This window comes from Burkholderia sp. 572 (genome assembly GCF_040545135.1).
GTDB lineage: Bacteria > Pseudomonadota > Gammaproteobacteria > Burkholderiales > Burkholderiaceae > Burkholderia > Burkholderia cepacia.
This window is the reverse complement of sequence record NZ_JBEPLH010000001.1, coordinates 732,007-778,522: the sequence shown is the minus strand read 5'-3', so window position 1 is coordinate 778,522 and position 46,516 is coordinate 732,007. Positions and strand designations below refer to the sequence as shown.

The 46,516-nt window shown below is 67.8% G+C and carries 44 protein-coding genes (1 of these 44 cut by a window edge); 11 read left to right on the top strand and 33 right to left on the bottom strand.

The window, feature by feature from the left end:
• Positions 1-183: 183 nt before the first annotated feature.
• From ABIC51_RS03575 to phnS, 7 genes are read right to left on the bottom strand one after another with little or no spacing between them, the layout of a single operon-like run.
• Positions 184-735: a phosphonate degradation HD-domain oxygenase gene (locus tag ABIC51_RS03575; RefSeq protein WP_175898320.1), complete on the bottom strand. Its 552-nt coding sequence runs from the start codon at positions 733-735 to the stop codon at positions 184-186.
• A gap of 4 nt (positions 736-739) precedes the next feature.
• Positions 740-2,194, bottom strand: coding sequence for a phosphonoacetaldehyde dehydrogenase (gene phnY / locus ABIC51_RS03570; protein WP_175898322.1), 1,455 nt, complete (start codon positions 2,192-2,194; stop codon positions 740-742).
• Positions 2,191-3,498, bottom strand: a complete 1,308-nt coding sequence (phnA, locus tag ABIC51_RS03565; RefSeq protein WP_146255078.1) for a phosphonoacetate hydrolase — start codon at positions 3,496-3,498, stop codon at positions 2,191-2,193. The genes phnY and phnA overlap by 4 nt, the downstream gene beginning before the upstream one ends.
• Positions 3,495-4,355 carry a 2-aminoethylphosphonate ABC transport system, membrane component PhnV gene (gene phnV, locus ABIC51_RS03560; protein ID WP_059695334.1) on the bottom strand — a complete coding sequence of 287 codons (861 nt, stop codon included), beginning with the start codon at positions 4,353-4,355 and terminating at the stop codon, positions 3,495-3,497. Before phnV ends, phnA begins: the two co-directional genes overlap by 4 nt.
• Entirely contained in the window at positions 4,345-5,265 is a 921-nt protein-coding gene (phnU, locus tag ABIC51_RS03555; RefSeq protein WP_175898324.1) for a 2-aminoethylphosphonate ABC transporter permease subunit, read from the bottom strand. Before phnU ends, phnV begins: the two co-directional genes overlap by 11 nt.
• Positions 5,243-6,346 carry a 2-aminoethylphosphonate ABC transport system ATP-binding subunit PhnT gene (gene phnT / locus ABIC51_RS03550; protein ID WP_175898327.1) on the bottom strand — a complete coding sequence of 368 codons (1,104 nt, stop codon included), beginning with the start codon at positions 6,344-6,346 and terminating at the stop codon, positions 5,243-5,245. The genes phnU and phnT overlap by 23 nt, the downstream gene beginning before the upstream one ends.
• Positions 6,347-6,380: 34 nt before the next feature.
• Entirely contained in the window at positions 6,381-7,469 is a 1,089-nt protein-coding gene (phnS, locus tag ABIC51_RS03545; protein WP_059695341.1) for a 2-aminoethylphosphonate ABC transporter substrate-binding protein, read from the bottom strand.
• Between the two features lie 268 nt (positions 7,470-7,737).
• Here phnS and ABIC51_RS03540 point away from each other — a divergent pair, with 268 nt between their 5' ends.
• Complete coding sequence (locus tag ABIC51_RS03540) at positions 7,738-8,847, top strand: 2-aminoethylphosphonate--pyruvate transaminase (protein ID WP_175898329.1); 1,110 nt, start codon at positions 7,738-7,740, stop codon at positions 8,845-8,847.
• Between the two features lie 88 nt (positions 8,848-8,935).
• On the opposite strand, the gene ABIC51_RS03535 is transcribed toward ABIC51_RS03540, so the two are convergent.
• From ABIC51_RS03535 to aroQ, 3 genes are read right to left on the bottom strand one after another with little or no spacing between them, the layout of a single operon-like run.
• Complete coding sequence (locus tag ABIC51_RS03535; RefSeq protein ID WP_060315421.1) at positions 8,936-10,276, bottom strand: MFS transporter; 1,341 nt, start codon at positions 10,274-10,276, stop codon at positions 8,936-8,938.
• Between the two features lie 42 nt (positions 10,277-10,318).
• Positions 10,319-11,173, bottom strand: a complete 855-nt coding sequence (locus tag ABIC51_RS03530; RefSeq protein ID WP_027790511.1) for a shikimate dehydrogenase — start codon at positions 11,171-11,173, stop codon at positions 10,319-10,321.
• Entirely contained in the window at positions 11,170-11,625 is a 456-nt protein-coding gene (gene aroQ, locus ABIC51_RS03525) for a type II 3-dehydroquinate dehydratase (RefSeq protein WP_059695347.1), read from the bottom strand. The genes ABIC51_RS03530 and aroQ overlap by 4 nt, the downstream gene beginning before the upstream one ends.
• A 257-nt stretch (positions 11,626-11,882) precedes the next feature.
• Between aroQ and ABIC51_RS03520 the strand changes: the two genes are divergently transcribed.
• A complete protein-coding gene (locus ABIC51_RS03520; RefSeq protein WP_027790509.1) occupies positions 11,883-13,775 on the top strand; it encodes a bifunctional sugar phosphate isomerase/epimerase/4-hydroxyphenylpyruvate dioxygenase family protein in 1,893 nt (630 codons plus the stop codon).
• Positions 13,776-14,063: 288 nt separating this feature from the next.
• Positions 14,064-14,327: a hypothetical protein gene (locus ABIC51_RS03515; protein WP_021159311.1), complete on the top strand. Its 264-nt coding sequence runs from the start codon at positions 14,064-14,066 to the stop codon at positions 14,325-14,327.
• 78 nt (positions 14,328-14,405) lie between these two features.
• Here ABIC51_RS03515 and ABIC51_RS03510 read toward each other — a convergent pair whose 3' ends face one another.
• A complete protein-coding gene (locus ABIC51_RS03510; RefSeq protein ID WP_354006358.1) occupies positions 14,406-15,200 on the bottom strand; it encodes an AraC family transcriptional regulator in 795 nt (264 codons plus the stop codon).
• A 636-nt stretch (positions 15,201-15,836) separates the two neighbouring features.
• Here ABIC51_RS03510 and ABIC51_RS03505 point away from each other — a divergent pair.
• Both ABIC51_RS03505 and ABIC51_RS03500 read left to right on the top strand, forming a co-directional pair.
• The gene (locus ABIC51_RS03505) at positions 15,837-16,973 is read left to right on the top strand and encodes a branched-chain amino acid ABC transporter substrate-binding protein (RefSeq protein WP_354006357.1); all 1,137 of its coding nucleotides are present in this window, start codon (positions 15,837-15,839) and stop codon (positions 16,971-16,973) included.
• A 324-nt stretch (positions 16,974-17,297) separates the two neighbouring features.
• Positions 17,298-18,617, top strand: a complete 1,320-nt coding sequence (locus tag ABIC51_RS03500; RefSeq protein ID WP_027790506.1) for an MFS transporter — start codon at positions 17,298-17,300, stop codon at positions 18,615-18,617.
• A gap of 99 nt (positions 18,618-18,716) precedes the next feature.
• Here ABIC51_RS03500 and ABIC51_RS03495 read toward each other — a convergent pair whose 3' ends face one another.
• The 5 genes from ABIC51_RS03495 to ABIC51_RS03475 all read right to left on the bottom strand — a co-directional run bounded on the left by ABIC51_RS03495 (position 18,717) and on the right by ABIC51_RS03475 (position 23,072).
• On the bottom strand, positions 18,717-19,154 hold the full coding sequence (locus ABIC51_RS03495) for a DoxX family protein (RefSeq protein WP_021159306.1): 438 nt from the start codon (positions 19,152-19,154) through the stop codon (positions 18,717-18,719).
• 192 nt (positions 19,155-19,346) lie between these two features.
• Positions 19,347-19,802 carry an RbsD/FucU family protein gene (locus ABIC51_RS03490; RefSeq protein ID WP_021159305.1) on the bottom strand — a complete coding sequence of 152 codons (456 nt, stop codon included), beginning with the start codon at positions 19,800-19,802 and terminating at the stop codon, positions 19,347-19,349.
• Between the two features lie 79 nt (positions 19,803-19,881).
• Positions 19,882-20,283, bottom strand: a complete 402-nt coding sequence (locus ABIC51_RS03485; protein ID WP_060083747.1) for a nuclear transport factor 2 family protein — start codon at positions 20,281-20,283, stop codon at positions 19,882-19,884.
• 138 nt (positions 20,284-20,421) lie between these two features.
• Positions 20,422-21,924, bottom strand: a complete 1,503-nt coding sequence (locus tag ABIC51_RS03480) for an aminotransferase class IV (protein WP_354006356.1) — start codon at positions 21,922-21,924, stop codon at positions 20,422-20,424.
• On the bottom strand, positions 21,921-23,072 hold the full coding sequence (locus tag ABIC51_RS03475; protein WP_354006355.1) for a branched-chain amino acid ABC transporter substrate-binding protein: 1,152 nt from the start codon (positions 23,070-23,072) through the stop codon (positions 21,921-21,923). Before ABIC51_RS03475 ends, ABIC51_RS03480 begins: the two co-directional genes overlap by 4 nt.
• 126 nt (positions 23,073-23,198) lie before the next feature.
• On the opposite strand from ABIC51_RS03475, the gene ABIC51_RS03470 reads away from it, so the two are divergent.
• Complete coding sequence (locus tag ABIC51_RS03470; protein WP_060173949.1) at positions 23,199-23,681, top strand: Lrp/AsnC family transcriptional regulator; 483 nt, start codon at positions 23,199-23,201, stop codon at positions 23,679-23,681.
• A 66-nt stretch (positions 23,682-23,747) separates the two neighbouring features.
• On the opposite strand, the gene garD is transcribed toward ABIC51_RS03470, so the two are convergent.
• Entirely contained in the window at positions 23,748-25,301 is a 1,554-nt protein-coding gene (garD, locus tag ABIC51_RS03465) for a galactarate dehydratase (RefSeq protein ID WP_027790501.1), read from the bottom strand.
• A gap of 228 nt (positions 25,302-25,529) precedes the next feature.
• Here garD and kdgD point away from each other — a divergent pair, with 228 nt between their 5' ends.
• The gene (gene kdgD, locus ABIC51_RS03460; RefSeq protein WP_136470209.1) at positions 25,530-26,444 is read left to right on the top strand and encodes a 5-dehydro-4-deoxyglucarate dehydratase; all 915 of its coding nucleotides are present in this window, start codon (positions 25,530-25,532) and stop codon (positions 26,442-26,444) included.
• A 181-nt stretch (positions 26,445-26,625) separates the two neighbouring features.
• On the opposite strand, the gene ABIC51_RS03455 is transcribed toward kdgD, so the two are convergent.
• Complete coding sequence (locus ABIC51_RS03455; RefSeq protein WP_021159300.1) at positions 26,626-27,177, bottom strand: hypothetical protein; 552 nt, start codon at positions 27,175-27,177, stop codon at positions 26,626-26,628.
• Between the two features lie 336 nt (positions 27,178-27,513).
• A complete protein-coding gene (locus ABIC51_RS03450) occupies positions 27,514-29,091 on the bottom strand; it encodes an aldehyde dehydrogenase (NADP(+)) (RefSeq protein ID WP_354006354.1) in 1,578 nt (525 codons plus the stop codon).
• 245 nt (positions 29,092-29,336) lie between these two features.
• On the opposite strand from ABIC51_RS03450, the gene ABIC51_RS03445 reads away from it, so the two are divergent.
• On the top strand, positions 29,337-30,716 hold the full coding sequence (locus tag ABIC51_RS03445) for an MFS transporter (protein WP_059591042.1): 1,380 nt from the start codon (positions 29,337-29,339) through the stop codon (positions 30,714-30,716).
• A gap of 61 nt (positions 30,717-30,777) precedes the next feature.
• On the opposite strand, the gene ABIC51_RS03440 is transcribed toward ABIC51_RS03445, so the two are convergent.
• The gene (locus tag ABIC51_RS03440) at positions 30,778-31,503 is read right to left on the bottom strand and encodes a site-2 protease family protein (protein ID WP_175898336.1); all 726 of its coding nucleotides are present in this window, start codon (positions 31,501-31,503) and stop codon (positions 30,778-30,780) included.
• On the bottom strand, positions 31,500-32,471 hold the full coding sequence (locus tag ABIC51_RS03435) for a DUF2167 domain-containing protein (RefSeq protein ID WP_060205795.1): 972 nt from the start codon (positions 32,469-32,471) through the stop codon (positions 31,500-31,502). The genes ABIC51_RS03440 and ABIC51_RS03435 overlap by 4 nt, the downstream gene beginning before the upstream one ends.
• 194 nt (positions 32,472-32,665) lie before the next feature.
• Here ABIC51_RS03435 and ABIC51_RS03430 point away from each other — a divergent pair, with 194 nt between their 5' ends.
• Positions 32,666-33,514 carry a helix-turn-helix domain-containing protein gene (locus tag ABIC51_RS03430; RefSeq protein WP_354006353.1) on the top strand — a complete coding sequence of 283 codons (849 nt, stop codon included), beginning with the start codon at positions 32,666-32,668 and terminating at the stop codon, positions 33,512-33,514.
• 258 nt (positions 33,515-33,772) lie between these two features.
• Here ABIC51_RS03430 and ABIC51_RS03425 read toward each other — a convergent pair whose 3' ends face one another.
• Positions 33,773-34,399: a LysE family translocator gene (locus ABIC51_RS03425; RefSeq protein WP_233344289.1), complete on the bottom strand. Its 627-nt coding sequence runs from the start codon at positions 34,397-34,399 to the stop codon at positions 33,773-33,775.
• A gap of 155 nt (positions 34,400-34,554) precedes the next feature.
• Here ABIC51_RS03425 and ABIC51_RS03420 point away from each other — a divergent pair, with 155 nt between their 5' ends.
• Complete coding sequence (locus ABIC51_RS03420; RefSeq protein WP_011353935.1) at positions 34,555-35,019, top strand: Lrp/AsnC family transcriptional regulator; 465 nt, start codon at positions 34,555-34,557, stop codon at positions 35,017-35,019.
• Here ABIC51_RS03420 and ABIC51_RS03415 read toward each other — a convergent pair.
• The 5 genes from ABIC51_RS03415 to zigA are packed head-to-tail and all read right to left on the bottom strand — an operon-like array spanning position 35,016 to position 39,715.
• Complete coding sequence (locus ABIC51_RS03415) at positions 35,016-36,392, bottom strand: dihydroorotase (protein WP_134256683.1); 1,377 nt, start codon at positions 36,390-36,392, stop codon at positions 35,016-35,018. The genes ABIC51_RS03420 and ABIC51_RS03415 overlap by 4 nt on opposite strands.
• 3 nt (positions 36,393-36,395) lie before the next feature.
• Positions 36,396-36,956 carry a gamma carbonic anhydrase family protein gene (locus ABIC51_RS03410; protein WP_146253712.1) on the bottom strand — a complete coding sequence of 187 codons (561 nt, stop codon included), beginning with the start codon at positions 36,954-36,956 and terminating at the stop codon, positions 36,396-36,398.
• A complete protein-coding gene (locus tag ABIC51_RS03405; protein WP_027790491.1) occupies positions 36,953-37,534 on the bottom strand; it encodes a 6-pyruvoyl trahydropterin synthase family protein in 582 nt (193 codons plus the stop codon). The genes ABIC51_RS03410 and ABIC51_RS03405 overlap by 4 nt, the downstream gene beginning before the upstream one ends.
• Entirely contained in the window at positions 37,528-38,448 is a 921-nt protein-coding gene (gene folE2, locus ABIC51_RS03400) for a GTP cyclohydrolase FolE2 (RefSeq protein WP_146253713.1), read from the bottom strand. Before folE2 ends, ABIC51_RS03405 begins: the two co-directional genes overlap by 7 nt.
• A 58-nt stretch (positions 38,449-38,506) precedes the next feature.
• On the bottom strand, positions 38,507-39,715 hold the full coding sequence (gene zigA, locus ABIC51_RS03395; protein WP_354006352.1) for a zinc metallochaperone GTPase ZigA: 1,209 nt from the start codon (positions 39,713-39,715) through the stop codon (positions 38,507-38,509).
• Positions 39,716-39,899: 184 nt separating this feature from the next.
• Here zigA and ABIC51_RS03390 point away from each other — a divergent pair, with 184 nt between their 5' ends.
• Positions 39,900-40,709, top strand: a complete 810-nt coding sequence (locus ABIC51_RS03390; RefSeq protein ID WP_354006351.1) for a hypothetical protein — start codon at positions 39,900-39,902, stop codon at positions 40,707-40,709.
• A gap of 16 nt (positions 40,710-40,725) precedes the next feature.
• On the opposite strand, the gene ABIC51_RS03385 is transcribed toward ABIC51_RS03390, so the two are convergent.
• The 6 genes in view from ABIC51_RS03385 to ABIC51_RS03360 are tightly spaced (at most 54 nt apart) and all read right to left on the bottom strand, a layout consistent with a single transcriptional unit that may run on beyond the window.
• A complete protein-coding gene (locus ABIC51_RS03385) occupies positions 40,726-41,937 on the bottom strand; it encodes an acyl-CoA dehydrogenase family protein (protein ID WP_060083758.1) in 1,212 nt (403 codons plus the stop codon).
• On the bottom strand, positions 41,934-42,785 hold the full coding sequence (locus tag ABIC51_RS03380) for a hypothetical protein (RefSeq protein WP_021159288.1): 852 nt from the start codon (positions 42,783-42,785) through the stop codon (positions 41,934-41,936). Before ABIC51_RS03380 ends, ABIC51_RS03385 begins: the two co-directional genes overlap by 4 nt.
• Before the next feature lie 54 nt (positions 42,786-42,839).
• Positions 42,840-43,496, bottom strand: coding sequence for a methionine ABC transporter permease (locus ABIC51_RS03375; RefSeq protein ID WP_060083759.1), 657 nt, complete (start codon positions 43,494-43,496; stop codon positions 42,840-42,842).
• Positions 43,489-44,664: a methionine ABC transporter ATP-binding protein gene (locus ABIC51_RS03370; protein WP_354006350.1), complete on the bottom strand. Its 1,176-nt coding sequence runs from the start codon at positions 44,662-44,664 to the stop codon at positions 43,489-43,491. Before ABIC51_RS03370 ends, ABIC51_RS03375 begins: the two co-directional genes overlap by 8 nt.
• Positions 44,665-44,682: 18 nt before the next feature.
• Positions 44,683-46,101 (bottom strand): LLM class flavin-dependent oxidoreductase, encoded by a 1,419-nt coding sequence (locus tag ABIC51_RS03365; RefSeq protein WP_226218747.1) that lies wholly within the window; start codon positions 46,099-46,101, stop codon positions 44,683-44,685.
• 13 nt (positions 46,102-46,114) lie between these two features.
• Positions 46,115-46,516, bottom strand: partial view of a MetQ/NlpA family ABC transporter substrate-binding protein gene (locus ABIC51_RS03360; RefSeq protein ID WP_027790482.1) — the 3' portion only. It continues 429 nt past the right edge of the window; the window shows 402 of its 831 coding nt (coding positions 430-831); its start codon lies beyond the right edge, outside the window; it ends in the stop codon at positions 46,115-46,117.

Here is a 46,516-nt window from a genome sequence, read left to right as displayed (position 1 = left end):
GCCGCGCGCCCGACACTGCAGCACACCACCAGCTTTGCTTCCCTCTCCCGCGCCGCGTTTCCGTTAGCGCGAAAGAGGCGTGATTCTAAGCACCCTCTTCCAACTGCGCAAGGGGTTTCTCAAAAAATATAAGACCCCGCACGCTGTCGCGTGCGGGGTCTTATATAGAAGCAACTCAACCGGTCAGCCTGTGCGCACCTGGCGCGCGACGATCGCCATATAGTGATCGAGATCAGGCGTCACCTTGCCCTCTTCCTTTGCCGTATCGTCCCAGCGGCGCAGACGCAGCGCATCCTCCGCGAACGGGCGCAGCAGGAACGCCGCCGTCTCCTCTTCACTGAAGATGCCGCCCTGCAGCGCGAGACTGCGCACCGAGTCCGGCGACAGGCTCTCGAAGTAGCCGGCGTCCGTGCGGCACAGGCAACGTTTTGCGTCGACGTGCAGCCGGATCGGCTCCAGCACCGCGTCGGAAAACAGCGGACGCAGGAACGGCAGCACGTAATACTGGTGCAGATCGTCGATCCCGCGCACACTCGGCGTCTCGCCCTGACGATTCAGCAAATGCCCGAGATCGTGCAGGAACGCCGCCGCGACCAGCGCCTCATCAGCCCCCGCCTCTTCCGCCAGCAATCCACTCTGCAATGCATGCTCGAGCTGCGTGACCGGTTCACCGCTATAGGCCACATGGCCATGCTCGCGATACAGCCCGTGGATATCTTCCACCGTCAATGCCATTCATTCACTCCCAAGGCAGCGAAAACGTCTTCAGGTTCGTGAAGCTCTTCATCGCCTCCTGAACGCCTTCCTTGTATCCGAGCCCAGAATCCTTGATCCCGCCGAACGGCGACAGCTCGATCCTGTATCCGGGCACTTCCCATACATTCACCGTGCCGACGTTCAGCTCGTTCACGAACCGCACGACCGCCGCCGTGCTGTCCGTACAGATACCCGACGACAGCCCGAACGCCGTCCCGTTGCTGATCCGGATCGCGTCGTCGATCGTGTCGAACGCAATCACCGGCGATACCGGGCCGAAGGTCTCCTCGCGCACGATCGTCATCGACGGATCGACGTTGTCGAGCACGGTCGGCGCATACAGCGCGCCGCGCCGCACGTTGCCCGTCAACAGCCGCGCGCCCTGCGCGACCGCCTCCCCGACCCGCGCCTCGAACAGCCGCGCCGCTTCCTCGTCGATCACCGTGCCCATTTCGTTCGCGGGATCGAACGGATCGCCGTACTTCCATGCGCGCGTCTTCTCGACGAGCAATTCGGTGAATGCGGGCGCGATCGAGCGCTGCACCAGCAGCCGCTTGACGGCCGTGCAACGCTGGCCCGAATTCCGGTACGACCCGTGCACCGCCAGCGACGCCGCGCGTTCGAGATCGGCATCGTCGAGGACGATCAGCGGATCGTTGCCGCCCAGTTCCAGCACGATGCGGCGGTAGCCGGCCCGCGCGGCAATCGCCTTGCCGATCGCCACGCCGCCCGTGAAGGTGATCAGCGACGCATGCGGGTGCGTGACGAGCTCGTCCGCGATCTCGCGCGGATCGCCGGTCAGCACCTGCAGCATCGGCTCCGGCAGACCGGCTTCAACCAGCAGGTCGGCCAGATAGAGCGCCGACAGCGGCACCTTCTCCGACGGCTTCACGATCACGCGGTTGTTGGTCGCGATCGCCGGCGCGATCTTGTGCGCCACCTGGTTCATCGGATGATTGAACGGCGTGATCGCGACGATCACTCCGTCGAGCGGCTGCCGCTGCGAAAACACGCGGCGCGCCTTGCCATGGGGCGTCAGGTCGCACGAGAAACTCTGCGCGTCGTCGCGCAGCGCCTCGACCGCCGCGAACTTCAACACGTCGGCCACACGGCCGATCTCGTAGCGGGAGTCCTGTTTCGACAGCCCTGACTCGAGCGTGATCAGGTCGGACGCTTCCTCGGTACGCTCGCGCAACAGCGCAGCCGTGCGTTCGAGGATCTCCGAACGCGCGTAACGCGTGAGCGTCGGCCGGTACGCCATCGCGTAGTCGAATGCCGCGCGCACATCGTCGACGCTCGCGAGCGGCACCGTACCGACGCGCGTGCCCGTGTAAGGGTCCATGACATCGAGCGTGCGTTCGCGCGTCGCGCGCGTGCCGCACCAGCGCAGCGCCTCCGCGCGAAACGCCGGGTGATCGTGTCGGGGGTGAGCCATCATGTCGCGACCCGGTTCAGCACGAAATCGAACACGTCGAAATTGCGCGGGCGACGCGCAGGATCGACCGGCTCGATACGGCGATTGAACAGCAGCGGTACTTCCTGCTCCGACACGCCGCCATGCGAACGCAGCGGCACCGTGAGGCCCGACAGATCGTGTTCGCGCTCGCGCGTGCCGAGCGTCATGTCGCGGCGGCCGATCACGACGAGATCGCCGATCCGGTCGGCCGGCAGCTCGAAACGTGCCGCGGCTTCCGCGTTGTCGAGCACGAGCTCGACGCCGTCGAGGCCGCCGACGCGCCACATCGCCTCGGCCCGGTCGACGCCCGGCGCCAGATAGACCGTGGCAAACGAGCCGAGCGCGCCGTGGTGCACGACGTACGGATCCGTGATCGGCAGGATCACGCGCGCAGCCTGCGCGCCGTACCACCCGTCGAAGGCATCCTGCAGATAGATGACGTTCGGCCGGCCCGTCGCAGGATCGTGCTTCGCGTTCATCCCGTGGTCGGCCGTCAGCCCGATCGCCCAGCCGAGCGCGTCGAGCTGCGCGAGATAACCGTCCATCATCGCGTAGAACGCGTTCGCGCCGGCACTGCCCGGCGCGCACTTGTGCTGCACGTAATCGGTGGTCGACAGGTACATCAGGTCGACCTGGCGCGTCTGCGCAAGCCGCACGCCGGCCGCGAACACGAATTCGGACAGCGCCGCGCTGTAGACGTCCGGCGACGGCAGGCCCACCCAGTCGAGCACGTCGACGATCCCGTTTTCGGCGAGATTCGCCTGCGCGGCCTTCTCGGCCGAAAAGCAGATGCCGTTCATCTGCCAGCCGAGCAGCCGGCGCAGCTTGTCCTTCGCCGTCACGACGGCCACCCGCGCACCGGCGTCGGACGCCGCCGCGAGCAGCGTGCCGGCCCGCAGGTAGGCCGGGTCGTTCATCATGACTTCGGCGCCACGCCCGCCGTCGGCGGCCGGGTCCCAGAAATAGTTGCCGCAGATTCCGTGGACCGACGGCGGCACGCCGCAGACGATCGACAGGTTGTTCGGGTTGGTGAAGGTCGGCACGACGCAATCGGCGCGCCAGGCCGTGCCTTCCGCGATCATCCGGCCGATGAACGGCGCGACACGCGCTTCCACCGCCCGTTCGAGATAGTCGTACTCGCAGCCGTCGACGCAGACGACGACGGTCGGCTCGACCGGCAGCCGGTAGTGCCGGCCGTTGACGTCGACCGAGCGACCCGCAAGCTCCGTCGAGATGCCGGCCGCCGACGCGTCACCAGGTTGGCGCAATGCAAACGCGGCGTTCATGATGCCACCCGCTTGCCGCGCGGCACGCGCGCGGCGATCAGCAGCAGCGCCGCGAGCGACGCGCCCAGCATCAGCAGCGACAGCGCCGACGCCGGAAGGTAATACCCCCGCTCCACCTGGCCGATCACGACGATCGGCACGGTCGCGAAGCCGGGCGGATAAACCGTCAGCGTCGCACCGAGCTCGCCGAGCGACAGCGCGAAGCCGAGTGCGAGGCTCGCGCGCAGCGCCGGCACCAGCTGCGGCAGCAGCACGCGGCGCAGCACCATCGCGGGCGGCGCGCCGAGGCTCGCTGCCGCTTCGCGCAGCACGGTCAGCTCCGGACGCAGCGCCGCGGCCGCGCAGCGATAGCAGAACGGCAAGATCAGCGCGAGCTGCACGAGCACGACGATCGCCGCCGAGCTCGACAGGTCGACCGGCTTCTGGTGATACGCGATCAGCACCGCGAGCCCGAGCACGACGCTCGGCACGCCGTTCGGCACCATCACGAGGGCATCGACCACCGCGCCGAGGCCGCGCCGGTCGCGCCCTTCGAGCGCCAGCGCGAGCCACAGCCCGAGGACCGTGCCGACCGCCGACACGCCGAAGCCGATTTCGAGGCTCGTCAGCAGCGCGTCGTATTCCGGCGACCCGAGCCGCTCGAACCAGCGCAGGCTGTAACCGGCCGGCAAGATCGTGCCCGACCACTGCGTCGACACGCTCGACAGCGCGACGACGATGACCGGCAACACGAACAACCAGAAGCACGCGAACGCGGCCAGCGCGAGCGCCGCGCGCGATGCATGCTTGAGCACCGTGTCGCCCCAGCCGATCTGGCGGCGCGGCACGGCTTGCCCGATACGGAATTCAGCGGACATCGTTCCCTCCCGTCGCGCGCCGGTTCACCCGGCGATAAACCGCATACAGCGCCAGCGACAGCGCGAGCATCACCACCGCGCCGGCCGACGCGGTCGGCAGATCGAGGTCGACGGTCGCGCTGCTGTAGATCGCGACCGGCAGCGTGACGAGCCGCGCGCTGCCGAGCACGAGCAGAATCCCGAATTCGTTCAGCGTCAGCAGGAAGCACAGCACGGTGCCGGCGGCGATGCCCGGCCACGCGATCGGCAGCACGACGCGGCGGGCGAGCATCCAGCCGGAAGCGCCGAGGCTGCGCGCGGCTTCGATCAACCGCAAATCGAGCGTCGCGAACGATGCGAGCGTCGGCCGCACGACGAATGGCGTATAGAACACGGTCTGCGCGAGGATCACGCCGCCGATGCCGAACAGGAAATCGAGCGGCGCATTTTCGAGATGAAACAGGTGCTGCAGCGCGATGCTGATCGAGCCTTGCGAGCCGTACAGGAAGATCAGCGTGAACGCGACGAGGAACGACGGAAACGCGACGTACAGCTCCAGGAAGCGCGTGACGAGCGACGCGCCCGGAAACGGCTTGAAGAACAGCAGTGCGGCCAGCAGCACACCGAGCACCGACGCGGTGCCGGCGCTCGCGAACAGCACGCCGAGCGTGGTCAGCAGCACGTTGCGGGTGTCGGGGTTGTCGAAGAACGTCCGGTACGCGGTGAAACCCAGCCCGTGGTCGCCCGACACGCTCAGCAGCACGAGCCGCACCAGCGGGTAGACGACGAGCGGGCCCAGCACGACGATCGCGAGCGCGGCGAGGTGCAGGTCGCCCATGCGCTTGCGGCGCCGCGCGGCGGCGGCGTGCGCGGCGGCCGACGCGAGCACGTGCGGCGGCAGGCCGGCTTCAGGGCTCGATAAGGACGACATCGTCTGCCTCGCAATGCAGGGAAACGCGCGCACCGCGCTCGGGAGCCGCACCGCGGCCGCGTTGCATCGTGACGCGCACGGGCTCGTCGGGCGCCGCATCGATCGTGACCGCGATCGACAGGTCCGCGCCCTGCCATTCGACGGACGACACCGTGCCGTGCAGCCCGCCCGCGGCGGGCGGCATCACGGTCAGGCGCTCGGGGCGCACGCACGCCACCTTGCCACGCACTTCATGGCGGGGATCGCCGAGCGGAAAGATCACGTGCGGCGGCAGCAGGTTCGCCGGGCCGAGATAACGCGCGACGTAGCCGTCCCGCGGCGCGTCGTACAGCTGCTGCGGCGTGCCGAGCTGCGCGATGTGGCCGTCGCGCATCAGCAGCGCGCGGTCGGACAGCACGAGCGCGTCGTCGCGGTCGTGGGTCACGCAGACGACGGTCAGGTTCGGCAGGCGCTCGTGCAGCGCCTTCAGTTCGCTGCGCACCGATGCGCGCAGGTTGGCGTCGAGCGCCGACAGCGGCTCGTCGAGCAGCAGCACGTCCGGCTCGATCACGAGCGCGCGCGCCAGCGCGACGCGCTGCTGCATTCCGCCCGACAACTGCGCGGGCAGGTGATGGCCCGCGTCGCCGAGCTGCACGAGCTTCAGCGCATCGGCGACACGGCGCGTCACTTCCGACGACGCCATGCCGCGCGCGCGCAGCCCGAATGCGACGTTCTCGAACACCGACAGGTGCGGGAACAGCGCGTAATTCTGGAACAGCAGACCGAGATTGCGCTTGTGCGGCGGCGCGTAGGTCAGGTCGCGTCCGGCGACGGTCAGCGTGCCGGTCAGGCCGTCGGCCTTCACGAACCCGGCGATGAAGCGCAGCAGCGTGGTCTTGCCGCAGCCGCTCTTGCCGAGCACGGTCAGAAATTCACCGGCACCGATCGACAGCGACAGATCTTCCAGCACCGTGCGTGCGCCGTAGCGCACGCTCAGGTGTTCGATCCGCACGCCGCCCGGCGCGCCGGACCGCAGCGTTGCTCGCGGTTCGGCGGCGCCGAATGCGCCGGGATGGGTCAGGGTGGTTTCCACCGGGTTCATCCTCTTGCTCACGAATACAGGCAGCGGGCGCCGATCACTTCGGCTTGACGACGTCGAGCTGCTTGCCCGAGCTGCCGATCACGTCCTTCTTCCAGCGCTCGATCCACACCGGCTTCTTCGCCATCACCTGGGTCCAGTCGACCGGGATCAGCTTCACGCCCGCGATCGCCTTCTTGACCGCTTCGCCGTTCTTGCCGGCCAGCGGCACGTCCGTGCGGCCCGGGATGCCGTACATGTCCGGCACCTTCGACTGCACTTCCGTCGACATCAGGTAGTCGATCAGCTTCTTGCCGGCGTCCTGGTTCGGGCCGCTCTTGATCAGGCCGATGCCGTACGGGAGCTGGAACGTGGTCGGCTGGTCGCCGTCCTTCGCGGCCAGGAAGATCGGCTTGACGGACAGCGCGCCGTGTTCGGCATCGTCGAGGTCCATCTGCAGGTCGCCGTTCGCGACGCTGATCTCGTTACGCGACAGCAGCACGTTCAGGTAGCCCGTGCCCTTCGTGTGGAACTTCACGCTCTGCGACAGTTTCGCGAGGTAGTCGAACGCCTTGTCCTCGCCCATCAGCGACGTCGTCAGGATCAGCACGGCCATCCCGTCGCCGGCCGTGGCCGGGTTCGAGTACGCGACCTTGCCGGCATAGGCCGGCGACAGCAGGTCGGCGAACGTCTTCGGCTGGCTCTTCACGACGTCCGGGTTGATCGCGAACGAGAAGTAGTTGTTCACGAACGTCGCCCACGTGCCGTCTTCCGCCTTCGCGATCGTCGGCACGTTCTTGTAGTTCACGCTCTGGTACGCCTGCAGCAGGCCCATCTGGCCGGCTTGCTGAATGAAAGGCGGCAGCGTGACGATCACGTCGGCCTTCGGGGAATTCTTCTCGATGTTCGCGCGGTTGACGACTTCGCCGCTGCCCGCCGTCACGATGTTGACCTTGACGCCTTCCTTCTTCTCGAACGCCGGCAGCACATCGCGATAGAGGTTCTCGAGACCGTCTGCCGTGTACAGCACGACCGCGCTCGCCGCATGCACGGGCAACGCGGCGCCCATCAGACCGGCGACGGCGGCGGCCAGTGCAAGCTTGCGGAACGCGCCGGCAGCGGCGCGCGAGGAATTCTGCAGTGTCATCTCACTTCTCCGTAGGCGGAACACCAAATGGCCGGGGCACGATCCGGCTCTCCTGTTTCCTGTTATCTCCGGGCAAGGCCGATCAACGGCCTGCCTCGCCGCCGCGCCGAGGTCAGGTTTCTCGCGGCAAGCGAAGGATCACAGCGTTCGATGACAAACCCGTGACGAATGCCACAATTTCCAAAAAATGACACATTTTGCCAATATCATGCAAGTCCATTCAGAAATGCCGCCCGGCGTTTCTTTCCGACCTTTGCAAGGAAAAACCATGTCCGATCCGATTCTTCTTACGCCCGGCCCGCTCACCACGTCCGCCACAACCCGCCACGCAATGCAACATGACTGGGGCTCGTGGGATGCCGCGTTCAATCAACTGACGGCCAGCGTCTGCGCGGACCTCGTCGCCATTGCGCATGGCGGCGACGAGTACGTGTGCGTACCGATGCAGGGCAGCGGCACGTTCTCGGTCGAAGCCGCGCTCGGTACGCTGGTGCCGCGCGACGGCGTCGTGCTGGTGCCCGACAACGGCGCGTATTGCGCGCGCATCCTGAAGATCCTCGGCCGGCTCGGTATCGAAGCGATCGCTTTGCCGTTCGGCGAGGATGCGGCGGTCGATCCGGCCGCGATCGAAGCTGCTTTCACGCGCGAGCCGCGCATCACGCACGTCGCGCAGGTACATCTGGAAACGAGCGCCGGCATCCTGAACCCGCTCGACGACATCGCCGCCGTGTGCCGACGCCACGGCAAGCGGCTGATCGTCGACGCGATGAGCGCGTTCGGCGCACTGCCGATCGCGCTGGCGGGCAGCGGCATCGATGCGCTGATCTCGGCAAGCGGCAAATGTCTCGAAGGCGTGCCGGGGATGGGGTTCGCGATCGTGCGGCGCGATGCGCTCGAGGCCGGCGAAGGCAATTCGCCGTCGCTGGCGCTCGATCTCCACGATCAGTACGCATACCTGCGCAAGACGGGCCAGTGGCGCTTCACGCCGCCGACGCACGTGATCGCCGCGCTACGCGCCGCGCTCGACCAGTATCTGGCCGAAGGCGGCCAGCCGGCGCGCGGCGCGCGCTACGCGGACAACTGCCGGACGCTGGTCGAATCGATGCGCGCGCTCGGCTTCGCGCCGTTCCTCGATGCGAACGTGCAGGCGCCGGTGATCGTCACGTTCCACGCGCCCGACCACCCGGCCTACGATTTCCGCCGCTTCTACGACGCCGTGCGCGATGCCGGCTTCATCCTGTACCCGGGCAAGCTCACGCAGCTCGAGACGTTCCGCGTCGGCTGCATCGGTGCGATCGACGCCAACGATATCCGGCGCGCGGTCGCGGCGATCGCGCAGGCGGTCGAATCGCTCGGTATCGCGGTGCAGCACGCATAAGGGTGCGCGCAGCGCGTCGCGCCAACAAAAAAGCCCGGCGGCCTACCGGCCGCCGGGCGAACGCACAGGATGCGCGTGGAGGCGATGCTTACAGTTCGATCCGCTTGATGTCGCCGACGACGAAGATGTAAGACAGCGCACCGATCAGCGCGATCACGCCGATGAACACGAGCGCGCCGACGAACGAGCCGGTCGACGCGACGATGAAGCCGACGACGAGCGGCGTGATGATGCCGGCCAGGTTCGCCGCGAAGTTGAAAATGCCGCCGGTCACGCCGAGCAGGCCGTCCGGCGCGATGTCGGACACGAGCGTCCAGCCGAGCGCGGCCATCCCCTGCGCGAAGAACGCGACCGACATGATCGCGATCACGGCTTCGTTGCTCTGCACGTAGTTCGCGAGAATGATCGTCGACGCGAGCAGCAGGCCCGCGATGATCGGCAGCTTGCGCGCGAGGTTCGCGGACTTGCCGCGGCGCAGCAGCCAGTCGGAGAAGATCCCGCCGAACATCACGCCGACCGACGCGGCGATGAACGGCATCACCGCGAAGAAGCCGATCTTCAGCCAGCCCATGTGGCGCTCGGTGGCGAGGTAGGTCGGGAACCAGGTCAGGAAGAATACCAGCGTCGAGTTGCCGGCGAACTGGCCGAGACAGATACCCGCGAGCTGGCGCTTCTTCAGCAGCTTGCCGGCCATCGCCCAGCTGAACTTCTTCTGCGCGCCCTTGGCGCCTTTGTCGCCGTCCTTGCGTGCACTGTGCACGAGACCGCCGCCCGCCTCGATATACGCAAGCTCCTCGGAGTTGGCGCCCGGATGGTTGCGCGGCTCATGATAGAACTTCCACCAGACCAGGCCGAACGCGATGCCGATCGCGCCGACGACCCAGAACAGCGAGCGCCAGCCGAACGCGCCCATCAGCGCGAACAGCACCGGGCTGAAGAACGCGAGGCCGATGTACTCGCCGACCGTATACGTACCGGTCGCCATCGCGCGCTCGTTCTGCGGGAACCACGTCGCGACGACCCGGCTGTTGGTCGGGAAGCACGGCGCCTCCGTCACGCCGAGCCCGAGCCGGCATGCGAGCAGCGTCGCGATGCCCGGCACGAAGCCCTGCAGGAACGTGCACAGCGACCACAGCGTCATCGACCAGTAATAGGTGATCTTGCTGCCGAAGCGGTCGAGGAACAGGCCGCCGGGCACCTGCATCGCGACGTACGTCCACGAAAACGCGGAGAACATGATGCCCATCACGGCCGCATTGATGCCGAGCTCCTTGGTGAGCTGCGGTGCAGCCACCCCCAGCACGGTGCGGTCGAGATAGTTGATCATCGTGCCGATCGCGAGCAGCGCGAGAATCTTGTAGCGCGCCGAGGTGCGCCGGACCGTGCCGGCCGCCGCGGGCGCGGCGTTCGAGTGGGTGGTGTGCTGCATGATTGTCTCCTGATCTCTTTTTTCAGCTAGTCGGTAGAAGGGTCAGCGTGCGACCAGCGACTGAAAGTGTTCGAACATCCGTTCGTCGTCCGGCGTTCGTCCGGTGAAGATCTCGAACGCATCGACGGCCTGGTACACGGCCATCCCGCCTCCCGGCAGCGTCGCGCAGCCGACCGCGCGCGCGGCGCGGACCAGTTCGGTTTCGAGCGGGAAATACACGATGTCGGCCACCCACATGCCCGCGTGGAGCAGCTCGGCCGGCAGCGGCAGGCCCGGATGCTTGGCCATGCCTGTCGGCGTTGCGTGGATCAGGCCCGTCGCGGCGCGCATCGCGTCCGCGAGATCGCCGCCCTGTACAACCCGTGCCGCGGGGAAGCGTTGCTGCAGTTCAGCCGCGAGGGCGGCGGCACGCGTGCCGTCGACATCGAAAATCGTCAGTTCGGCCGCGCCCATCTGCAGCGCGGCGTGCGCCACGGCCGCGCCCGCGCCGCCCGCGCCGAGCTGGACGACGCGTTCGAGCGACGCGTCGGGCAATCCGCGGCGGAACGATTTCGCGAAGCCCGACCAGTCGGTGTTGTGGCCGATCCGCTTGCCGTCCTTGAACAACACGGTATTCACCGCGCCGAGCGCACGCGCATCGTCCGACAGCGCGTCGAGGTGCTCGATCACGCGCTGCTTGCACGGGTGCGTGATGTTCAGGCCGTTGTAGCCCATCCGCTGTGCGGCATCGAGCAGTTGCGGCAGTGCGTCGACGGTCACGCCGAGCACGTCGAGGTCGATCCGCCGGTAGACATAGCCGAACCCCTGGCGGAAACCTTCTTCCTCGTGCATCGCAGGCGACAGCGAGCCGCCGATGCCCTGGCCGATCAGGCCGATCAGAAACGACGGGCGGCTCATCGCGCGGCTCCCTGCGCGAACAGCGTCGCCAGACGCTGCAGCGCGAACACGTAGCCTTCGGTGCCGCAGCCGCAGATCACGGCTTCGGCAATCGCCGACACATAGGAATGGTGACGGAACGCCTCGCGACGATGCACGTTCGAGATATGAACTTCGATCACCGGCTTCGCGATCGCGGAAAGCGCGTCGGCCAGCGCCACCGACGTATGCGTATAGGCAGCCGGGTTGATCACGATGCCGTGCGTATCGTGACGCGCGGCGTGCAGCCAGTCGATCAGCTGATGCTCGGCGTTCGACTGGCGGAAGTCGATTTCCAGCCCGAGCGCTTCAGCGGCCGTTCGGCAGCGCTGCTCGACGTCGGCGAGCGTTTCCGCGCCGTAGATATGGGGCTCGCGCGTCCCCAGCAGATTCAGGTTCGGGCCGTTCAGCACCAGCACCTTGGGCTTGCTCATGGTGTTTCTGCTCCTAAAACGGGGGCGCATCGCTAGCCGACGTCGCCCCCTGACGTCAAGATTTGGCGCTAGTGTGCGCTTGCGAAAGCGCAATGTCTTTTCGGGTTTTCGCTAATTTGTACCACCTAGTTAGTTTGTACAATACGCATCACTAACCCAGTAAATTCGGGATATGGCGTTCGTCGTTAATTCAACGACTGGTTCATTCAGGGTCGATTCGATCGGCGCCGTGCCCCGCTCATCCGCAGGATTCGCCCATGCAGCGCTCGATCGCCACCGTGTCACTGTCCGGCACGCTCGCCGGGAAGCTCGCCGCCATCAAGGCCGCCGGCTTCGACGGCGTCGAAATCTTCGAAAACGACCTCGTCTACTTCGACGGATCGCCGGCCGACGTCCGGCGCATGGCCGCCGATCTCGGCCTCGACATCGTGCTGTTCCAGCCGTTTCGTGACTTCGAGGGCGTGAGCGCAGCCCAGCTCGCCCGCAACCTCGATCGCATCAAGCGCAAGTTCGACGTCATGCATGCGCTCGGCACCGACCGCATCCTGGTCTGCAGCAACGTGTCGGCCGACACGATCGCCGACGACGGGCTGCTCGTCGACCAGCTCGGCGCGCTCGCGGAAGCCGCGCGGCAAGCCGGCGTGGTCGCCGCGTACGAAGCGCTCGCGTGGGGCCGAGTCGTGAAGCGGTACGGCCATGCGTGGAAACTCGTGAATGCCGTGAACAGCCCGCACCTCGGCCTTGCGCTCGACAGCTTCCATACGCTGTCGCTCGACGATTCTCCGGACGCGATCGCCGACATCCCCGGCGACCGGATCGCGTTCGTGCAGATCGCCGATGCGCCGAAGCTCGCGATGGACGTACTCGAATGGAGCCGCCATTTCCGCTCGTTCCCGGGCCAGGGCGACTTCGACCTCGCGCGCTTCACCGCGCGCGTGATCGAATCGGGCTACACGGGGCCGCTGTCGCTCGAGATCTTCAACGACGGCTTCCGCGCGGCGCCGACCGCGATCACGGCCGCCGACGGCCATCGCTCGCTGCTCTACCTGGAAGAACTGACACGCGAGCAGCTCGCGCGGGACGGCCGCGCGCCGGCCGCCAGCCAGCCGCTGTTCGCGCCGCCGGCGCCGCCCGCGCACGTCGGGTTCCAGTTCATCGAATTCGCGGTCGACGCACAGGCCGCGGCAACCGTCGGCGAATGGCTCGGCCGGATGCGCTTCCGGCTCGCGGGCCGGCATCGGTCGAAGGACGTGACGCTGTTCCAGCACGGCGCCGCGTCGATCGTGCTGAACGCGGAACGCGACTCGTTCGCCGATGCGTTCTTCCAGCAGCACGGGCTGTCGCTGTGTGCTTCGGCATTCCGCGTCGACGACGCGAAAGTGGCGTTCGAGCGCGCGGCCGGTTTCGGCTACGCGCCGTTCTCCGGCCGTGTCGGGCCGAACGAACGCGTGCTGCCGAGTGTGCAGGCGCCGGACGGCAGCCTCGAGTATTTCGTCGACGAAGCGCCGAACGCGCCGACGCTGTATGAATCGGACTTCGTGCTGACCGACATCGACGGCCCGAGCGAGGTCGGCCCGCTGACGGGTATCGATCACGTGTGCCTGGCGCTGCCGGCCGACGCACTCGATACGTGGATCCTGTTCTTCAAGACGGCATTCGGCTTCGAGGCCGAACGCAGCTGGCTCGTGCCCGACCCGTACGGGCTGATGCGCAGCCGCGCGGTGCGCAGCGCCGACGGTTCGGTGCGGATCGCGCTGAACGCGTCGGTCGACCGGCACACGGCGGTCGCCGAATCGCTCGACCGCTACCACGGCACGGGGCTGAACCACGTCGCGTTCCGCACGGACGACATCGTGAAGACGATCGCCGCGTTCGCGGCCGACGGCATTCCGTTCCTGCGCATTCCGCCGAACTACTACGACGATCTCGCCGCACGCTACGCGCTGCCGGACGAGTTGATCGACACGCTGAGCACGCATCACCTGCTGTACGACCGCGACGAGCACGGCGGCGAATTCCTGCACGCGTATACAGAACTGGTCGACAACCGCTTCTCGCTCGAGATCGTCGAGCGGCGCGGCGGATACGACGGCTACGGGGCGGCAAACGCAGCCGTGCGCCTGGCCGCACAGGCGCAGCACAGGAAATAAGCGAAGGAGACGAATCTGGATTTCGGGGCCGAATCACATTCGCTGCCCCGCGGCTGACTCAAAGGGCCGCATCCCGCGCGCACCATCGCGGTGAATCGCGCGGCAGCGCACCCGCCCGCGCGGCTTGCCGCGATCGGGCCGGAAACCGCGCCCGTCTCACGTTACATCCGGTAACCCGTACCGCAGCGCAGCATACGGTCCGCGGCCGCGGTTTTAAGAATCGCTTAAGTCTTCGACGGCACCATCCGCAACCAGTACCCGATAGTTATCTCGAAAAGGAGGAAAGCGATGAGCGCCGTAGAAGCACCCGCGGGCCGCCCGGCCGCGCCCCCAGCAAAGAAGACGATGCTGCGCCGCCTGCTCAGTCATCATGAAATCGCGACGCTGCTCGTGCTGCTGCACGCACCGATCGGCGCGAACGCCAAACCCGAACTGCCTGCGCTGCAGGAAGCCGGCCTCGTCGAGATGGTCAAGCTCGACGCCGATACGGCCCCCAGCTTCCGGCTGACCGAAAACGGCACCGCCGTCCTGAAAGGGCTCGGCTACCGCTGAGCCGCGGTTTTCACCGCTTCACCGTTTCCCCGTATCGCCCCGATCCCTGCGACTCGCCGGCCCGTTCGACGTGTCGCGTCACCCCGCCCGCTCCTGCAGCATCAACCGGTATTCCGTCGGCGTCACGCCGACCGTCGCCTTGAACTGGCGCGTGAACGCGCTGTGATCCGTATAGCCGCATAGCGCCGCGACGTCGGTCACCTTGTCGTGCGTGACGAGCAGCGCGGTGGCCGCATCCAGCCGCGTCTTCAGCAGCACCTGGCGCGGCGTCAGGTGGAACACCTTGTGGAAATAGCGTTCGAGCTGCGCGACCGACATCCCGGCCATCTGCGCGAGCTGCTTCAGGTTCAGCGGCTGTACGTAGTGATCCTGGATGTGCTGGACCACGTCGGCGAGCCGGCTGTACGCCGGGTGCGATCCCTCGTGCGCCTTCAGGTCGCGCGAGATGCCCGCGAGGCCGACCACCCTGCCTGCGGCATCGCGCAGCGGCTCCTTGCAGGTCAGGCACCAGCCCGGCTGGCGGCCCGGATACAGGTGCAGCTCGAGCTGGTCCATCAGTTGCTGGCCCGCGTTGATCGTCGCCATGTCCTGCTCGAAATAGCTGCGGCCGAAGCGGCGCGGAAACACTTCGTCGGCCGTCTTGCCGAGCAGGTCACGCTTGTCCTTGTAGCCGCAGCGCATCGCCAGCGTGCGGTTGACGAGCGCGTAGCGGCCGTTCGCGTCCTTCACGAAGAACGCGACGTCCGGCAGCGCATCGAACACCGGTTCGAGCAGGCGGAAGTGCGCGAGCATCGCGCCGAGATCGGCGTTGTTGGGCTGGTGGCGCAACGTATCGGACAGGCTCATGGGCGGTACGGCTGGCAAGGTCGTCATCCCGGCAACCGCAATGCGAGTGGCAGATGGCGTCGATTATAGAAGCGCCCCTCCGATCGCGTCGCGCCGATCGCAAGGGCGGGCAAGTTGGCGGCAGCCTTCACGTCGCGCCGTCGGCCGACCGGCTTCGACACGCAACATACGTTGCGTGCACAACCACTGCGCCGCGCATGCAGCGGCCGGCCGCAAATCCGCATGCGCCGATGCCGACCTGCCACGAGCGCACAGGCGCACCGGCGCACCGGCACCGCGTGCTCGAACTCGCCAGCATAAAAATGCAACCGTACAGCGTCTTGGCGCGTTTGCGCATTCGGCATGACGATTTCGGCATATATCAGGGTTATCGACGATATGCCGATATCGTCGCCGGCCGCGCACCGAACGCGCAAGACGCACGCATTTTCGCTGTCTAGACTTCGCTTCACGGTCACGAGACGACCTTCCGCCGCGGCAGCGACCGGCGTGCAGAGCCTGCGGCATCGGCCACCACACGCGCCGATTCCGGCACAGCCCGGGCAGCACGCGAAGCACGCACGGCCCTCGCATCGGCCTGCCGACCGAACCGTCTCGCCCGGTTTACCGGTGCCGGCCCGCCAGCCGGCGGCGGCCCAACCACGCCATCAAGGGGAAGTGAAAGTGAAGCTGAAGGTATCGCACGTCGCGCTGGCCGCTGCCTGCGCACTGTCGGGCGCGCACGCCATTGCCGCCGACGTCGTCAAGATCGGTTTCGCCGCACCGCTGACCGGCCCGCAGTCGAACTACGGCACGGACATGCAGAAGGGCGTGCAGCTCGCGATCGCCGATTTCAACGCGACGCGTCCGACGATCGGCGGCAAGCCCGTCACGTTCCAGCTCGATTCGCAGGACGACCAGGCCGACCCGCGCACGGGCACGACCGTCGCTCAGCGGCTGATCGACGACAACGTCCGCGGGATCATCGGGCACTTCAACTCGGGCACGAGCATTCCCGCGTCCGACCTGTACGATCGCGCGGGGCTGCCGCAGATCTCGATGGCCACGTCGCCGCAATACACCGCGCGCGGCTACAAGACGACCTACCGGCTGCTGACGAGCGACGCGCAAGCGGGCCGCATCGTCGGCACGTACGCGGTGAAGACGCTGCGCTTCAAGCGCATCGCGATCATCGACGACCGCACGGCCTACGGCCAGGGCATCGCCGACGAATTCGCGAAAGCCGTCGAGGCGGCGGGCGGCACGATCATCAAGCGCGACTTCACGAACGACAAGGCGCTCGATTTCTCCGCGATCCTGACCAACCTCAAGGGGATGAACCCGGACGCGATCTTCTACGGCGGCGGCGACGCGCAATCGTCGCCGATGATCCGCAAGATGCGCCAGCTCGGGATGAAGTCGGCGTTCGTGACGGGCGAGATGTCGCGCTCGCCGACGTTCCTGAAGGTCGGCGGCGACGCGGCCGAAGGCGCGATCGTCTACATGGGCGGGCTGCCGAAGGAGAAGATGCCGGGCTTCGCCGGCTACGCGGCACGCTACAAGGCGCGCTTCAACGAAGACGTGATCACCTACTCGCCGTACTCGTACGACGGCACGATCGCGCTGCTCACCGCGATGAAGGACGCGAACTCGACCGACCCGAAGGTGTACACGCCGTATCTCGGCAAGGTGTCGGTCAAGGGCATGTCGGCCCCGAGCATCGCGTACGACGCGAAAGGCGACCTGAAGGATGCGCCGGTGACGATCTACAAGGTCGAGCGCGGCACGTTCAAGCCGGTCGATACGATCGCCGGCAACTGATACGCAACCCGGCCCCGCGCGGCGCGTCGGCGGCTCATCGGCCGCCCGCGCCGCGCGCGCTTTTGCCCCGGCCTCGGCCGCACGCTCCGACGCCTTCCCCGTCGCGCACCCGCGCGCGCATTTCGCGCTCCTGTAGAATCCTCCCACCCGCTTTGACGCTTCGTCCCTGCCGTGCCCCATCCCGGTGCGGCGGCGCGTGTTGCGCGCCTCACCCGGCACACGACACGCTTCGACGATGCAAGCCGCGCCTTGTCAGTCCATGCCGATAGCGGGCCCTGGAGACGCAGCACCGACAACAACATTCGAAAACCGATCGTCCTGACCATGCAAGCTTCCGAATTGAGCGGCGTGCCTCGCGCCGCCGAACGCGCGCTCACGCGCAGCGACTACAAGACCCTTGGCCTTGCCGCACTCGGCGGCGCCCTCGAGTTCTACGACTTCATCATCTTCGTGTTCTTCGCGCCGGCGATTGGGCAACTGTTCTTCCCGCACGACATTCCCGACTGGCTGCGCCAGTTGCAGACGTTCGGCATCTTCGCGGCCGGCTATCTCGCCCGCCCGCTCGGCGGCGTGATCATGGCGCACTTCGGCGACCTGTTCGGCCGCAAGCGGATGTTCACGCTGAGCGTGCTGATGATGTCGGTGCCGACGCTGCTGATGGGCCTGCTGCCGACCTACGACACGATCGGCATCCTCGCGCCGGTGTTGCTGCTGCTGTTCCGCGTGCTGCAAGGCGCGGCAGTCGGCGGCGAAGTGCCGGGCGCGTGGGTGTTCGTGTCCGAGCACGTGCCGTCGCGTCATATCGGCTATGCATGCGGCACGCTGACCGCGGGCCTGACGGCCGGCATCCTGCTCGGCTCGCTCGTCGCCGCCGGCATCAACAGCCGTTACTCGACCGCCGAAGTCGCCGCGTTCGCGTGGCGCATCCCGTTCCTGCTCGGCGGCGTGTTCGGCCTGTTCTCCGTGTACCTGCGTCGCTGGCTGCATGAAACGCCGGTGTTCGCCGAAATGAAGGCGAAGAAGGCGCTCGCGGCCGAGATTCCGCTGAAGGCCGTGCTGCGCGACCACGGCCGCGCGGTGATCGTGTCGATGCTGCTCACGTGGATGCTGTCGGCCGCGATCGTCGTCGTGATCCTGATGACGCCCGCGCTGCTGCAGAAGCAGTTCCACCTGACGCCCGCGACGACGCTGTTCGCGAACAGCGTCGCGACGCTGTGCCTGACCGCCGGCTGCATCACCGCGGGTTCGCTCGCGGGCTGGATCGGCGCGAAGCGCGTGCTCGGCATCGGCGGCATCGGGCTGGCCGCGTGCTACTACCTGCTGTTCGTGCAGGTCGCGGCCGATGCGTCGACGCTGCCGCTCTACTACGGAATCGCGGGCTTCATGGTCGGCACGATCGGCGCGGTGCCGTTCGTGATGGTCAAGAGCTTCCCGGCCGTCGTGCGCTTCTCGGGCATCTCGTTCTCGTACAACGTCGCGTATGCGATCTTCGGCGGCCTCACGCCGGTGATCGTGTCGCTGATGATGAAATCGAATCCGCTCGCGCCGGTCGTGTACGTCGCGGCGATCTGCGTGCTCGGCGCGATCGCCGTGCAGTTCTCGAAGGATGCGAAGGACGTGAAGGATGTGAAGGGCACGCACTGAACGCCCGCGCCCGCTTGATGAACGAAGGGCCGAATCCCGCGGCGTGCGGGATTCGGCCCTTTTGCCTTGCCTCGGCCTGGCGGCGCGAGTCGGCCCGGTTCAACGCAGCACGCCGTACGATGAACTCGGCCGGCGCAGCGCGTCGATACTCGCGCCGCCGGCGCCGGTGACGAACAGCAGCAGGAACCCGCCGGCGATCGCGACGTTCTTCCAGAAGTGAATCACCATGTCGTGCTGGACGGCGGCGCTCGTCGCGTCCCAGAAATTGTGCCCGACCATCGCGGTCGCGATCGTGTAGACGGCCATCAGCAGCGCGAGCGGCCGCACCTTGTAGCCGACGATCAGCAGCAGGCCGCCGAGCCCCTCGATCGCGACGACGATCGGCGCGACGACCTGTTGATAGGGCACGTTCATTCCGTGCAGATACGCGATGAAATCGCTGTAGCCGAGCAGCTTCATGATGCCGCCCCACAAGAACAACGCCGCCAGCGCCAGGCGTGCGAAAAAAATGACGCCGGAATCGACGGTACGCGTCATGCCTCTCTCCTCGTATGCAATTCGGCCGCTTGCCCCGGGCGCGCCCGGGCGGTTCGACGCCGCGCGGCCCGGGAGGGGGCGCGGCAAATGGGCCAGCATAGAGGGTCTTTTCGCCGTGTCCAAGAAAAAGGTTGTAGCAAATCTTTACACTGCGGCGGCCGCGCCGGCGGCTCGACGCACTGAAAAACGCGTTTAGCCCGCGTCGCTCAACAACACGCCTTTCTTGAAGATGAAGCAGCCATAGCCGCGCAGTTCGCCGGTAACGATCACCGCGTAGGCCTGCTGCGCGCGCTCGTAGAACGCGAAACGGTCGATGCCCGCGAGCGGCACCGCGCGCCCTTCCGCGCGGTCGATCTCGGCCTGCACCTCGCGCTGCACGGGCGGCACCGCGGCTGCGTCGCCGACGACTTCCATCCGCCATGCGGGTGTGTCGACGAACGTGTCGAGCGGCAGCACGGACAGCACCGCGCGCACGACGCGCGCCGAATCGGCGCCGTCGATGCGCAACGCGCGGCCGACCACCGTGTGCTCCGCGACGGATTCCGCCGGGAAATTCGCGTCGCAGATCGCGATTTCGTCACCGTGCCCCATCGCACGCAGCGTGTGCAGGATGTCGGCGTGCAGCAGCGGGTCGAGATTCTTCAGCATGTCGGCTAGTCTCCGGGATCAGGAACGAATCGCATAACGTTACCCGATCCCGGTGGCCGTTGCGCATGCATCGCTCGCGTCACGGCGCCGCGGCCGGCATCTCGTCGATGAAACCGGTGACCGTCGCGAGGCGGCCCGACGCGTCGACCGTGCCGAAGTCCGAACCCTTCACGATCGCCGCGCCGTCGGGCGACACGAGCGCCCACGAGAACCGCAGGTGCTGGCCGAACGCGTCGACGTCGGTCGTGCGGCGAAAGCGGAACGCGGGGAAACGCGCCTGCACGGCCGCGATCATCGCATCGATGCCCGCGTGGCCATCGCCGGCCATCAACGGATCGCGATAGGCCGCGTCGCTCGCGTAGGTCGCGTCGATCAGCGCGCGGCGGCGCGCGACGTCGGGTTCGTTCCATGCGTCGAAGTAGCGGTCGATCAGGTCGGCGTGAATGGACGAGGCAGACGAAGCGGATTGAGCGGTGTTCATGGCGAGGCTCCTTGTGTCGATGAGGGGACGAGGTCGCGAACGTTGGGTGTTTCGTATTCGCGTGCCGTCATCGTCGCCGGCCTCGCGCGGGCGGTCGATTACGTACGAGGTAAGGAAATCGCGCCCGCGCCGCCGCGATCAGCCGGCCGCGTAGTTGGCCGCGTAGTCGACCGCCAGGCTCCACGCCGGATCCTCGTGCTTCGCCCAGTACGCGTCGAACAGCCGGCGCGTCATCGGGCCCGGCCGGCCGTCGCCGATCGGTGCGCCGTTCAGCCGCGTGACGGGCATGATCCCGCCGGCCGTCGACGTGATGAACACCTCGTCGGCTTCGCGCAGTTGCGCATCGTCGACGCGGCCGGCCTGCGCGTCGATGCCCATCGACGCCGCCAGCTCGAACACGGTCTGCCGCGTGATGCCGTGCAGCACGCCGCGCTCGGGCGTCCGAAGCCGGCCGTCGCGCACGATGAAGACGTTGAACCCGGGCCCTTCGGCGATGCTGCCGTCCGTGCACTTCAGCACGACCGACTCCGCACCCGCGTCATACCCCTTCAGCAGCCCGGCGACGAGGTCGAGCCAGTGGTAGTTCTTGATCTGCGGATCGACCGATTCGGGCGGAATCCGCCGCACGTCGTCGACCAGATGCAGGTGCAGGCCCTCGCGCAACTGCCGCTCGTTCGCGACCGAGCCGTACGGCACCGCGAACGCGATGAACTGGTTCACCGCGTCGCGCGGGTCGCGGCTGAAGGTGGGCGATACGCCGCGCGTGCACAGCATTTCGACGTACGCGTTGCGCAGGCCCGAGCGGCGCACGCATTCGACGAGGATGTCGCGCAGCACATCGTCGCCCAACGGCACGTCCAGCCGCAGCCTCGCCAGCGAGCGCCTGAACCGCGCGATGTGCCGGTCGAGGCGGAAGAAGCGGCCGTTCCACACGTGCACGGTGTCGTATGTGACGTCCGAATGCAGGAAACCCCAGTCGAGCACCGACACGCGCGCGTCGGCGATCGGAACGAAGCGGCCATTCATGTACGCGGCGCCCGGCGGATACGCGGATGCTTCGGCGGACTGAATGCTCTCCGGCGCCGTACGTTTCACGTCGGGCGCGTGCGGCGCGTAGTCGACCTGCGCGACAAACGACGCGCGATCGGCGTCGAACACGCTGCGATGCACAACCGCATTCGGCCCCGCCGCGCGATCGAACGACAGCTTGCCGTCGAGATGGTCGATCTCGTGCTGCATCAGCTCCGACACATCGGGCGACAGCGCGTCGCGCCGATGCAGCTCGCCGTCGAGCGTCATGTACTGCACGCTCACCGACGCGTGGCGCTCGACACGCACGAACAGGTCGGGAAAGCACATGCAGTCGTCCCACAGCGTCATCCGCGCGTCGCTGCGCCACACGATTTCGGGGTTCACAATCACGTCGGGCCAGCCGTCCAGCGCGAGCGCGATCATCCGTTGCCCGACGCCGATCTGCGGCGCGGCGACCGCGCGGCCGAAACCGTGTTCGTCGCGAAACGCGCGCAGCGCGGCGCGCAGTGCGCCGGCGGCTTCGCGCACGGCGGGATCGGTAACGTCGCCGACCGGCCGCGCGACGTCGCGCAGCGATGCGGTGCCCACCGGAAGAATCCGCGTATTCATTTCACTACCTCCGACAAAGTCACCTTGTTGCCTCCCTTGAACGTCGAAATCGTTGCCGCCGGGTTGCGCAGCTCGCCGTTCGCGTCGAACGCGATCCGGCCGGTCACGCCCTGGAAGTCGACGCGATGCAGCGCGTCGACGATCTTCGCCGGATCGGTGGACTGCGCGAGCATCACCGCGTGGTAGACGGCCATCATCGCGTCGTAGGCGTACGGTGCGTAGAGCTGCACGGGGGCGCCGTACTTCCGCGTGAAGCGCGCCGCGAACGCGGGGCCGCCCGGCATCTTCGCGAGGCTTCGGCCGCCGTCCGCACACACGAGGTTGCCGTCGAGCGCATCGCCGGCCAGTTTCAGGATCTCGTGCGTGCACAGACCGTCGCCGCCCAGCAGCGGCACGGCGATCCGCAGCTTCTTCATCTGCCTGAGCATCGGCCCGCCCTGCGTGTCCATGCCGCCGAAGAAGATCGCGTCGGGCGCACGGCCCTTGAGCAGCGTCAGCGGCGCGCCGAAGTCGAACGCCTTGTCGGTCGTGTATTCGCGTGCGACCACGGCGGCGCCCGTGTTCCCGAGCCCGCCGGCGAACACGTCCGCGATGCCCTGCCCGTAGGCCGTGCGATCGTCGACGACACCGATGCGGCGCGCGTGCAACTGCTCGACCGCATAGCGCGCGACTGCCTGCCCGAGGAAGTCGTCGTTCGCGAGCATCCGGAACGTGATGCGATAGCCGAGACGCGTGAACGCCGGATTGGTGGCCGACGGCGTCAGCTCCGCGATGTTCGCCGTCGCGTAGAGCCGCGCGACGGCGATCGACGTCCCCGAATTCTGGTGGCCGATCACGGCGCTGACGTGCGTATCGACGAAGCGCTGCGCGACCGTCGTCGCGACCTTCGGGTCGGCCTGGTCGTCCTGCGCGTCGAGCACGAACGTGACCGGATGCCCGGCGACGCCTGGATGCGCCGCGTTGATTTCGTCGATCGCGAGCCGAATGCCGCGCGCGCTGTCCTCGCCGAAATGCGCCTGCGCACCCGTGAGCGCGCCGGCAAAACCCACGACGACCGTATCCGCGCCGAACGCGGGAACGGCCGGTACAAGCGACACAAGTGGCACCAGCAGCACGAGCGGCACCAGCAGCAGATGTCGGAAACGCATGATGTTTTCCTCGCGGCTTCATCGTTGACGGGTGCTACGATTATCGGCAGCCGTCGCGAAATCCGATAAACATCGGGCGGCATCATTCGCGAGTTTGTTTCGTTTTTTCTCTCCGAAGGAAATCCGATGAATCCCGCCGCCACACCGCTCGACGACTTCGACCTGCGGATCCTCGCCCGCCTCCAGCACGACAACCAGATCACCAACCAGGCGCTTGCCGCCGAGATCGGCCTGAGCCCGCCCGCATGCCTGCGCCGCGTGAAGCGGTTGCGCGACGAGCGCTATATCCAGCAGGACGTTTCCGTCGTCGATCCGGCCAAGGTCGGCCTCCCGTTGACGATGCTCGTCCTCGTGCAGGTCGAGCGCGAACGGGTCGACCTGCTCGACGAATTCAAGCGGTTCCTGAAGTCGCTGCCGGAAGTCATGCAGTGTTACGTGGTGACGGGGCGGGCCGATTTCGTGCTGATGATCGCGATGCGCGACATCGATCACTACGAGGAGTTTTCCACGCGCGTATTCCGGCAGCACCACAACATTCGTCACTTCGAAACGATGGTCGTGATGTCGCGCGTCAAGGTCGGGCTGTCGCTGCCGATCGACATCGCGTAACGATCGCCGCAATGAAAACGGGCGCCGTCGGGCGCCCGCATCGTCCGGCGGCATCGGCCGCGCGCGTCAGGTCACCGGCGCCGGATTGAACAGCGTCAGCGCATTCGCGAGCTTCCACTGCTCGGCCCACGTGCGGCGCTTGCCGCTCGCGACGTCGAGCATCAGCCGGAACAGTTCCCAGCCGGTGTCCTCGATCGTCGCCGCGCCGGTCGCGATCCGCCCCGCGTCGAGATCCATCAGGTCGTGCCAGCGGCGCGCGAGATCGCTGCGCGTCGCGACCTTGATCACCGGCACCTGTGCGAGGCCGTACGGCGTGCCGCGGCCGGTCGTGAAAACGTGCAGGTTCATCCCGGCCGCGAGCTGCAGCGTGCCGCAGATGAAGTCGCTCGCGGGCGTCGCCGCATAAAGCAGCCCCTTCTGCTTCGCGCGATCGCCGGGACGCACGACACCGGCGATCGGCGCGCTGCCCGACTTCACGATCGAGCCCATCGCCTTCTCGACGATGTTCGACAGGCCGCCCTTCTTGTTGCCGGGCGTCGTGTTCGCGCTGCGGTCGACGCGGCCGCGCTGCAGGTAACGGTCGTACCAGTCCATCTCGCGAATGATCTCGCGCGCAACGTCCTCGTTCGCCGCACGCGACGTGAGCTGCGCGACACCGTCACGCACTTCCGTCACCTCGGAGAACATGATCGTCGCGCCCGCGCGCACCAGCAGGTCCGCCGCGAAGCCGACGGCCGGATTCGCGGTGAGCCCCGAGAACGCGTCGCTGCCGCCGCACTGCACGCCGACGACGAGATCCGACGCAGGGCACGTCTCGCGGCGGCGGCGGTTCAGCCGCTCGAGATGCGATTCGGCCATCTTCATGATCGAGTCGATCATCGAGTTGAAGCCGACGTGCGCGGCGTCCTGCAGGCACACGACACCGCCGTTGTCGCCGGCGCCGTCGGCCGCCACCGGAATCGCGCCGGGCGGCAGCAGGCGCTCGGGCTGAAGCTTCTCGCAGCCGAGGCTCACGGTCATCACCTCGCCGCCGAAGTTCGGATTCAGGCTGATGTTGCGCAGCGTACGGATCGGGATGTCGGCGTCGGGCGCGTCGATCGCGACGCCGCAGCCGTACGTGTGCTCGAGCCCGACCACGTCGTCGACGTTCGGGTAGCGCGGCAGCAGCTCGGCCTTGATCCGCCGCACCGCATGCTCGACGACGCCCGACACGCACTGCACGGTCGTCGTGATCGCGAGGATGTTGCGCGTGCCGACCGAGCCGTCGGCATTGCGGAAGCCCTCGAACGTATAGCCTTCGAGCGGCGGCAGCGGCGGCGCGGCACGCGTCGCGAGCGGCAGGTCGTCGAGCCCCGGCGGCTCGGGCATGCGCATCGTGCGCTCGTTGACCCAGCTGCCGCGTCGCAGCTCGGCCAGCGCATAACCGATCACCACGTTGTAGCGGACGATCGGGTCGCCGGCCGCGAGATCGACCAGCGCGACCTTGTGCCCCTGCGGCACGCCTTCGCGCAGCGTCAGCCCGTCGGCGAACGTCGCGCCCTCGGGCAGGCCGCCGTCGTTGACGACGATCGCGACGTTGTCGTCCGGATGCACACGGATGTAGAGCGGGGAAGCAGTCATCGGAAATCCTGGAGGCTGTCGGCCATATTGTTAGTCATCATACGACATTCAACTCTGGCCGGCGATGCTGAGTAAACCCTTATCCGGAAAGACCCTATCATTTACCCGCCAGCAAACCGCTTGCGTGGTCCTTTCCCTCGTTGTACGATGACATACAACGACATCGCCAATTTGGCTCGTATGCCGTTCCCGACGAACCAGCACTCGCGCTAGACGGACGACCCAACCATGACTTCACCGCAAGAACTCAAACAGATCATCTCCCACGGCCTGCTGTCCTTTCCGCTGACGGACTTCGACGCCGACGGCAGCTTCCGCCCGTCCACCTATGCCGAGCGCCTGGAATGGCTCGCGCCGTACGGTGCGAGCGCGCTGTTCGCGGCCGGCGGCACCGGTGAATTCTTCTCGCTCACGCAGCGCGAGTATTCGGACGTGATCCGCGTCGCGACAGAAACCTGCAAGGGCAAGGTGCCGATCCTCGCCGGCGCGGGCGGCGCGACGCGCGTCGCGATCGAATATGCGCAGGAGGCCGAGCGCCTCGGCGCGAGCGGCGTGCTGCTGATGCCGCATTACCTGACCGAAGCCAGCCAGGAAGGGATTGCCGAGCACGTCGAGCAGGTGTGCCGCGCACTGAAGATCGGCGTCGTGGTGTACAACCGGGCGAATTCGAAGCTGAACGCCGACATGCTCGAGCGCCTCGCCGATCGTTGCCCGAACCTGATCGGCTTCAAGGACGGCGTCGGCGAAATCGAAAGCATGGTGACGATCCGCCGCCGCCTCGGCGACCGCTTCGCGTATCTCGGCGGCCTGCCGACGGCCGAAGTCTATGCCGCCGCGTACAAGGCGCTCGGCGTGCCGGTGTATTCGTCGGCCGTGTTCAACTTCATCCCGAAGACGGCGATGGAGTTCTACGAAGCGATCGCGAAGGACGACCACGCAACGGTCGGTCGCCTGCTCGACACGTTCTTCCTGCCGTACCTGAAGATCCGCAACCGTCGCGCGGGTTATGCGGTCAGCATCGTGAAGGCGGGCGCGAAGCTCGTCGGCCACGACGCGGGCCCCGTGCGGGCGCCGCTCGTCGACCTCACCGAGGCCGAAGCGGCCGAACTCGACGTGCTGATCAAGAAGATGGGCTCGCAGTAAGCGGGTACGGCCTGCGCGGCGCCTTGATCGGCGCCGCAGGCCGGTTGTCGCGTCGCGTGCCGGTTCGACGGTATCGCGACCGTCCGCAGCAGTATCCGCGCACCCATCCGCCGCGACGGGTGCCGGCTCCGGCGCAGCGCTTCGCGTGACGCCACCCCGCCTCGCAGGCCGTCCGGCCGCGTCACATCTGCGCGATGATTCCGACGATCCGGTGGCGCACGTTCGCGAGCCTGACCCGCGTCGCCTCGATCTGCCCCTGCGTCCCGGCCCGCGCGCGTGCATTCGATTCGCCGTCGAGGATCTGCCCGAGCACGTCGCGGTCGACGACCGCATCGAAGAACCGGCCGACCGTGATCGTCGCCGACTGCTTCGCGGTCGCGAGCTGGCTGTTCGCCTGCAGCAGTGCTTCGGTGCGCAGGCCCGGGTCGCGTTCGTCGATGCCGCGCCGATACTGGAGCGCGAACACCAGCGCTTCCATGTCCTGCCGGAAACGGCGCACGGCTTGCCCGAACACGAGCGAATGCGCGTCGGCGCCCGTGACGACGCGCCCCTGGTTGATCGTCACGTCGAATTCGCTGCCGCCCAGGTCGCGCTGGAATTCCAGCAGCGCATTCGCGAGCACGCGCCCTTCGCTGTACTGGCCGACCTGGGTGCGCACGGATTTCGCGACGTCGCCGATCGCTTTCCACAATCCGGCCGCGAACAGGTGATCGCCACGCTTGTTGATGTTCATCGGGGGTTCCCTCGTTGTCTTTTGTCGGTCTCTCAGGCTTGCCTGCGGGCCGGCTGGCCCGAGGCTTCGCTACTGTAGGAGAAAACCGGGAGACGGGGAAGACGGCAAGATCCACGGCAGTCACGTACCCCGAGGCCGCTGCTCCGACCGCCGCCCTCCATGCTGCCCCGACATGATTCTTGTCGACACTTCGAACAAACCCGTCAACACCGAAACCCGTCATGCAAAAAAGGCGGAAGCGGCCCACCGGCCACATCCGCCTTTTGGTTTCCGCGTGCCGGCACCGACCCCGACGCACTGGCCGCCGGAAATCACACGCTCAATCGTCGCCGCCCGTCACTCCGCCTTCCCGTCCCGCAGCCGCGGAATCGCGAGCGGATTCCTCTCCTGCAGCCCTTCCGGCAGCAGATCGTCCGGGAAATCCTGGTAGCACACCGGGCGCAGGAAACGCTCGATCGCCGTCGCGCCGACCGACGTGACGGACGGGTTCGACGTCGCGGGGAACGGCCCGCCGTGCACCATCGCGTCACACACCTCAACGCCGGTCGGGTAACCGTTCACGAGCAGGCGCCCGGCCTTGCGTTCGAGGATCGGCAGCAGCCGGCGGGCCAGCGGCTTGTCGTCGGCGTCCATCTGCAGCGTGGCCGTGAGCTGGCCCTCGAGCGCGTCGAGCACGCGCGCGACTTCGTCGAGATCGCGGCAGCGCACGATCAGCGACGCCGGGCCGAACACTTCGTGGCTGAACGCCGGCTCGGCCAGGAATGCCTGCGCGCCGACTTCGTACAACGCGCCGCCGGCCTGGCAGTCGGTCTGCGCGGTCTCGCCCGCGCCGATTTCGCGCACGCCCGGCAGTTCGGCCAGCTTGCCGCGGCCATGGCGATACGCATCGGCGATCCCGGGCGTGAGCATCACGCCGGCCGGCTTCTTCGCGAGCGCCTGCGCGGCGACGGATTCGAAGCGGTCGAGATCGGGGCCGTCGATCGCGAGCACGAGGCCCGGGTTGGTACAGAACTGGCCGACGCCGAGCGTCAGCGAATCGACGAAACCCGTCGCGATCGCGTCGCCGCGCGCGGCGAGCGCCGCCGGGAACAGCACGACGGGGTTGATGCTGCTCATTTCCGCGTAGACGGGAATCGGCTGCGGGCGGGCGTTCGCGATCTGCACGAGCGCCATGCCGCCCTGCCGCGACCCCGTGAAGCCGACGGCCTGGACCGCCGGATGGCCGACGAGCGCCGCGCCGATCACCCGGCCGGGGCCGATCAGCAGCGAGAACACGCCGGCCGGCATCCCGGTTTTCGCGACGGCGGCGCGAATCGCGCGGCCGACCAGTTCGGACGTGCCGAGGTGCGCCTCGTGCGCCTTCACGATCACCGGGCAGCCGGCCGCGAGCGCCGACGCCGTATCACCGCCGGCCACCGAAAACGCGAGCGGGAAATTGCTCGCACCGAACACGACGACGGGCCCGAGCCCGACTTTCTGCAGCCGCAGGTCCGAGCGCGGCAGCGGCGTGCGGGCAGGCTGCGCGGGATCGATCGACGCGGCGAGAAAGCGGCCGTCGCGCACGACACGCGCGAACAGCCGGAGCTGGCCGACGGTGCGGCCGCGCTCACCCTGCAGCCGCGCGACGGGCAGGCCTGTTTCCGCGTGCGCGCGCTCGATCAGCGCGTCGCCGAGCGCGACGATTTCATCCGCGATCGCGTCGAGAAACGCCGCGCGGGCCGCGAGCGGCTGCGCGCGGTACGCGTCGAACGCGTCGCGCGCGAGTTCGCATGCACGCTCGATGTCGGCCTGCGCCGCGACGCCGAATGCCGGCGCATCGATCGGCGCGCCCTTCGACGGGTCGAACGCGCGCAAGGTACCGGCCGAGCCGGCGACCGCTTCGGCGCCGATCAGCATCTCTCCTGTCAGTTGCATGGGTGTGCTCCGTGGTTCGGGAATGATGGACTCATTGTAGCCCAACAGATACGATGTCTGCCGACATGATTTTGCGATTCACGCGGGTCGTCGATCTTGCCACACAATGCGCGAATCCCTTATTTATTCGGCCCATGCCCAAATGGTGGACGTTTTGCGTCGTACCCAACGGGAAAACCCGAGGTTTCCGGGGTCGACCAACCCACATAAACTCCACATCATGTCATACGACGACGTACATTAAAGTGCCGAATCAGACCACCCCTCGCGATCTTCCGCTCGACCTCGCGCGCACCGCGCGCCGGACCGCCGTGCGCTACTGGATCCTGGCGATGCTGTTCGTCGTCACGACGCTCAACTATGCGGACCGCGCGACGCTGTCGATCACCGGCACGCCGATCCGCAAGGCGTTCGGCATCGATCCGGTGACGATGGGCTACATCTTCTCGGCGTTCAGCTGGGCGTACGTGCTCGCGCAACTGCCGAGCGGCTGGCTGCTCGACCGCTTCGGCGCGCGCCGCGTGTATGCGGCCAGCATCTTCCTGTGGTCGGCGTTCACGCTGCTGCAGGGCACGATCGGGCTCGGCGGCAGCGCCGCGTTCGCGGTGGCCGCGCTGTTCGCGATGCGCTTCGCGGTCGGCATCGCCGAGGCCCCCGCCTTTCCCGCGAACGCGAAAGTCGTCGCGAGCTGGTTCCCGACCGCCGAGCGCGGCACGGCGTCCGCGATCTTCAACGCCGCGCAATACTTCGCGGCCGTGGTGTTCTCGCCGCTGATGGCGTGGCTCACGCATGCGTACGGCTGGCACCAGGTGTATCTGTGGCTCGGCCTCGCGGGCATCGCGCTCGCGTTCCTGTGGCTGCGGGTCGTGAAGGATCCGGCCGACCATCCGGCCGTGAACCGCGCGGAACTCGAGCATATCGAGCAGGGCGGCGGCCTCGTGCGCACGACCGTGCGCGGCACCGACGGCCTGCGCTCGGAAGGCCGCCGCGTGGCGGGCTGGTACTACGTGCGCCAGCTGCTGTCGAACCGGATGCTGATCGGCGTGTATCTCGGCCAGTACTGCGTGAACGTGCTCACCTATTTCTTCCTCACGTGGTTCCCGATCTACCTCGTGCAGGCGCGCGGGATGTCGCTGCTGAAGGCCGGCTTCATGACGTCGCTGCCCGCGATCTGCGGGTTCCTCGGCGGGGTGCTCGGCGGAATGCTGTCGGACGGGCTGATCCGCCGCGGCGTGTCGCTCACGCTCGCGCGCAAGATTCCGATCGTCGGCGGGATGGCGCTGTCGATGGTCATCATCGGCTGCAACTACGTCGACAGCGAAGCGCTCGTGATCGTGCTGATGGCCGTGTCGTTCTTCGGCAAGGGCATCGGCTCGCTCGGCTGGGCCGTCGTCGCCGATACCGCGCCGAAGGAAGCGATCGGCCTGTCGGGCAGCCTGTTCAACATGTTCGGCAATACGGCCGGCATCGTCGCGCCGATCGCGATCGGCTATCTCGTCGGCGCGAGCGGCTCGTTCAACGGCGCACTCGTGTTCGTCGGGCTGAACGCGCTCGTCACCGTGTTCAGCTATCTCGTGATCGTGAAGGACATCAGGCGCGTCGAGCTGCGGCATCGCGACGCGTGAGATTCGGCGAAAAGAGAAGAAAAACGACGGCGGCCGCGTAACAGCGGCCGCCGTTTTTGCGTCAGGCCGCGGAATGCGCGACGCGCAGCATGTCGTGCACGCCGGACGTCATCAGCGCGAGGAACGCGAGCAGGCCGACGTAGCAGAGCGCGTACGTCGTCTTCGTCTCGATCGACGTCGCGTAGTACACGCGATTCTCCGGCGCGTCGGGATCGTAGCGCCACGCGCGCTTGAGCTGCGGCAGCGCGAGGATCGCCATCACGATCAGCAGCGGGCTCGGCCGATACACGAACAGCGCGATCAGCACGGGCACGCCCGCGAACCAGATGCGCGGCGACAGCACCGCGGTGATCCGCCCGCCGTCGAACGGCGACAGCGGAATCATGTTGAACAGGTTCAGGAAGAAGCCCGTGTACGACAGCGCGAGCAGCAGGTTGCTGTCGTAGTGGCGCGCGGCCGCGTAGCAGGCCAGCGCACCGAGCGTGCCGACGAACGGCCCGGCGAGCCCGACGTGCGCCTCGGTTTCCGCGTCGTGCGGCATCTCCTTCAGCTGGATCCACGCGCCGACGAACGGGATGAAGGTCGGCAGCCCGACGTCGAGCCCGCGCCGCTGCGCGGCCACGTAGTGGCCGGCCTCGTGCACCAGCAGCAGTGCCACGAAACCGGCCGCGAACCGCCAGCCGTAGAACAGCGCATAGACCGCGATCGACGCGAGCATGGTGCCCGCCGACACGAGCACCTTGCCGAGCTTGAGGCCGCCGAAGATCAGCAGCAACAGCTTCGTCATTCCTTGCGCTCCGTGGCGGATGCATCGGACATGCCGGACGCGCCGGATGCATCGGCGACGGCCGGCACCGCGGCCGGCTTCGGCTTGCGCCCGAAGAAGCGTTTCAGCGCGGCGCCGCCGGCCAGCAGCGCAACCGCGCCCACCTTGAAGAACTTCACCGCGAACGCGCCGATCAGCGCGAGCAGGCCGAGCTTCTTCGCGCCGACGCCGACGATCAGCGCCGCGAGGCCATACTCGGCGACGTGGTCGGTCGACTTGTTGAAATCGGCGTAGCGCTTGCCGTCGTTGAAGCTGATGTTCGACAGCAGCTCGTCGGCCGACGCCTTGTATTTCGGCAGATCGGCGAGCGTCGACGCCATCGTCAGCGACAGGTAGCCGTCGCGGCCGAGCACGAGCGTCCGGTAGTTCACGCCGTCGTTCTCGGCATTCGGGGCCGCGCCCTTGTCGCGGATGATCGCGGACCACACGAGCCGGTGCGTGGCCGCGTCGTACGCGGGCGCCTTCGCCCAGCCGACCACCTCGGTTTCGGGCAGGCCGCGCTCCTTGCGCCCGGGGTTGTCTTCCTCGGTGCCGGCCTGCAGGCTCTTCAGCAGCTCGTCGGGTTTCCAGTCCTTCGCGTCGTCGTCGCGGATATAACCGCTCGGCTCGAACGACACGACCGAGATCCAGTCGGCGTCGGGATCGTCGGGCAGCACGAGGCCGACCAGCCTGGTTTCGTCGATCGAGTTGCCCATCGAGCGCAGGTAGCGGCCGGCTTCGGCGGCCGGCACGAACGATTCGCCGGCTTTCAGCTTCAGCACGGCTTCGTGTTTCACATCGATATCGGTCGGGCCCTTCACGACCGCGTCGTTGGCGGCGGCGGCCGCGGCCCTCATTTCCACCTGCGCGGCTTCGGTCTGCGCGTGGCCGCTGATCGCGGTGAATGCAAGCGTCGCCATGCAGGCGAGCCGGACGGCAAGTTTTTTCATTGTTGGATTCCCCTGGAATGCCTTGTCGTAAATATGCACGGCGTCGGCCCTTGCGTTTTCAATCGCGGGTCCGGCGTCGTCTCTCAGTTGGCACGGGGGCTATGGTAACGCAGCGCCGCGACACGCCCGGGGAGGCGCGATGCTTACGTCGCAGGTAATGCCCAAGGCACTCTGGATTGCCTATCATCTGCTGCATGAACCCGACCGCCGCCTTCCACTCGCCCTCCCCGTCCGCCGGCCGCGCGTCCGGCATCGGCCCGCTGCTGCGCACGTGGCGGCAACGCCGGCGCCTGAGCCAGATGGCGCTCGCGCTCGACGCGGACGTTTCCGCGCGCCACCTGAGCTTCGTCGAATCGGGCCGCGCGCAGCCGAGCCGCGAGATGGTGCTGCATCTCGCGGAGCGTCTCGACGTGCCGCTGCGCGAACGCAATGCGCTGCTCGTCGCGGCCGGCTTCGCGCCGCTGTTCCGCGAACGGCCGTTCTCGGATCCGCAGCTCGATGCCGCGCGCCATGCGGTGGAAGCCGTGCTGCGCGGCCACGAGCCCTATCCGGCGCTCGCCGTGGATCGTCACTGGACACTGCTCGCCGCGAACCGGATGCTCGGCGCGCTGGTCGCGCAGGCCGATCCGTCGCTGCTGCAACCGCCCGTCAACGTGCTGCGGCTGAGCCTGCATCCGGACGGCCTCGCGTCGCAGATCGTCAACTGGCACGAGTGGCGCGCGCACATCCTGCATCGGCTGCAGCGGCAGATCGATGCGAGCGGCGACCGCGCGCTGCACACGCTACGCGACGAACTCGCCGCGTATCCTGCCCCGGCCGACCAGCCCGACGACACGCATGCGCGCACCGACTTCGCGGATATCGCCGTGCCGTTGCGGCTGCGCACGGCGGCCGGCGAACTGACGTTCTTCAGCACCACGACGGTGTTCGGCACGCCGGTCGACGTGACGCTGTCGGAACTCGCGATCGAGGCGTTTTTCCCCGCGAATCCGGAGACGGTGGAAGCAATGCGGGCGCTGGCGGACGCTTTGCCCGCGCAATAACGCGTGCGCCACGGAGCGTGAAGGAAAGCGGCGCACGAACGCCGGCTCCGAGGCCAACGCCGGTGCTGCCGATGCAGTTGCGCTCGGCATCGACAGCTCGGCATCCGCGACCGGCAGCGTCGAGATCGCCCGCGCGACGGCCTCCGCGGTGAATGCGGTCGCCATCGGCGAAGGCGCGAATGCGACCGACGCGAATTCCGTGGTGCCAGGCTCGAAAGCGGCCACGCGCGCGACGACACGCGCACGAGTGCCCCGCCATCAGCGGCGCTCGAGCGCCAGCTTCACCCCGAGTCCCAGCAGCACCACCCCGCTGACGCGGTGCATGCGCGTCAATATCCGCGGGTTGCGGCGGATCGATGCGGACAGCAGGCCGGCGAACACCGCAACCGGCCCCTTGACGAGAAACGTCAGGCCCGCGAAGGTCGCGCCCAGCACGAACAGCGACAGCATCGGATGCGCGGCGCCCGCCGGCGCGAACTGCGGCAGGAACGCCAGATAGAACAGCGCGACCTTCGGATTCGACACGTTCGACAACGCGCCTTGCGCGAACGTGCGCAGCCGCGATGCCTGCGCGCCGTCGCCGCTCGCGAGCGTCAGTTCGCCCGACGAGCGCAACAGCGTGATGCCGAGGTACAGCAGGTACAACGCGCCGACCACCTTCAGCGCCGTGAACAGCCATTCGGACGCCTGCAGCAGCGCGCCCAGCCCGAGCGTCGCGAGCATCGTGTGCACGAGCAGCCCGACGCTGACGCCCGCGGCGGTCACGAGGCCCGCGCGCGTGCCGTCGGACAGCGTACGCGACATCACGAGAACCATGTCCTGGCCCGGCGTGACGATGATCAGCAGCGACGTTGCGATGAACGGCAGCCAGGATAGATGCGACATGGGAAAGCTCCTGAACGGGATTGCCGGCGGACGGGAATCGCCCGGCCTCTCGTCGGATTATCGGCGCCTTCCCATGGAGATTGGATGCGTATTCGGCTACTTTGACTATCGGTTTTGGCGCTATTCTCTAGCATTCACCATTCGAGTAGTCAAAAATGCCAATCAAACTGGATGCAATCGACCGGCGCATTCTGCGTGCGTTGCAACGGAATTCGAACCAGACGAATGCCGAACTCGCGCAACAGGCCGGGCTGTCCGCCACGCCCTGCCTGCGCCGCGTTCACCTGCTCGAGGAACAGGGCGTGATCGACGCGTATGTCGCGCTGCTGAACCCGGCCGCCGTCGACCTGCGATTCACGGCGTTCGTGCGCGTCACGCTGGAGCGTCAGGACAAGACGACGGTCGAACGCTTCGCGCGCGAGATGGAGCAGGCGCCCGAAGTGCTCGAATGCCACCTGATGGCCGGCAGCTACGACTATCTGCTGCGCGTGATCGCCCGCGATCTCGACGACTACCAGCGCTTCCAGATGGAAACGCTCACGCAGATCGAAGGCGTTCGCAACGTCGAAACCGAGATTCCGCTGAAGCGCATCAAGCAGACGGTTCGCCTGCCGATCTAGGCGTCCAGGAACGTGACGGCCTGCCCCTGCGGCTCCCCGTTCAGCGCGCCGTCTCGCACCACGACCTGGCCGCGCACGACCGTATGCACGGGCCAGCCCGTGACCGCGCACCCGTCGTACGGCGTCCAGCCGCTGACGCTGGCGATCCATTCGTCGCGGATGATCCGCCGCGCGCGCAGGTCGACAATGCTGAAATCGGCGTCGTAGCCCACCGCAATGCGCCCTTTGCCCGCGATGCCGAAGACGCGCGCCGGCCCGGCGCTGGTCAGGTCGACCAGTCGTTCGAGGCTCACGCGGCCCGCGTGCACGTGATCGAGCATCAGCGGCAGCAGCGTCTGCACGCCGGTCATCCCGCTCGGCGACTGCGGATAGGGCCGGCGTTTTTCGTCGCGCGTATGCGGCGCGTGATCGCTGCCGATCACGTCGACCACGCCGTCGCGAACGGCCTGCCACAGCGCGTCCCGATGATGCCGTTCACGCACCGGCGGATTCATCTGCGCGAACGTGCCGAGCCGTTCGTAGCAATCGGGTGCATGCAGGCTCAGGTGATGCGGCGTGACCTCGACGGTCACGCGCTGCCGGTGCCGCGCGAGCAACGCCATTTCCTCGGCGGTGGACACGTGCAGCACATGCAGCCGGCGGCCCGTCTCGGCGGCCAGCGCGACGATGCGCCGCGTCGCCTCCAGCGCGCTTTGCACGTCGCGCCAGCGCGGATGGTCGCGCACGTCGCCGCTCGCTTCGACGAGCGCCCGGCGTGCGCGCAGCCGCGCTTCGTCCTCCGCGTGCACGGCCATGCGCCGCCGCCCGTTGCGCACGATCCGGCGCAACACGGCTTCGTCGTCGGCCAGCAGGTCGCCGAACGAACTGCCCATGAAGACCTTCACGCCCGCGCAGCCCGGCAGCGCTTCAAGCGCCGGCAACCGTTCGGCGTTCGCGGCCGAGCCGCCGATGTAGAACGCGTGGTCGCACCACGCGCGGCCGCGCGCGCGTTCCAGCTTGGCCTGCAGATCCTGCGCGGTCAGCGTCAGCGGATGCGTGTTGGGCATCTCGAAGATCGTCGTGACGCCGCCGAGCACCGCGCCGCGCGTGCCGGCCTCGATGGTCTCCTTGTGCGTCAGGCCCGGTTCGCGGAAATGCACCTGGCTGTCGACGACGCCCGGCAGCACATGCAGGCCGCCGGCATCCAGGAGAACGTCGGCGCTCCACGTGCCATGCAACGCACCCAGCGCGACGACACGGCCATCCACGCACGCGACGTCGACCTGCTCGGCGCCGTTGGGTGTCATCGCCGTGCCGCCGTGCACGAGCAGGTCGACATGGCGTCGCTTCAGCGCGTCGCGCGCGCCCTCTTCACGTCGAACGGGTTCGTCCATGGTTCAGAATTCGTTCTGGATGTGCTTGTAGCCCAGCACCAGCGCATTGTTCGTGCGCGCGACGTCCTCGGAGAAGTCGCTCGCGTCGGCCGTCACCTGCGGCAAGGCGGCGAGATCGGTTTCCGGCCCGATGCGCTCGGTCGAGCACACGTAGAAGCCCGGCGGCAGGTGGCAGCCGTCGACGACCGCGTTGTAGCGCACCACGCAGCCGTCGTCGATGGTGCAGTTGAACAGCACGCTGTTGAAGCCGACGAACACGCCGTTGCCGACCTTGCACGGCCCGTGGACGATCGCGCGATGCGCGATCGACGTGTGCTGGCCGATGGTGACGCTCGCGCCCGACTTCGAATGGATCACCACGCCGTCCTGGATGTTCGAATGCGCACCGATCACGATCGGCGCGATCCGGCCGTCGCCATCCGTTTCGTCGGCGCGGATCACCGCGTACGGGCCGATGAACACGTTCTCCTCGACGATCACGAGCCCGCACAGAATGGCGGTCGGATCGACGAATGCACTCGGGTGTATCTGCGGCAGGTCGCCGCGCGGGTTCTTTCTGATCATCTGGATTCCTGTCTTGACATCGAACGACCGCGCTTGATCCGCTCGAACAGGCCCGGATCGCGCCACTGTCCGGCGATGGCCGGCGCGAACACGATGTCGTCCAGATCGATGCGGCCCATGCGCGGGTTGAACGCATCGTCGCGAAAACACTGCGCGTAACCGGTCTCGGTCTCGTGAACGATGATCGAATGCAGCCGCACGCCGGCTTCGCCGTTCGACATGCGCGTGCAGGACAGCGCCGCATCGACGAGGCGAAAGAACACGCGCGAGAACTGCTCGGCGCTCGGCGACACCGGCAGCAGCACCCAGCGCTCGGAATGCCGGCGCATGCTCTCGACATAACAGGGATCGTCATCCGACCACAGCGTCACCGCGTGATCGAACGCGTCGATCAGGTCGCGCACGTCGCCCTTGAGCAGCCCGAAGTCGTAGATCATCTGCCCGTGGTCCAGCGCATGCGCCTCGAGCAGCAGTTCGACGCGATACGAATGGCCGTGGATCGAATGCGAGCAGCGCCGCGTGCTGCAGCCGCGCACCACGTGCGCGTTCTCGAACCGGAACAGCTTGCGGATCAGCATGCGTCGGCGCCTTCGCGAACCGGCGCGGCCCAGGCCACCGCGTCGTGCGGGTGCAGGCTTTCCAGATGGCGCACGTGCACGCGCGGGTGCGCATGGCGGCCGTCCAGCGCGGCCTGGACCCGGCGCGCGGCATCCTCGACGAACATCAGGTTGCCGCCGTTCAGCACCGCGAACGCCTGCTCGTCCGCGCGTTTGACGGCCGTCTGCACCGGCGTGCCGAGCGCGTGCTCGATGCGATCGATCAGGTCGATCAGCCCGAGCGTCGCGCCATCGGCCGGCAGCCCCACGCTGACGACGGCTTCGCTGCGCTGGCTGTGCGGCGTGGCCGCCGTCGCATGCCGTTTCAGCCACGCGGCGACCGCTGCCGGTTCCACGCGATCGTCGCGGCCGAACGCCGCCAGGAACGCCTGTTCGACCCAGTGCCGCGACAGCGCGGCCGAGCACGGGCACGTCGACGAATAGACGACCGTCACCTGCGCGCGCAGCTCGAACCCGACGTCGGTCAGCGTCGCGTCGATCCGGACCGGATAGGCCTTCCACCCGGCAAGCCCGTCGGTCACCAGCGCGGCGCGGCGCGCCAGCAGGTCGAAGTGCAGCCGTAGCCGAGCACGGCGCGTGTCGCAGTCGCGATGGCTGTCGACCATCGCCTGCAGCACCGGCCGAAGGCCGGCCGGCGACAGCGCGGCGCCATCGCCGAGCCCGTCGAGCAGCCTGTACAGCCGCGACATGTGGATGCCCTTCACGTGCGGTGCGGGAAGGTCGACCTGCACGTCGGCGCGCGCATGCACGTCGCGCCGGCAGCCGGGCTCGGCCACTGCAACGGGCAGGTCGATGCCCTGCATGCCGACCCATTCGAGCGGGCGGCGGCCCGGCGCGGCATCGGTCAGGGAGATATCGGGAAGGAGGGCATTCATGCTCGGGATCCGGTGGAGCGCCTTCTCCATCCGGATCGATGCAGGAAGCGCGTTCAGGTCAGGGCCAGTCGCGAAACGGGTTGTCCCACGTGGTCCAGTGTTCGGGGCCGGTGGCCATCTCGGCGTCGGTCAGCAGACACGCGTCGAAGCGCGCGCGCAGCGCGGGCTCGTCCATGTCCATGCCGATCAGCACGAGTTCCTGCCGCGCGTCGCCGACGCGCTCGTCCCAGCGGGCGCGGATCTGCGCGACGGCTTCCGCGTCCTGCGGCCAGCGCTCGGGCGGCACGGCCGCCCACCAGTGGCCGGCCGGCCCGTGCCGCGCGACCGCGCCGGCCTGCGACCACGAACCGGCGACGGTCGGATGGGTGGCCAGCCAGTAGAACCCCTTCGAGCGGACGACGCCCGGCCATTCGCTTTCGACGAGCGCGAAGAAGCGCTGCGGATGGAACGGCCGCCGCGCACGGTAGACGAAACTGCGGATGCCGTATGCGTCGGTTTCCGGCGTGTGCGTGCCGCGCAGCTCCTGCAGCCAGCCCGGCGCGCGCGATGCTGCGTCGAAATCGAACAGGCCCGTGTCGAGCACACGCTCGAGCGGCACCTTGCCGAATTCGGCGATCTCGATCCTCGCCCGCGGATTCAGCCCGCACAGCAGCGCGACCAGCCGCACGCGTGCGCTGTCGTCGATCAGGTCGATCTTGTTGATCACGATCACGTCGCAGAACTCGATCTGGTCGATCAGCAGATCGACCACCGTGCGCGCATCCTCGTCGCCCATCGATTCACCGCGCGACTGCAGGCTGTCGCGCGACGCGTAGTCGCGCAGGAAATTGAACGCATCGACCACGGTCACCATCGTGTCGAGCCGCGCGACTTCGCCGAGGCTGCGGCCGTCCTCGCCTTCGAACGTGAACGTCTCGGCCACCGGCAGCGGCTCCGAGATGCCGGTCGATTCGATCACGAGCTGGTCGAAGCGCCCTTCGCGCGCGAGCCGGTCGACCTCGATCAGCAGATCCTCGCGCAGCGTGCAGCAGATGCAGCCGTTGCTCATCTCGACCAGCTTCTCGTCGGTGCGCGACAGCCCTGCGCCGCCGTCGCGGACGAGCGCGGCGTCGATGTTGACCTCGGACATGTCGTTGACGATCACCGCGACGCGCCGGCCCTCGCGATTGTTCAGGATGTGGTTGAGCAGCGTCGTCTTGCCGGCGCCGAGAAAGCCGGACAGGACGGTCACGGGAAGCCGCGTGGACGGAGGGAGTGCGGTGCTCATCGGGCGATTCCGGAAGAGGACGTTGAGGAACGAATGATATATTGTATCGTAACGATATAACATATCATTTTGAACGTCCAGCAGATCGGCCACGGTGCAGCGCTTCGGCACCGCGCGTGGCATGCCGATTGAAAGGTGTGGTTGATAAGCTTGCCGGCGAGACCGTTGGCCGACTACCTACACGATGAACAAGAAAATACTGGCCGCGTTGTCACTCTGCGCCGCGCTGCCCGGCGTCGCCCTCGCCCAATCGATCGCCGCGCCGACACTGAAGCCCGGCGATACCTGGACCTACATCAACACCGTCGAAATCGGCCCGAACGGCTGGCGCCAGTCGCGCGACGAGGTTACCGTGCAGCGGACGACACCCGGGCACATCTACATCGAAACCCGGCAAAGCGGCACGACGCAAGCGCCGCACGAATTGATCGTCGACGCGGACTGGAGCCGCGCGCGCAGCGTCAACGGCACGGAAACCGTGGTGAACCGCCCGTTCGCGTTTCCGCTGACGGTCGGCAAGACCTGGGCAATCAGTTATGCCGAGACGAACCCGAATCCGCAGCATGCGTCGGAAGCGTACGACACGCATTACAAGGTCGTCGGCCGCGACACGGTCACGGTGCAGGGCGGGAAATTCGATGCGATCAAGATCGAGGCCGAAGGCACGTGGAAAGCGCAAAACGCGCCCGGGCAGTCGATCACGTCCGGCTTGTCCCGCACCGTGAACGGCTCGACGATCCTGATGCAAAGCCACAACAACGGCACGGCGGAACAGACCGGCAAGACTTACAAGGCGTTCTGGTACGTGCCGGCGGTCGGACGCTGGGTGAAGTCGGTCGAGGAGTACTACGACTCGAACAGCATGCGCACCGCACGCTATACGAACGAACTGGTGTCGTACCGGCGCGCGGGAACGGAAGGCGGCGCGCAGCTGCCCGCTCAGCCCGCGCCCGCCCCGATGGCGCCGGAAGGCACGCCTCCCGGCGGTCAATGACCCGGCGCGCGCCCGCTTACGTATAGAGCGACGCCGGCGGCAATTCCCCGGTCAACGCGAACCGGCCGACGTCACGCAGCCGATAGTCGAGCGGATCGTGCAGCGTATGCGTACGGGCGTTGCGCCAGAAGCGGTCGAGGCCGAGCGACGCGGCCGTGGCGCGCGCGCCGCATGCGTCGAACAGCGCCTCGCCGTTGTCGAGCGCCGCGCGCTGCGCGACGATCTTCGCCTCCGAAACCGCGAGCGCCACCTCGGCGCGCTCGTCCGCCGTCAGCGCATCCTGCCGCGCCCACGCGCGCTGCAACGCGGCCGCCGCGCGATCGGCCAGCGCCGCCGCGGCGATCGCCCGCACGCGCATGTCGCCGAAGCGCTGCAGCGTGTACGGATCGTCGCTTGCCTGCGCGACCTCCGACTGTATCCATGGGCGGCCATGCTTCAGCACGTAGTCGCGCGCTTCCGCCAGCGCACCTTCCGCGAGCCCGACGAACAGGTTCGTCAGCACGAGCTGCGACACGAGCGTGCGCAGCGTCGCGCGCGGTGTCGGCGGCGCCTCGGAGCGGTGCAGCACCTCGTCCGGCGCGAGCGTCACGCCGTCGAAGCTCACGCTGCCGCTGTCGGTCTGGCGCTGGCCGATCGGGTCCCAGTCTTCGTTGACCGTGATCCCCGCGCGATCGGTCGGCACCACGCCGAACACGGTGCGGCCCGCTTGCGGATCGTGCGCGGACACCGTCATGCGCTGCGAGCCGCGCGTGCCCGAACAGAAGCCCTTCACGCCGTCGAGCCGGTAGCCGCCGTCGGGCGTCGCGGTCGCCGCCAGCCGCGTGTCGAGCGGGTTGACCGCATTGCCCCACCACCAGCGATGCTCGACCGTGCCGCGCAGATAGCGTTCGCGCTGTGCCGCGCTACCCCACACGTCGACGCTCACCACCTGCAGGATCTGGAACCCGACCAGATGCGCGAGCGCGCTGTCGACGCGCGCGATCCGCCGGATCGTGTCGTAGATCGCCGGCCACCCGGCTTCCTGCCCGCCGAATTCGCGCGGCACCGCGAGCGTCAGCAGGCCCGCGTCGGCGAGCCACTGCTTTTCCTGCGCGGCGTGGCCGCCCGCGCGATCGCGCGCGGCGGCGGTTTCGCGCAGCGTTTCGATGACGCGCGCCAGTGCGTCCGGATCGACGGCTGACACATCCGTTGCAGCGGCGAGCGTCGCCGGGCCGCGGGGATCGTTCATGCGACGGCTTCCTGTTCCTGGGTCGAGACAGCTTCCGACAACGGCACGAGTTTCCCGAGTTCGCGCCTGCCGGTCAACCGCGCGAGGATCTCGCGCCGCCAGTCGTCGTAGATCGCGCGGTATTCGGCGATATCCGCGCCGAACACGTGCGCGGTGTGCGCGTACTCGTCGTGCAGGTAACCGTCGAGCCGCGCCTGCGTTTCCTCGTCGGCCGCGATCACGCGATCGATCAGCGCGTCGCGTTCGGCGGCCGGCAGCGCCTTCAACGTGTCGAACCACCACTGGACGATCTGCACGCGATGCCACTCCTCGTCCGGCCGGATCCGGTTCTCGCCATGCTCGCGCATCGCGCTGTCGCCGATACGGCCGGTCTTGCGCTGGATCCACAGCTTCGCGAGGATGTGCAGCTCGTAATGCCACTCGAACGCGAGAAAGCCCGCAACGTCGCGCACCGCGATGTCGCCGATGCGCGCCCAGTGCGCGGCGACGAGCCGGTCGATTTCCGGCAGCGGATCGCGCCCCGTCAGTTCGGTCACGCGCTCACGGCCGATCACCGCATGCGCGCCGTCGTCGCCGAGCTGGCGCGACAGGATCAGCTGGAAATGCGGGTCGTCGCGGAACAGCGTGTCGATCGCCTTCGCGACGACCTGCACGATGAACAGGTCGTGCGACGCCATCTTCGTGTAGTAGTCGGCGACGGCGGCCAGTTCGTCTTCGCCGCGCGGCTCGCGCGGCGGTGTCGCCAGCTTGTCCGGGAAGCCGGGACGATGGCGTCGTGCGACGTCCAGGAACAGTGCTTCCTCGAATTGTCCGTTCCATTCGCGCGGCGCGCCGATGGGTAAGGTCATGGGTATCGTTCTCTCAGGGTCTTCAATGAAAAGAGCCGGCGCTTGTGGCGCCGCTCAGGTACGCCGGGTCACGCGTCGGACCAGGCGGTCGCCCGTGATTTGCACGGCCGAAACGAGTGCGATCAGGATCACGATCACGGTCGCCATGACGGTCGTGTCGAAACGCTGATAGCCGTAGCGGATCGCGAGATCGCCGAGCCCGCCCGCGCCGACGGCACCCGCCATCGCGGTCGAGCCGATCAGCGCGACGACGGTGATCGTGAAGCCGCCGAGCATGCCGGGGAGCGCCTCGGGCAGCAGCACGTGCCAGACGATATGGCGGCGCTTCGCGCCCATCGCGAGCGCGGCCTCGATCAGCCCGCGATCGACTTCGCGCAGGCTCACCTCGGCGATCCGCGCGAAGAACGGGATCGCGGCGATCGACAGCGGCACGACGGCCGCCCATACACCGATCGTCGTGCCGATCAGCACGCGCGTGAACGGCAGCAGCGCGACGAGCAGGATGATGAACGGCGTCGAGCGGAACACGTTGACGAGCGCGCCGAGCACCGCGTTCACGCCGCGCCGCTCGTAGATGCCGCCGGGCGCAGTCGTCACGAGGATCACCGCGAGCGGGACGCCGAGCAGCGCCGCGACCGCGGCCGACGCGGCGACCATCGACAGCGTGTCGCGGATCGCGTCGAGCAGTTCGGGCCACCAGAGGTCAAACATAGCCGAGCACCTCCGCGTGATTCGCGTGGCGGCGCGCGCGTTCGAGCAGCGCCGCCACCGCACCGCCGCGGGCCGCCGGCTGGCCGGCGTCGTCTGCGCGCGGCGCCGCCGCGATCACGAGCCGCCCTTGCGCATGCCCCTGGATGCGCTCGATCCCGCCATGCAGGAAACGCACCGAGCCGCCGAGCGCCGCCGCGAGCGCGCCGACATCCGGCTCGCCGCCGCTCTCGCCCGTATAACGGACGTCGAGCACGACCTGCGCACCGTCGGGCAGCGCGGCCTGCTCGGGCAGCGGCTGCACGCGCGCGGCCAGTTCGGCCGGCAGGTCGTGCACGAGCGTGCTGAGCAGTGCGCGCGTCGCGCCGTGGCGCGGATCGCCGAACACGCGCCACACGGGGCCCGTTTCGACGACTTCGCCTTGTTCGATCACCGCGACCGTGTCGCACACCGCGCGGATCACTTCCATCTCGTGCGTGATCAGCACGATCGTCAGCCCGAGGCGACGGTTGATGTCGGCGAGCAGCGCGAGGATCGACTGCGTCGTCTCGGGATCGAGCGCCGAAGTCGCCTCGTCGCACAGCAGGACCTCGGGATCGTGCACGAGCGCGCGGGCAATGCCGACGCGCTGCTTCTGCCCGCCCGACAGGCTGGCCGGATACGCGTCGCGTTTCGCGGCGAGCCCGACGAGTTCGAGCAGCGCCTCGACCTTGCGCACGCGCTCGGCCTTCGGCACGCCGGCGATCTTCAGCGGCAGCGCGACGTTCTCGAACACCGTCTTCGCGGACAGCAGGTTGAAATGCTGAAACACCATGCCGGTGCGACGCCGCAGTGCGACGAGCCCGTCCTCGTCGAGCGCGCCGACGTCGACGCCCTGTACGCGCACGCGGCCCGAGCTCGGCCGCTCGAGCCCGTTCACGAGCCGCAGCAGCGTCGACTTCCCCGCGCCGCTGCGGCCGATGATCCCGAACACCTCGCCGCGCCGCACGTCGAGCGTCACGTCGCGCAGCGCGGCGGCCTGGCCGCGCGGCGTCGCGAACACCTTGCCGACCTGCTCCAGCGACACGGCTGCACCACCGGCCGCCGCGGCCGCCGCGTCATGCGGGGCAACGGTGCCGGCACGCGCGGCCGATGCATCGACGAAACCCAGCGTATCGAACAATTGCGTCATCGCTTCGCTCCGTCACGTTCAGGCATGCGCGGGATGCTCGGGTTCGGATGCCGGCACGGCAGCCGGCCGGTGCTGCGCGCCCGTGTGCCACGCGGGCAGGCGCGGGCCCGCGCCGAACAGCTTCTCGCGCAGCGTCGGCGCGGGATCGTAGTCTTCCTTGTAGACGCCGCGGTTCTGCAGCTCGGGCACGACCCAGTCGACGAAATCCTCGAACGACTCGGGCATCACGGTGCGCGTCAGGTTGAAACCGTCGATGCCCGTCTCGTCGATCCACGACTGCAGTTCGTCCGCGACCTGCGACGGCGAGCCGACGATCGGCGCATACCGGCCGCCGAGCGACATCTGTTCGAGCATCCGCCGCACGGTCCACGTGCCGGTCGTGCTCTTGCGCGAGATCGCGTCGACGGCCGACTGGATCGAGTCGGTCTTCACGTACGAGATCGGTTCGTCAAGGCCGTACTTCGCGAAGTCGATGCCGGTCGAACTCGCGAAATGCGCGAGGCCCGCTTCGGGGCTCGCATAGCGCCGGTATTCGTCGAACTTCTCGCGCGCGAGAAGTTCGGTCTCGGCCGTCACGACGCTCACGCCGGCAAAGATCCTGATCGACGCCGGATCGCGCCCCTGCCGCGCGGCAGCCGCACGGATATCGAGCGCCGCCGCACGCGCTGCGGCCTTGCTCTGCCCGTTCACGAACACGCATTCGGCGTGACGGCCCGCGAACTCGACGCCGCGCGCGGACGAACCGGCCTGGTACAGCACCGGCGTGCGCTGCAGCGACGGCTCGCTCAGGTGGATCGCATCGATCGAATAGAACGGCCCGTCGTGCTTCACGCGCCGCACCTTGCCCGGCTGCGCGAACACGCGCGCCTGCGCATCGCGGATCACCGCGTCGTCGTCCCAGCTCTGCTCCCACAGCTTGTAGACGACGTCCATGTAATCGTCCGCGCGCTCGTAGCGGTCGTCGTGACCGATCTGCTGCGCGAGGCCCATCCCGCGTGCGGCGCTGTCGAGATAACCGGTGACGATGTTCCAGCCCACGCGCCCTTTCGTCAGGTGATCGAGCGTCGACATGCGGCGCGCGAACAGATAAGGCGGCTCGTAGGTCAGGTTCGCGGTCACGCCGAAGCCGAGATGCCGCGTGACCTGCGCCATCGCGGGCACCAGCAGCAGCGGATCGTTGACGGGCACCTGCACCGATTCGCGCAGCGCGGCATCGGGGCCGCCGCCGAACACGTCGTACACGCCGACGATGTCCGCGAGGAAGATCCCGTCGAACTTGCCGCGTTCGAGCGTTTTCGCGAGGTCGGCCCAGTAGTCGAGATCGGTGTAGTGCGCGGAGCGGTCGCGCGGATGCGTCCACAGCCCATGGTTGATGTGCCCGACGCAGTTCATGTTGAACGCGTTGAGCAGGATCTTCTTGCGGTTCGCCGTCGTCATGTGAGCGCCTCCGTCACCACGCGATCGCGTACAGCGAGCCGAACGCGTTGTCGAGCGCCTTGCGCACGGCCGGCGACTGCTGGTAGATCGCGATGAACTTGCGAATGCGCGGATCGTTCACGCTGTCCGGCCGCACGACCCACTGGATCGCGAAGATCTTGTTCTCGGTGCCGTCGAACAGCAGCGCGCTGTTCGGGTCGGTCGTGCCGGCGAGCTTGATGAAGCTCGGGTAGCCCTGCGCGAGATCGACGTCGTCGAGCGAACGCGCGAGTTGCGATGCCTCGAGCGGGATGATCTTCAGGTGCTTCGGGTTCGACACGATGTCGTGCGTCGTCGCACGGTAGTCGGCGCCCGGCTTCAGCTTGATGAGCCCCGCGCGCTGCAGCAGCAGCAACCCGCGCCCGCCGTTCACCGG

Excerpts from the sequence above, each read along its gene's own strand:
- garD (WP_027790501.1), bottom strand. The coding sequence starts at position 25,301 with ATGACTGCTTCCCCGCTCTACATCCGTGTGCATCCGGACGACAACGTC.
- ABIC51_RS03365 (WP_226218747.1), bottom strand. The coding sequence starts at position 46,101 with ATGACGACGGCGAACCGCAAGAAGATCCTGCTCAACGCGTTCAACATG.
- ABIC51_RS03470 (WP_060173949.1), top strand. The coding sequence starts at position 23,199 with ATGAATCCCGCCGCCACACCGCTCGACGACTTCGACCTGCGGATCCTC.
- phnS (WP_059695341.1), bottom strand. The coding sequence starts at position 7,469 with ATGACACTGCAGAATTCCTCGCGCGCCGCTGCCGGCGCGTTCCGCAAG.
- ABIC51_RS03450 (WP_354006354.1), bottom strand. The coding sequence starts at position 29,091 with ATGCAACTGACAGGAGAGATGCTGATCGGCGCCGAAGCGGTCGCCGGC.
- ABIC51_RS03385 (WP_060083758.1), bottom strand. The coding sequence starts at position 41,937 with ATGAACGATCCCCGCGGCCCGGCGACGCTCGCCGCTGCAACGGATGTG.
- ABIC51_RS03410 (WP_146253712.1), bottom strand. The coding sequence starts at position 36,956 with ATGATCAGAAAGAACCCGCGCGGCGACCTGCCGCAGATACACCCGAGT.
- ABIC51_RS03490 (WP_021159305.1), bottom strand. The coding sequence starts at position 19,802 with ATGCTGAAGAATCTCGACCCGCTGCTGCACGCCGACATCCTGCACACG.
- ABIC51_RS03575 (WP_175898320.1), bottom strand. The coding sequence starts at position 735 with ATGGCATTGACGGTGGAAGATATCCACGGGCTGTATCGCGAGCATGGC.
- ABIC51_RS03415 (WP_134256683.1), bottom strand. The coding sequence starts at position 36,392 with ATGGACGAACCCGTTCGACGTGAAGAGGGCGCGCGCGACGCGCTGAAG.
- aroQ (WP_059695347.1), bottom strand. The coding sequence starts at position 11,625 with ATGAGCAAGCCCAAGGTGCTGGTGCTGAACGGCCCGAACCTGAATCTG.
- kdgD (WP_136470209.1), top strand. The coding sequence starts at position 25,530 with ATGACTTCACCGCAAGAACTCAAACAGATCATCTCCCACGGCCTGCTG.
- ABIC51_RS03375 (WP_060083759.1), bottom strand. The coding sequence starts at position 43,496 with ATGTTTGACCTCTGGTGGCCCGAACTGCTCGACGCGATCCGCGACACG.
- ABIC51_RS03380 (WP_021159288.1), bottom strand. The coding sequence starts at position 42,785 with ATGACCTTACCCATCGGCGCGCCGCGCGAATGGAACGGACAATTCGAG.
- ABIC51_RS03540 (WP_175898329.1), top strand. The coding sequence starts at position 7,738 with ATGTCCGATCCGATTCTTCTTACGCCCGGCCCGCTCACCACGTCCGCC.
- folE2 (WP_146253713.1), bottom strand. The coding sequence starts at position 38,448 with ATGAATGCCCTCCTTCCCGATATCTCCCTGACCGATGCCGCGCCGGGC.
- ABIC51_RS03475 (WP_354006355.1), bottom strand. The coding sequence starts at position 23,072 with ATGCGTTTCCGACATCTGCTGCTGGTGCCGCTCGTGCTGCTGGTGCCA.
- ABIC51_RS03510 (WP_354006358.1), bottom strand. The coding sequence starts at position 15,200 with ATGACGACCTTGCCAGCCGTACCGCCCATGAGCCTGTCCGATACGTTG.
- phnY (WP_175898322.1), bottom strand. The coding sequence starts at position 2,194 with ATGATGGCTCACCCCCGACACGATCACCCGGCGTTTCGCGCGGAGGCG.
- phnA (WP_146255078.1), bottom strand. The coding sequence starts at position 3,498 with ATGAACGCCGCGTTTGCATTGCGCCAACCTGGTGACGCGTCGGCGGCC.
- ABIC51_RS03425 (WP_233344289.1), bottom strand. The coding sequence starts at position 34,399 with ATGTCGCATCTATCCTGGCTGCCGTTCATCGCAACGTCGCTGCTGATC.
- ABIC51_RS03485 (WP_060083747.1), bottom strand. The coding sequence starts at position 20,283 with ATGAACACCGCTCAATCCGCTTCGTCTGCCTCGTCCATTCACGCCGAC.
- ABIC51_RS03420 (WP_011353935.1), top strand. The coding sequence starts at position 34,555 with ATGCCAATCAAACTGGATGCAATCGACCGGCGCATTCTGCGTGCGTTG.
- ABIC51_RS03500 (WP_027790506.1), top strand. The coding sequence starts at position 17,298 with ATGCAAGCTTCCGAATTGAGCGGCGTGCCTCGCGCCGCCGAACGCGCG.
- ABIC51_RS03370 (WP_354006350.1), bottom strand. The coding sequence starts at position 44,664 with ATGACGCAATTGTTCGATACGCTGGGTTTCGTCGATGCATCGGCCGCG.
- ABIC51_RS03430 (WP_354006353.1), top strand. The coding sequence starts at position 32,666 with ATGAACCCGACCGCCGCCTTCCACTCGCCCTCCCCGTCCGCCGGCCGC.
- ABIC51_RS03480 (WP_354006356.1), bottom strand. The coding sequence starts at position 21,924 with ATGAATACGCGGATTCTTCCGGTGGGCACCGCATCGCTGCGCGACGTC.
- ABIC51_RS03530 (WP_027790511.1), bottom strand. The coding sequence starts at position 11,173 with ATGAGCCGCCCGTCGTTTCTGATCGGCCTGATCGGCCAGGGCATCGGC.
- ABIC51_RS03535 (WP_060315421.1), bottom strand. The coding sequence starts at position 10,276 with ATGCAGCACACCACCCACTCGAACGCCGCGCCCGCGGCGGCCGGCACG.
- ABIC51_RS03515 (WP_021159311.1), top strand. The coding sequence starts at position 14,064 with ATGAGCGCCGTAGAAGCACCCGCGGGCCGCCCGGCCGCGCCCCCAGCA.
- ABIC51_RS03390 (WP_354006351.1), top strand. The coding sequence starts at position 39,900 with ATGAACAAGAAAATACTGGCCGCGTTGTCACTCTGCGCCGCGCTGCCC.
- zigA (WP_354006352.1), bottom strand. The coding sequence starts at position 39,715 with ATGAGCACCGCACTCCCTCCGTCCACGCGGCTTCCCGTGACCGTCCTG.
- ABIC51_RS03455 (WP_021159300.1), bottom strand. The coding sequence starts at position 27,177 with ATGAACATCAACAAGCGTGGCGATCACCTGTTCGCGGCCGGATTGTGG.
- phnT (WP_175898327.1), bottom strand. The coding sequence starts at position 6,346 with ATGAACCCGGTGGAAACCACCCTGACCCATCCCGGCGCATTCGGCGCC.
- phnV (WP_059695334.1), bottom strand. The coding sequence starts at position 4,355 with ATGTCCGCTGAATTCCGTATCGGGCAAGCCGTGCCGCGCCGCCAGATC.
- ABIC51_RS03440 (WP_175898336.1), bottom strand. The coding sequence starts at position 31,503 with ATGACGAAGCTGTTGCTGCTGATCTTCGGCGGCCTCAAGCTCGGCAAG.
- ABIC51_RS03520 (WP_027790509.1), top strand. The coding sequence starts at position 11,883 with ATGCAGCGCTCGATCGCCACCGTGTCACTGTCCGGCACGCTCGCCGGG.
- phnU (WP_175898324.1), bottom strand. The coding sequence starts at position 5,265 with ATGTCGTCCTTATCGAGCCCTGAAGCCGGCCTGCCGCCGCACGTGCTC.
- ABIC51_RS03405 (WP_027790491.1), bottom strand. The coding sequence starts at position 37,534 with ATGCTGATCCGCAAGCTGTTCCGGTTCGAGAACGCGCACGTGGTGCGC.
- ABIC51_RS03495 (WP_021159306.1), bottom strand. The coding sequence starts at position 19,154 with ATGACGCGTACCGTCGATTCCGGCGTCATTTTTTTCGCACGCCTGGCG.
- ABIC51_RS03435 (WP_060205795.1), bottom strand. The coding sequence starts at position 32,471 with ATGAAAAAACTTGCCGTCCGGCTCGCCTGCATGGCGACGCTTGCATTC.